Annotated in this window: 38 protein-coding genes and 3 pseudogenes; 17 read left to right on the top strand and 24 right to left on the bottom strand. The window is 41.7% G+C overall.

The features are described 5' to 3' along the window. Positions 1-784: 784 nt before the first annotated feature. Positions 785-934, top strand: coding sequence for a hypothetical protein (locus tag V7K40_RS05985; RefSeq protein ID WP_334957628.1), 150 nt, complete (start codon positions 785-787; stop codon positions 932-934). A gap of 65 nt (positions 935-999) precedes the next feature. Here V7K40_RS05985 and V7K40_RS05980 read toward each other — a convergent pair. The 5 genes and pseudogenes from V7K40_RS05980 to V7K40_RS05960 form a co-directional block, all read right to left on the bottom strand. Further along, positions 1,000-1,569 (bottom strand): annotated as a pseudogene (locus V7K40_RS05980) (IS982 family transposase); the annotation flags it as partial. 15 nt (positions 1,570-1,584) lie between these two features. After that, the gene (locus V7K40_RS05975) at positions 1,585-1,782 is read right to left on the bottom strand and encodes a hypothetical protein (RefSeq protein WP_334957626.1); all 198 of its coding nucleotides are present in this window, start codon (positions 1,780-1,782) and stop codon (positions 1,585-1,587) included. Positions 1,783-1,815: 33 nt separating this feature from the next. Beyond that, entirely contained in the window at positions 1,816-1,968 is a 153-nt protein-coding gene (locus tag V7K40_RS05970; RefSeq protein WP_334957624.1) for a hypothetical protein, read from the bottom strand. A gap of 1,105 nt (positions 1,969-3,073) precedes the next feature. Beyond that, positions 3,074-3,868, bottom strand: a complete 795-nt coding sequence (locus tag V7K40_RS05965; RefSeq protein ID WP_334957622.1) for a peptidylprolyl isomerase — start codon at positions 3,866-3,868, stop codon at positions 3,074-3,076. Positions 3,869-4,290: 422 nt separating this feature from the next. Further along, positions 4,291-4,665 (bottom strand): cytochrome c, encoded by a 375-nt coding sequence (locus tag V7K40_RS05960; protein ID WP_273762279.1) that lies wholly within the window; start codon positions 4,663-4,665, stop codon positions 4,291-4,293. 210 nt (positions 4,666-4,875) lie between these two features. Here V7K40_RS05960 and petG point away from each other — a divergent pair, with 210 nt between their 5' ends. Then, complete coding sequence (gene petG / locus V7K40_RS05955) at positions 4,876-4,989, top strand: cytochrome b6-f complex subunit PetG (RefSeq protein ID WP_063721252.1); 114 nt, start codon at positions 4,876-4,878, stop codon at positions 4,987-4,989. A 104-nt stretch (positions 4,990-5,093) separates the two neighbouring features. Here the strand turns inward: petG and rsmD are convergent, their stop codons facing one another. Both rsmD and hisH read right to left on the bottom strand, forming a co-directional pair. After that, a complete protein-coding gene (gene rsmD / locus V7K40_RS05950) occupies positions 5,094-5,639 on the bottom strand; it encodes a 16S rRNA (guanine(966)-N(2))-methyltransferase RsmD (protein WP_334957620.1) in 546 nt (181 codons plus the stop codon). Between the two features lie 94 nt (positions 5,640-5,733). After that, on the bottom strand, positions 5,734-6,369 hold the full coding sequence (gene hisH / locus V7K40_RS05945) for an imidazole glycerol phosphate synthase subunit HisH (protein WP_334957619.1): 636 nt from the start codon (positions 6,367-6,369) through the stop codon (positions 5,734-5,736). Between the two features lie 142 nt (positions 6,370-6,511). Between hisH and V7K40_RS05940 the strand changes: the two genes are divergently transcribed. The 8 genes and pseudogenes from V7K40_RS05940 to V7K40_RS05905 all read left to right on the top strand — a co-directional run bounded on the left by V7K40_RS05940 (position 6,512) and on the right by V7K40_RS05905 (position 12,419). Next, the gene (locus V7K40_RS05940; protein ID WP_334957617.1) at positions 6,512-6,646 is read left to right on the top strand and encodes a hypothetical protein; all 135 of its coding nucleotides are present in this window, start codon (positions 6,512-6,514) and stop codon (positions 6,644-6,646) included. A gap of 553 nt (positions 6,647-7,199) precedes the next feature. Beyond that, positions 7,200-8,567 carry a DUF3370 domain-containing protein gene (locus V7K40_RS05935; RefSeq protein WP_334957615.1) on the top strand — a complete coding sequence of 456 codons (1,368 nt, stop codon included), beginning with the start codon at positions 7,200-7,202 and terminating at the stop codon, positions 8,565-8,567. Positions 8,568-8,829: 262 nt separating this feature from the next. Beyond that, positions 8,830-9,267, top strand: a complete 438-nt coding sequence (locus tag V7K40_RS05930) for a response regulator (RefSeq protein WP_334957613.1) — start codon at positions 8,830-8,832, stop codon at positions 9,265-9,267. Between the two features lie 142 nt (positions 9,268-9,409). Beyond that, a complete protein-coding gene (locus tag V7K40_RS05925) occupies positions 9,410-9,616 on the top strand; it encodes a hypothetical protein (protein ID WP_334957611.1) in 207 nt (68 codons plus the stop codon). Between the two features lie 5 nt (positions 9,617-9,621). Continuing rightward, positions 9,622-9,993 carry an AMP-binding protein gene (locus V7K40_RS05920; RefSeq protein ID WP_334957630.1) on the top strand — a complete coding sequence of 124 codons (372 nt, stop codon included), beginning with the start codon at positions 9,622-9,624 and terminating at the stop codon, positions 9,991-9,993. A gap of 4 nt (positions 9,994-9,997) precedes the next feature. Further along, positions 9,998-10,384 (top strand): annotated as a pseudogene (locus V7K40_RS05915) (transposase family protein). Positions 10,385-10,860: 476 nt separating this feature from the next. Next, positions 10,861-11,508 (top strand): hypothetical protein, encoded by a 648-nt coding sequence (locus V7K40_RS05910; protein WP_334957609.1) that lies wholly within the window; start codon positions 10,861-10,863, stop codon positions 11,506-11,508. A gap of 137 nt (positions 11,509-11,645) precedes the next feature. Further along, on the top strand, positions 11,646-12,419 hold the full coding sequence (locus V7K40_RS05905; protein ID WP_334957607.1) for a hypothetical protein: 774 nt from the start codon (positions 11,646-11,648) through the stop codon (positions 12,417-12,419). A 115-nt stretch (positions 12,420-12,534) separates the two neighbouring features. On the opposite strand, the gene V7K40_RS05900 is transcribed toward V7K40_RS05905, so the two are convergent. The 7 genes from V7K40_RS05900 to rpsT form a co-directional block, all read right to left on the bottom strand. Further along, positions 12,535-13,491 carry a putative 2-dehydropantoate 2-reductase gene (locus V7K40_RS05900; protein WP_334957605.1) on the bottom strand — a complete coding sequence of 319 codons (957 nt, stop codon included), beginning with the start codon at positions 13,489-13,491 and terminating at the stop codon, positions 12,535-12,537. 401 nt (positions 13,492-13,892) lie between these two features. Beyond that, on the bottom strand, positions 13,893-15,218 hold the full coding sequence (locus tag V7K40_RS05895; RefSeq protein ID WP_334957603.1) for a hypothetical protein: 1,326 nt from the start codon (positions 15,216-15,218) through the stop codon (positions 13,893-13,895). Positions 15,219-15,624: 406 nt separating this feature from the next. After that, positions 15,625-19,668, bottom strand: a complete 4,044-nt coding sequence (locus tag V7K40_RS05890; RefSeq protein WP_334957601.1) for a DNA-directed RNA polymerase subunit beta'' — start codon at positions 19,666-19,668, stop codon at positions 15,625-15,627. 127 nt (positions 19,669-19,795) lie between these two features. Continuing rightward, entirely contained in the window at positions 19,796-21,673 is a 1,878-nt protein-coding gene (locus V7K40_RS05885) for a DNA-directed RNA polymerase subunit gamma (RefSeq protein WP_334957599.1), read from the bottom strand. Positions 21,674-21,763: 90 nt separating this feature from the next. Then, positions 21,764-25,063, bottom strand: a complete 3,300-nt coding sequence (gene rpoB / locus V7K40_RS05880) for a DNA-directed RNA polymerase subunit beta (protein WP_334957597.1) — start codon at positions 25,061-25,063, stop codon at positions 21,764-21,766. Positions 25,064-25,810: 747 nt separating this feature from the next. After that, on the bottom strand, positions 25,811-26,596 hold the full coding sequence (locus V7K40_RS05875) for a TatD family hydrolase (protein WP_334957595.1): 786 nt from the start codon (positions 26,594-26,596) through the stop codon (positions 25,811-25,813). A 192-nt stretch (positions 26,597-26,788) separates the two neighbouring features. Continuing rightward, the gene (gene rpsT, locus V7K40_RS05870; RefSeq protein ID WP_334957593.1) at positions 26,789-27,085 is read right to left on the bottom strand and encodes a 30S ribosomal protein S20; all 297 of its coding nucleotides are present in this window, start codon (positions 27,083-27,085) and stop codon (positions 26,789-26,791) included. A gap of 727 nt (positions 27,086-27,812) precedes the next feature. Here rpsT and hisD point away from each other — a divergent pair. After that, a complete protein-coding gene (gene hisD / locus V7K40_RS05865; protein WP_334957591.1) occupies positions 27,813-29,111 on the top strand; it encodes a histidinol dehydrogenase in 1,299 nt (432 codons plus the stop codon). 24 nt (positions 29,112-29,135) lie between these two features. On the opposite strand, the gene V7K40_RS05860 is transcribed toward hisD, so the two are convergent. Further along, positions 29,136-29,360 (bottom strand): hypothetical protein, encoded by a 225-nt coding sequence (locus V7K40_RS05860; protein WP_334957589.1) that lies wholly within the window; start codon positions 29,358-29,360, stop codon positions 29,136-29,138. Positions 29,361-29,687: 327 nt separating this feature from the next. Here V7K40_RS05860 and V7K40_RS05855 point away from each other — a divergent pair, with 327 nt between their 5' ends. Together V7K40_RS05855 and V7K40_RS05850 are read left to right on the top strand one after the other, a co-directional pair. Continuing rightward, positions 29,688-30,113, top strand: coding sequence for a universal stress protein (locus V7K40_RS05855; protein ID WP_334957587.1), 426 nt, complete (start codon positions 29,688-29,690; stop codon positions 30,111-30,113). Positions 30,114-30,132: 19 nt separating this feature from the next. Next, positions 30,133-30,681, top strand: a pseudogene (locus tag V7K40_RS05850) (Uma2 family endonuclease). 45 nt (positions 30,682-30,726) lie between these two features. Here the strand turns inward: V7K40_RS05850 and V7K40_RS05845 are convergent. The 3 genes from V7K40_RS05845 to V7K40_RS05835 form a co-directional block, all read right to left on the bottom strand. Further along, the gene (locus tag V7K40_RS05845; protein WP_334957585.1) at positions 30,727-32,871 is read right to left on the bottom strand and encodes a peptidase domain-containing ABC transporter; all 2,145 of its coding nucleotides are present in this window, start codon (positions 32,869-32,871) and stop codon (positions 30,727-30,729) included. Positions 32,872-32,989: 118 nt separating this feature from the next. Next, entirely contained in the window at positions 32,990-33,262 is a 273-nt protein-coding gene (locus V7K40_RS05840; RefSeq protein ID WP_334957583.1) for a hypothetical protein, read from the bottom strand. Between the two features lie 463 nt (positions 33,263-33,725). Then, positions 33,726-33,962 carry a hypothetical protein gene (locus tag V7K40_RS05835; protein WP_334957581.1) on the bottom strand — a complete coding sequence of 79 codons (237 nt, stop codon included), beginning with the start codon at positions 33,960-33,962 and terminating at the stop codon, positions 33,726-33,728. 967 nt (positions 33,963-34,929) lie between these two features. On the opposite strand from V7K40_RS05835, the gene V7K40_RS05830 reads away from it, so the two are divergent. Together V7K40_RS05830 and V7K40_RS05825 are read left to right on the top strand one after the other, a co-directional pair. Then, positions 34,930-36,264, top strand: coding sequence for an HlyD family efflux transporter periplasmic adaptor subunit (locus V7K40_RS05830; protein WP_334957579.1), 1,335 nt, complete (start codon positions 34,930-34,932; stop codon positions 36,262-36,264). A 561-nt stretch (positions 36,265-36,825) separates the two neighbouring features. Further along, the gene (locus V7K40_RS05825; protein WP_334957576.1) at positions 36,826-37,440 is read left to right on the top strand and encodes a hypothetical protein; all 615 of its coding nucleotides are present in this window, start codon (positions 36,826-36,828) and stop codon (positions 37,438-37,440) included. A 473-nt stretch (positions 37,441-37,913) separates the two neighbouring features. On the opposite strand, the gene V7K40_RS05820 is transcribed toward V7K40_RS05825, so the two are convergent. Next, positions 37,914-38,300 (bottom strand): hypothetical protein, encoded by a 387-nt coding sequence (locus V7K40_RS05820; RefSeq protein WP_334957574.1) that lies wholly within the window; start codon positions 38,298-38,300, stop codon positions 37,914-37,916. A 139-nt stretch (positions 38,301-38,439) separates the two neighbouring features. Here V7K40_RS05820 and hslO point away from each other — a divergent pair, with 139 nt between their 5' ends. After that, positions 38,440-39,345 (top strand): Hsp33 family molecular chaperone HslO, encoded by a 906-nt coding sequence (gene hslO / locus V7K40_RS05815; RefSeq protein ID WP_334957569.1) that lies wholly within the window; start codon positions 38,440-38,442, stop codon positions 39,343-39,345. Positions 39,346-39,498: 153 nt separating this feature from the next. After that, positions 39,499-41,529, top strand: coding sequence for a chromosome segregation ATPase (locus V7K40_RS05810; RefSeq protein ID WP_334957567.1), 2,031 nt, complete (start codon positions 39,499-39,501; stop codon positions 41,527-41,529). A gap of 270 nt (positions 41,530-41,799) precedes the next feature. On the opposite strand, the gene V7K40_RS05805 is transcribed toward V7K40_RS05810, so the two are convergent. The 5 genes from V7K40_RS05805 to V7K40_RS05785 form a co-directional block, all read right to left on the bottom strand. After that, positions 41,800-42,678, bottom strand: coding sequence for an NAD(P)-dependent oxidoreductase (locus V7K40_RS05805; RefSeq protein WP_334957565.1), 879 nt, complete (start codon positions 42,676-42,678; stop codon positions 41,800-41,802). A gap of 362 nt (positions 42,679-43,040) precedes the next feature. Next, entirely contained in the window at positions 43,041-44,228 is a 1,188-nt protein-coding gene (locus tag V7K40_RS05800) for a class I SAM-dependent methyltransferase (protein ID WP_334957563.1), read from the bottom strand. Positions 44,229-44,383: 155 nt separating this feature from the next. Beyond that, positions 44,384-45,211, bottom strand: coding sequence for a hypothetical protein (locus V7K40_RS05795; protein WP_334957561.1), 828 nt, complete (start codon positions 45,209-45,211; stop codon positions 44,384-44,386). 177 nt (positions 45,212-45,388) lie between these two features. Beyond that, a complete protein-coding gene (locus V7K40_RS05790; protein ID WP_334957559.1) occupies positions 45,389-45,778 on the bottom strand; it encodes a VOC family protein in 390 nt (129 codons plus the stop codon). Positions 45,779-46,256: 478 nt separating this feature from the next. Then, on the bottom strand, positions 46,257-49,730 hold the full coding sequence (locus V7K40_RS05785) for a DNA methyltransferase (protein ID WP_334957557.1): 3,474 nt from the start codon (positions 49,728-49,730) through the stop codon (positions 46,257-46,259). Between the last annotated feature and the right edge of the window lie 507 nt (positions 49,731-50,237).

Here is a 50,237-nt window from a genome sequence, read left to right as displayed (position 1 = left end):
CCGAACTCAGAGGTGAAACGCTGCTGCGGCCACGATAGTTTAGGGGTAGCCCTACGCAAAAATAGCTCGATGCCAGGTTTAATAATCTAACCAAAACCCCTAAGCTCACATCACGGCTTGGGGGTTTTTGTTTATGCTGAATTTAGTATTGGATAAATCACTATGATTTATGACTCAAGAATTTTGGGATTTAAGGAAGTCTATTCTTGATGGACAGAAGACTATCAAGCAATTAGTGCCTACTCATCTTCAGCTTTATCTTGAACAATGTTTTGTGCAATTAACCAATCGCTGTCTGGAGACAAACCAACCGAGCATTGCTGTATGCCCAACCCAAAGGTAAAATTGTATGCCCAAGATAGCTACCTGATTGTTTTTAAATAGTGCATAGATAGGCTCATAGCGTGTATCAACTAAGCCAGTATTAAAAGTTGCAAATTCTGCTGTCTCAAGAACCTTAGCTTTTTCTTGAGTAAGCCGATAGAAGGTATAGATAAGGTAATTGAAAAAATTACCTACTCTTCTACTACTTCAATTAAATAATCAAATCTTCAATTGATACACCAAAAGTACGGGCTACTTTTTGAACAGCAGTTAGATCAACCATATTTATCCCCGGATGGTCGGGCGTAACTTTTCATTGTGTTGTAGTTTACTTTGGCACGTTCAGCCAACTCTTTGATTGTCCAACTTCTTTCTGCTACAAGTTATCTAATCTTTAGTCTAACTAGCCCTATTTTTATCTTGACAAAGGCGAGATTCAACTTTTTAAATAATTAATGAGGTGGGATTCCACCTACTAACCCAAGTTGCGGGTTATCAGTCTCTGAGTGCTTCTCTTGCGAAGAACCGCGCGATCGCTAACAAGCAAGTGAGTGGGTGGTTGCACTACGCGCAACCACCATTTCAGCTAATTCAAAAACATAAATTATGAATTAAAGCATTAGATTTTACTTACTCTCTAAATGCCTGTTTAAGAGTAAATGCAAAAATAAATGCTTATAATTTCAGTAAAAACCATTGATAAGTTACCGCATGAATCGATTTTGGGAAAGTGCAATTAATAGTGCTAAACACAGTCTCAATATAATGTCTAGTAGATTGTTTGATGTACTGCTCCCAAGGTTTATCTTGACGCTTAGAGTTCTTTTTCCGCATGACTTTTAACGTGATTTGACTAGCATCGAAAAGACTATCTTCCGTGATGTAATCTGTATATGCAGAGTCACTATAAATCTCGCTACCAGGTGGCAGATTTAACGGTAAAGCATTCAAGCCACGTACATCACTTGCACTACCAGGCATCAACACAAATTCTACAGGTATACTACTTTTAGTCGTTAATAATTGAACTCTAACTCCATAGAAGTACCTTTTTTTGGATGCAATGTAACCTCTATAATTTTCTGACTTAATTAGCTTGACATCAAAGATACGAATATTATCACACAAGGCTACAGGAAATGAGTCTAAAAGATATTCAGTACAATCACTACTCTCTTTTAGTATCATTCCTATTTGATGAAATAAATCATTCATTAGCATTGATAGTCTATGTAATCGCCGATTAAATCGTGATTTTTATCACATATTTGGTATTAGTTGATGGTCTTTCATATAGCTACAAGCCCTGCTCTGATTACCATTAAAAAACATTGCCGCCACAAAAGCCGTTGTAATAATTTCTGCGTCAGTCATTTCTGTCCGGCAGTCTTCTTTGTGAGCGATCGCCTTGAGCAGGTCGTCGATGATAGCATAGATAACAATAGTTTTATTTAACACAAGCCCCTCCGATTTTTTCCTCTGGAGGGGATTTTATTGCTTTACTGACCCATGTGATCGCCTGAATAGATAACTAGCAACTTGGGTTACTATATGAACAACATCAAAAGCGATCGCTTGTCCAGCCTGGAAAACTAACAGAGCGATCGCTATTCCTAACACATCCCATAAAGCGGAAGGGATCAACCTATAATAACAATCTCAAAGCCAAAATCAAATAGTCATCCTTGGTGTATTATTCGACAACTACCCAATATACAGCGCCTGGTAGTAGCTCGGTTTCGTCGTTGGAATAATGCAGACGCCTATCTAGAAATTCATTCGGCGACTACTACCTGCTGCAAGTCATGTAATTGTTTTTGACTCAACGGTTCTAGAAATATTAGGAGAAGCCGAAAAGTCTTTGCTTAAACAACTCGTATAAGGTTGGAGCAACACGTCTCTCACCCTTCTCAACTTTGGAACAAACAGATTGGGTAAATGGGGGAAAGCGTTAGTCTCACCTCAATCTGATCACTCCTGGTTCGTTCATTTTCTAGGCGGTTAGAAAAAAGACGGAACGGAATAATTAGGGTTATAGCGGAATGGCACTAAGATAAGTCCAAAGTCTTGTTTTGCCTCGTTAAGAGCCTCCAGGCTGGGAAACTATTTTGGGAGGCTCCGCCTCCTCTTTCTTGACCAGAGGCAGAGCCTCTTGGAACTCGTTAAGAGTCTTCAGACTGGGAACAAGGTTACACAAGCCTTTCGGCTTTTCTTTGTGCCATTCGGTTATAGCGTTTATCCCAGATTGCGATTGCAAGCGTTGCGAATTAATCTTCAGTATTGGTTGACCATTTGCTACCATCCAAAAACTTGATTTTTCTCAAACCCTTATGACTACCTTATATCAAGTTCGGTTAAACACTTATAATATCTGTAGGTTGGGGAGCCACTGCGCCTTTGCGGTTTCCCGACTTGTTCGCGCAGCGTCTCCCTTAGGAGAAGCAAGTGGCGTTTAAGGAACGAAACTCAACATTAACAAGAAGTAAATGTTGGGTTTCACTGGCGTTCAACCCAACCTACATTGATAGATTTTATTATAAGTAATCACCCGAACTTGATATTATTTACCAATTTCTCTAACTTAAAAAAAAATGGGTCAACCGGGAGTGATCAAATGTGATTGATCATTTCACTCGACCTTCTTAATTTAGCCAAGTTCAGTAGAAAGCGATTAAAAAATGACTCTTCATATACATCTGTGATCGCTACCTTCGGTTTTAAAGCCAACTTTGGGATATGATTTCCATGCTTAGGTTAAAGGGTTATCACCCTCTCCCTGTCGTTGCGTGCCGCCCTGCCCTCGTGGTGCAGACATGATTTGCTTTTGCTGTTCTTGTAGCCAGGTTTCAAAGAGTTCATTTAACAGGCGCACTTTCATGAATTCATCTAGTTGTGCGGGGATAAATTTTTCCAGCCGCAAAATCACAAACCAGTCAGCGATGCGGGTAGGGGGCAATATCTGACCTGGTTGACTGCTAGAGAGCATTTGCACCATTACGGGATGTAGTGCATTCAGTTCAATCGGGCCTACTAAGCCACCAGTTTGGGCTTCTGGCCCAAGTGAGTATTCCCGCGCCAAATCAGCAAAAGAGTTTTCTTTTGCCTGAATCCGAAAGTAAAGTTCTTGGGCAATTCCCACATCCTGGGTTCGCAGTAGAGAATAAATTACTTTGTCCAGTTTTGCCTTGGACTGAAAAAAGTAGGATTCCAGTTTATTACCCCAAGTGGCTTGCTTGAATTTTTCAATTTTAAGCTTACGAGTGATAATAACTTCTAGTTGTTCGGGAATCACACCTTGATGTGTCATCCAAGCCTGGATGTCTTCTTCATTTTTGAATTGTTTTTCGGTGTAAAACTGCTGTTTAGCTTGGGCTACTTCCTCAGGTGTACATATTGCTACGTTCGCGGAGCGTGAGCTTTGATCTATCGCTTCATCAAGGATCAATTCCCGCTGCAACTGTGGCAGCATTTGGTAACTTGCCAGTAAGGAAATCAGTTCACTAGCTGTGATTGTACGATTACCGATTTGGATCGCTTCAGTCATTAGCTTTCGGGCATCTCAAGAATATCTGGTTTATCAAAGAAGCTGTACATAACCCATTCACTGGGAGCTTTTGTCTTAGTCCCACCGAGTCAGGTATGTTAACCTTACTTTCGCAATAATTAAATAGTGATTTGCTAATATATTTTAATATATACAGTTTATATAAGTTTTTATCAAAGATTCTACGTACATAGGATCAGATGTGAAGACGTTCAACTTACATGACAACGCCTGAATCACGGTTTTGTAAATACTCCAAAGAATGCTCAAAGACGATGTCTGGTGACAAGCCACGCTTGCCTTGCACATCTAGAAATTCTCGTCGTCTGTTAACAGTTATCAGAGATAGAAAAAGGCAGCATTGGGTGTGCTGCCTTTTTCCATGAGAGATTTATGTATCCTGTAACCAAAAATTCTAACCTCTACAACAACTTTAAATAGTTCAAAAGATCCGCCATTTCTTGTGCACTAGGCTGGAATTTGGGCATTGGCGGTGTTTCACCACTGATTACTTGGTGAATCAGTCCATATTGAGACTTGTGCTTTGAAACAGCTTGCAAACTGGGGCCTACTCGCCCGTCTGCTTCCAAGCCATGACAACCAGCACAGTTAATTTGAAAAATAGCGTGTCCTTGAACTGGGTTTCCTGTTAGGGACAGAACACTCTTAACGTATGGATCGGAGGCTTGAACCAACTGAACACCAAAAAAGCCCAAAGGGACTGCTAGCAGTATGGCCAGCGTCAATAAAACGATGCGCTGAATCAAAATTTCAGGTTTGGTAATCTGGTTATCCAAAAGGTTTGCGGTGAAAGTTTAGGTGTGCTAAAAAGTTTTCATTTCCTACACATAGCTTAAAAGTTCTTGATTGTGTCTGCAACCACAGAAGATAATTTTCTTGTGGGAAGTCATCCTCCAAAAAGGCTGTAGAGCGCAGGATTCATACCAAATTTGATAAAATCAAAAACAGGAAACGAATATTTAATAATTACGAAGAGGAGATTTACGGTGGTTGAACCCCTGCTATCAGGTATTGTCCTTGGTCTAGTTTTTGTTACTCTCGCCGGACTGTTTTACGCTGCCTATAAGCAATACAAGCGACCCAACCAGTTGGGGGGGTGAGAAGTGTTGAGTTATGAGTGCTGAGTTATGAGTGGGGGAGATAAGGGGGACAAGGAGGACAAGAAACAATTTTTTCCCCCTGCTTCCCGACTCACCCTCTTCTCTCATTCTAAAATTCTGTAGAAAGTAAGTGATGTGTTGCCATAAACTTTGTTGCGGCAAATTTCCCAAGCGGAAATCTCTGGCGGTGTCCAACCTTGTGAGCCGTGTTCAACTGCGATTTCGCCGCTAGAATCTAAAAGCTGATAGTGAGCGATCGCTTCTAAAACTGGCTGGTACAATCCACTGGCATAAGGTGGATCAAAGTAGATTCTGTCAAATTGCTTGCCTGATAAGGTCTTTAACTGCTGGATAATATCTCCCCACAATACCCGAAATTCTTGCTCGGCATTAGCTACCTGCTGCCAATTTTGTTGAATAGTGGCACAGGCTCGGCTCGATTGTTCAATTCCCACTACTAAGCTGGCTTCTCTACACAAAGCCTCTGCACCCATTGAACCAGTACCGGCGCACAAATCCAGCCAGCGACAACCTACTATTTCTCCCTGCCAAATATTAAAAACTGCTTCTCTGACTCGCGCACTGGTGGGTCTAGTTTCTTTTCCTGGTAAAGTTTTTAGCTGGCGATTGCCGTAAATTCTCAGACTCATAATGGATTAGTCGTTAGTCATTGGTCATTAGCCATTTTCATTTATTAACAAATGAAAAAGGACAAATAACAAAAGACAAATGACAAAAATAGTATTAGGCAGGAATTTTTTCGCGGACTTGAGCAACAAAATTAGACAGGATTTGCAATCCGATATTAGAGGATTTTTCGGGGTGAAATTGAACTGCAATCAGGTTTTCGTGGGCGATCGCAGCTGTGACGGTTTGACTCCCGTGGGTGACGGTTGCTGCACGGATTTGCTCTTCTATGGGGTCAACATAGTAGGAATGGACAAAATACACCCAAGGATCGGACGGTAAATGCTCCCACAAAATACTTTTTGGCTGAGTCACTTGCAGTTGATTCCAACCCATGTGAGGAATAGTGATGTCAGGTTCTGGACGAAACCGCCGCACTTTTCCTTTAATAATTCCTAGTCCTGGTTGGGTACCTTCTGCACTTGATTCAAAGAGAATTTGCAATCCTAAACAAATTCCCAAAAAAGGTTTACCAGATGCGATCGCTTCTTTAATAGGTTGTTCCAAACCACGTGATCGCAAGTGTTGCACTGCTGGATCAAATGCTCCCACTCCCGGTAGGACTATTGCATCTGCCTGCTCTAATTCCTTTGAAGAATAAGTAACATTAGGAGTTGCCCCAGCTTTTTCCAAGCCTTTGCAGACTGAGTGCAAATTTCCCATCTCGTAGTCTACGACCGCAATAACTGGCATTTACCTGCTCCTTGTAAATTTATTATCGAGGGTTTTTCTATTCTAAATAATATTTCTATTCTAAATAATATTTGTTATGAATAAAAGAATTCTATTAACTTCCTTTGACACTTGCTAAACGATCAACTGTCAAATTCTTCTGATGAATTTATTACTAGAAGTTACAAAACTCAAGTTGATACCCGGTGACTTAACTTTTTTGCGCCAGTTACCGGTAGATGTGCAACTTGCCAGTCATCAGGTAATTGAAAAAATCAATACAATCCAACCTGATTAGATCATCTGTTGTGGCATGGCTCCAAGCCGTACATAATTAAGTGTGCAAGCAGGTACTAGCTGTAAAGAAATTATTTTGCAGACAGAAGTCGATTTAGAAAAATTAGTGGTGGGAGCATTGGCAATTCAGATTAGCCATGATTGCGGTAAATTTGTTTGTGAACACGAGTGCGGATGCACTAGAAGGTGTTTACTATTCAGTATTGGACTACTTAAGTCAATCAATTTTGGATAATGGAATTGACGATAACGTAGTGTAAAGCCTGCGGCATAGCAACTCTTAGAGAGGCTGCGCCAACGCTTAGAGCGAGTTCGCGAGCGTATGATTGGATTTGTTCCACCCACGCTTGGACGGGGCATGAACCAAAAAATATCTATTATCTAAAATTGGCATGGTTAAAGCCAACTCACGGCGCGTTGTATCTTTGTCCACGTTCCGGTTCTCAATCAAGAGAATTTCATGGAAATTCTCTTTATTTCTTATTAATTATTAACAAATTGGCACTTTTATAAACTTATGAATATCTGTGATATTGGAAAAAATATCTAAGTGTATGTTGCCATTGCTACTGATTTTGCCAATTGCTCAATCAATTTCTGCTACACCACCACTTGAAGAAGTCCTGCAACCACAAGAAGTGCGTCCTTTACCAGGCAAGTTGGATACAGTGCCAACGTTTAACAGCAATAGTCCAGAATTGGTGTTGAAAGAAGGAATTTTACTCTCCACTTTTCCACCAGATGGCAAAAAAGTGCCAACAGCGCATCTGAATTTTCCCTTTCAGGGACGATTTGATATTTTTGCCCATCATGTTGCTAAGGCTGAACCACCAGAGAATTTGCGTTCGCTGTATCTAGGAATAATTTTGCACAACCCTGGTTCTGAACCAGTGAAGATAAATATTTGGCAGGCGGCGAGTTATTTGAGTCAACCGGATGCACCATTTATTCAGTTACCATCCTTTACCCAAAATCTTTTAGGTACAATCTTTGCGGGGCCAGGCGATCGCGTCATGTCTGATGTTTTAAGGGGACGGCGACAAGAAATTTTTCCTGCCCAAATTGAGATTCCACCAGGGCAAAGTCGAATGTTACTCAATCTGCCAATTCCTGTGCAGGGACTAACACCACCCGTGAATGGTCGGTCTACATTGATCCGATTGCAAAGTAATGGCACTGTCTATGCAGCTAGCCTAGCGATGTTTGCACGGGTGAATCCTGATGGCAGTGAGCGATCGCCTACTTTAGAAGAGTGGCAGAATTTACTAGATAATGGTAATTTGGCTGGGCCACGGGATAAAACTGCTACTCCCTTAGAGGAAACTGACAAACCAAAAATTTATGGGCGTGTTGCTGGAGTGGCTAGTGGTTCACGATGGAGAGCCTTGTTAGTAGATAATCCTAAAGCTAGGTATCTGACTATTCCCCAGCCTGGTCAAGTGTTTTCCTACGCTCTGAGTACCCTAGATGGCGGTACGTTAGGAACTGGTCAAATTCAAAGTGCACCCATGCTGGTGCGTTATCCTGACACCGCATATCGCGCTCATGGCAACTACGGAATTCAATATAATCTAAAGTTGCCCTTATATAATAATACTCAAAGTTTTCAAACTGTTAGTGTGTCGATGCAAACGCCACTAAAAGAGGAACAGTTAGGAAAACCAGGGTTACGCTTTTTGAGTACACCAGCCCGTGAAGTATTCTTCCGAGGCACAGTTCGAGTACGTTACAAAAATGACCTTGGTCAGCTGCAAACGGAGTATGTACATTTGGTGCAAAAGAGAGGTCAACCAGGAGAACCGTTAGTTTCATTAAATATGAAAGCTGGCGATCGCTCCTTAGTAGAAGTAGATTTTCTCTATCCACCGGATGCTACACCACCGCAAGTATTAACAGTGTCAACTCAAGCTGCACCTCGGTAATGATTGATAAGTAATGGGTAAGAGCTTTTCTCCAATTACCTATTACCAAAAAATATTAGTCAGATCATTCACAAAGTCTTACTGTTTACCAACTTGGCGCGGCTCAAAGGCACAACAAGGCGGTCAATGTTGCTCCATGAATTAACATTCTTCATATTGATAAGGCTTTTCACCCCAAGTTTGTGTATTTAGGGTGAATACTTATTCCGCTCCATGCGTTGCAATATAAATAGCAGACTATAGCAGGTAATAAAAGGACGGCATGGCAAGCGATCAAAAAATCAATCAAGAAACTGAGTTAAATTCGCTCCCGCTCCTTATTGGAACCCTGATTTTACTGGTAGAGGATGAGCCAGATATTGCAGATTTGCTCATCTTCATTTTAGAAGCAGCTGGTGCAGAGGTGATGGCTTTAACCGATGCAGAAGAAGCCCTTGCCTTGGTAGAATCGCTTCATCCCGATATTCTGGTGTGCAATGTGAAGTTGCCTGATCATGATGGAAATTGGTTAATTGAGCAAATTCGAGTGCATTCTTGCCTATCTCTAAGACAGTTGCCTGCGATCGCTATCACTTCTTATACACGGGAAGTCTCAAGTCATAAGGCTTTGAATGCTGGTTTTAATCGATTTCTAGTCAAGCTTGAGAGTCCAGAGTCAATCGTAGGTGAGATTGTTCACCTGCTATCTACCGATATTTAGATATAAATACTCGGTCTTGATCCATTCGTGAGAGGTTAACGTGAACTCGACGGATTGAAGAACGTACAAAAAATATCTCAAAGTAAAAACCTGCAAAAACACTGCTGAGTAAAGCTAACTTTTCTTTATCTAAGGAAACCCGATGATTTTTCGCAGTATAGAACCGAATATCTCCATCCCTGAACAGCCCTTAACGGAAATTGTCTTGGAACGAGCGATAGAATTCGCTGACAAACCAACGATGATTGACGGGCTAACTGGTCGAACGATAACTTATAGAGAACTAACAGACTCAATTAGCAAAGTAGCTGCTGGTTTTGCTGCGAGGGGTTTTCTAAGGGGGATGTAGTTGCTATTTATAGTCTTAACTGTCTGGAATATCCCATCGCATTTGGGGCGATCGCTAGTTTAGGTGGAGTTAGCACCACGGCAAATCCATCTTATACAGCTAGCGAACTTGTATATCAATTAAATGATGCTGGTGCTAAATATTTACTGACAGTACCAGAACTGCTAGAACGCGGATTAGAGGCCGCTAGTCAGTCAAAAGTTGAATCAGTATTTGTGTTTGGTAACGCTGCGGGTGCAATCCCATTTTATCTACTTTTAGAACATTGTGACTCAGTACCAAAAGTACAAATTAATCCAAAAGAAGACGCGGTTGCTTTGCCCTATTCTAGTGACACAACTGGTTTGCCTAAAGGTGTCACACTGACACACTTATGAATTAATTGTAGACAGCTACGAACAAGTCAGAGAAAGACCTGGAGATAATGAAGAACAAGAAAAATATTTTTCAGGTAAGAAGAGTAATCATACTTTTAAAAGTCAAATGATTGTCATGCCTGATGGTAGAGATATTGTTGATATTGTGGCAGGAGAACCTGGTCCAGAAAGCGATATAACTATATTCAAGGAATATCGCTCATTTGACCCATAACAAAGATTTCAAGGAAATAAAGCATATGTTGGAGAAGATTTAATTACAACCATTAAAAAACCAAGAAACCGAGAACTAACAACTGAACAAAAAGAACAAAACAAAGAGTTTTCAGCCAACCGAATATTCGTTGAGCATCGAATTCGGTTAGTCAAAGTATTTCGAGTTATCCAATAAAAATTTCGGCTAAATCCTCAAAAATATGAACAAGTAATGTTGACGATTTGTGGATTAGTAAGATTCCAAATTAGGGCGCTAATATTACCAGGAGAAATATCCTCTATGTCATCGGGTTAAAATTAACGCATATAACTAAATATTTTTGCCTAATTATCAACAGCAAATGTCTCGAAACTTTATTTTATCGTAGATACTAGCTAATTTACTATAATTGTATTTATGCCCTATAACCTAGTTATACAAAGGGTTTGATTATTTTCGGAGATGTCTAATATTAAAATCTATAATAAAAACCAATTAATATTTGTATTGACTATAATATACTATATAGAGTAAGCTAAGAAGCTTTTTTAGCAAGAGCTTATTCATTATGGTAAAAATGTAATGTGTATAGATTTCAGTGCAGCAAAGTACAGTACCATTGCTGCGTAGTATTTGTGTCCCAAGTATTTTTGGTAGGAGTGGGATAATTTATGTACTTGAAAATTCCTGAGCAGTATAAGTCTGGAATTGAATTTATTTTAAACACTGATGATGATGCTGTTGATATAATTATATCAGCTTTACGTGATTTTCCTCCGACCGCCGAAAACGTTATATATAAAATTTCTGAAAGAATAGTTCAAACACAAAAAGTTGATGCCCCTACTGCTGTAAAGATTGTTGACACTCTAGTATCTTTAAGGCAATTAAACAAAGATGAAAAATTGTCTAATGAGGCTATTGTGATTTTAATCAGTGAGTCTCTAGAAAAAGATACTGAATTTGTAGTCACAACAGAGCTAAGAGAACGTTTTAGAAAGAGGTTATCCAGCCTACTACAAGCTTTAGAAAGTATTGCTTTCTCCTTAGATATTTCGGATAAAGCTTCTAATTTACTGATTGAACATGAGCGAATATTTTCAGACTCAAGGATTGTTACTGACATAAGACCTGTATTTGACTCAGAAACTGAGAGAAAAGTAGAAGCTGCTATCTTAATTCATACACTTAAAATTCAGTATAGAGATATAGAGGGAATTAAAGAATTTTATATAGCCCTTGACTCAGATGATTTAGATAATTTGTATGAGCAAATAACTATTGCAATAGACAACAGAGATGCTCTTGGATCTATTTAAAAAAAAGCAGAAATAGAGTGTATAAATTCTGCATTTGAAGTTTCAGTGTTAGAAAATATAGAAGATGACGATGAATAACAACATTGATTCAACCATATAAATATCAAAGATTTCCAATTAAGAATCAGGATAAAAATATGTTGAAATCAGAAAAACTGAAAGAGAAAACAAACTCTTGGACTAAAAAACTAAATACTAAAAAATTAGCTAAATATTCACATTCTCTTAAAGTTAGCCAATTTTGTGTGTCTTTTGTGCCAATTCAAGAAAATTATAGTAGTTTCAATTTACTCAAAGATAATAACTGCGATATTTATTTAAGTAATCAAATTAAAACTGAAGCAAGTAAAGTATCGCTATTGAAAACTAAAAGCTGGAAGCAAGAGGCTTTTTCTTGGAGAGAAGAAAAAGTGCCGTATGTTTATTCTCAACAATCCTTACTCCAAAAAAGTAAAACTCGCAAAGCGAAGCAAATAATAAACCGTCCGTCAAATTATCTATTAAGGCAAGCAGAAATAAAAGGCACTTTTATGAAACTTGCTAATCAATGGCGTAGCGAAACTAAGCATAGTAAATCTTTTCATTTAAATAATCCTCAACCTATTTCTTGGAATCAGCTAACTGATTTTATTCGTTCTTTAGGCTATCCCATTAAGCATATTTCTTATCAAAATTGGCAGTCACAGCTTAGTAACCAAGCTCGTTCGCAATCAAATCCTTTATATGCTCTTTTACCTTTTTTTCTCCAAAATTCTCCAGAGCATCAACAAGCTAGAGAACCAAAAATTAGCTGTCAAGCAATACAGACCGCACTGGCAGAAAGTTCGATTATCTGTCCTCCAGTAGATACTAAATTGCTGAATACCTATTTTGACTACTTTATTAGTAGCGGTTTTTTGGATGCGAAATAATGAACATTACTAAAATACTTCTTTGTGCCTTTGGAATTTATCCTGTTGTGTTTGATGACAATGGCGATAATTCTTGAGTCTTGGCGTTGGACAAAGTGCAGAGTGACAGAAGGAATTAAGCGTTTTGGCGATCTTCTACTCTTCTAATCTTATCCAAAAACTTTAGCTGCTGGTATATACAACTAATCTGCGGTAAATCCACACCTCTAGAATGCGCTTTCCGTAATGGGTTCCCAAAAATTGCTTCTACTTCCAAAGGCCGTCTTTCGTCGTAGTCAATTTTCATGCTGGTACGATAAGGCTTCATCTTCACGGTGTAATCTAGCATTGTTTGGATGAAGCTATCAGGAATGATGCGTCCGCAACTAAAGGAACCTGCTGCAACTTCATACATCAACTGTTCAACTAATTTGCGGGTGTGGACATAGGACATTAATTCATCTGTTCTAGCGTTGAGAATTACAGACAGTCCATTATAGGGAATATTCCACACCAATTTTTTCCATCGCCCTAGTAATAAGTCTTCAGTTAATTCTATTGAGATACCAGCACTCTTCAAGTCATCGGCAATTTGCCGCATCTTATCTGTAATCCCAGTAGGATCATAGCCAGAAGCATATCCTCCTAGTGTAATTTGTCCATAGTCGAGGTGGCGGATATGTCCTGCTTCGACTTTATTGGAACAGAGAAAACACAACCCACCAATAATACTCACATTGCCAACTATTTTGGCAACTTCTTCTTCTACCGCCAGTCCATTTTGCAATACCAACACTACCCCATCATCCCTGACGAGTGGCGGTAACATCTGCGGCAATAAATGGTTTTGTGTCGTCTTTAGTGCTACCACCACCACATTGCATTGTGGCATTTTTTCTACATCATTGTAGGCATTGACTTGAGTCAGAGTGAAATTACCATCTTTTGACTCAATAATTAAACCAGATTTACTGACATATTCATAATCACTCTTCATCAAAAAGTGGACATCTAAACCAGCTTTTTGCAGTTTGGCACCATAAAAGCCACCTAATGCACCAGTTCCTAGAATGGCGTAACTACGCTCGGACATTTTGCTAACAATGAGATTTTTATATGATGATCATAATGCGAATACGTCGCACACATACAGCCAAAAACTGCCGGTGTGGCATTAGGTAGTGAATCACGCGGGAGCATCCCATTGGTTTGGCGGCTTATACTTATCTGCCTAAAAAACCCTCGTTTGATATTTACCCAAAAAACTTGCCTGTTCTACCTCCTGCTGTTTTTTAATTCGTCGAACTCACGTTTTGAGTAATAGTTGATGTTCTTAATCTGTCAAGAATGGTCTTCATCTGGTTTTTGATACTGATATTTACTCAATAGGCGCTAGGAGCACATAGCTAGCTGTACCCTCCTACAAACGACTCTACCTTGGAAACCATATAACCCTAAGTGACTAGGGTGAAATGTTGGATATATTTGTTAACTTTATTGAAAACCCTTTGTTGGCTTTTTTTGCCCCTTACCCTTGGGCTTAGATTTATTAACTTCTCCTAAAGCTTCTTGAAATAAGTTGTGTAGATGTATAGGAACGCTAGCAATTTCTGGTAACTCTGGCTCAATAGGTTTGTTGAATTCTTCCAAAAGTGCGTCTAAGTCACTTTCAAGGCTAAATGGACGTTGCAGATATTTCTGCAACACCCTTTCTAGCTGAGTTGGATACTGTTGCGCTAACCGATGCCAGATAAAGGCGTTAATACTTTTATCTTCGAGGTAATACCGAATTAATTTTTCAGCCCCTTCAATACTTTGCCAGTCCTCTGCTGATAAAATTGCTTGTATTTTACTATATGTTGGTAAAAATATTTGTCCCCAACGAGGATCAGAAAGAGCCGTTACCTGTTCTGCTTTTTTGAGTTCCGCAGGTAAATCAACTTTGGGCATAACCATTTTGCTATTGCCACTTTTGCTGTTAAACATCTGAGAAACTGCGTTTGAGTCAGCACCAAATTCTTGTGCTGCTGCTTTGATTTCCTCATCTGTAATGCCAGCTGCTTCTGCCACTTCAGCCAAGGATTTGGAAGTATCAATTCCTGCTGCTGCAAAACTTTTTTCAGTGATTAATTCTTGGAATTGAGCTATTTTTTTATTAAGCTGGTATCCCGGCAGTGTGATTTCATCAGTGCCAAAAAAGTCCACAAACTGCTGATGATATCGTGCTACTGACTCCCAAGCCTCTTCTAGCAAGTCTGGAGCATCGCTGTAAAGATTACTTTTATAGTTTTCTTTGAAATTACCAATTGCTACAGCAAGTTTTGGTTTACCCAATTTACCCATCATTGTGTAGGGGCCAGAAAACATCCAGTAGCTGTCGGTAACGGGAGAAATGCGAGTTAATAAGATTTCTCCTACTTTCAACCGAGATATTGCCTGTAGTGTTTGGGTATTATTTGGCTTGACGATGTAGCGTTTATCTGTCAACCAGTTCGTCAACTCAAAGCCATCAGGTAGGATGTTAGTAATGGCAAATAAGCCAATAAAACTATGATGCCAGCTTTTGATCAGGTTGCGATCGCTCCCTTCTAAATCTGGATGGCTTTCGATAAACAACTCTAATGGTGACTTCTCACCGACTTTCCCTACTGTCAGAAAGCTATCAATGATTAAGTCCTGCTGTGTACTATCCCCACTTCCACGGCGCAACTGTGCTGCTGCATAGGTTTCGAGTGCTTGTGCCAGTTCGCCTTCTGCATCAAGAACAAAATCAACTAAGGCTTGTTTTAATTCGTGCGATCGTTCTAATATGACATCCACAAGTTCATCTCTCGGTGCAACAGATGTAAATTATAGCTTTTGAGAGAATTGCTTGTTTGATAATTTAGCAACTTCCCTATGGAAACTGCCATATCTCCTCTAAAAGTTTTCAATAAGCACATTTTATCCCAAATTAGATGATCTGACGCTGCTGGCTCCTACCCTGCAAAGTTCCTTTGGGAGATATCTACTGTGTCAAGTTTAAATTGATCAGTAGACAAGACTTTAGTCCTGACTACAAACCATTAAAACTAGTTTGACAAATCACTACTAGGTAGAAAGCCAAGAACCAGAATTTTGAGAATTTAAAAATGTGTTTTTAGAGAGCAAAATAAAAAGGCAAAAGAAAACCTTCTTTTGCCTTTTTACTTTTTACCTCTTAATAGAGACGCAAAATTTCAAGTCTCTATTCATCGTCGAAATCATCTTCCTCGTCTTCCTCTTCTTCCTCGAAATCGTCCTCGTCTGCTACTTCATCGGCGATTAATTCATCGTCGTCATCTAAAATTGACCTTTCTGCACGTCTGCTACCAAAACCAGATTCCCCAAGAGTAGGAGAATCTAAATTATAGGTGCGAGCAGTACGGTCATCTAAGACCATATCCAGGGGATCATCAACTTCATCCAAGACACCATTGCTAATCTCAGCAGCATAATCATCGATCGCACCCGGTTCATCATAGGTATTGTACCCAGTACCAGCCGGAATCAATCGCCCGATAATCACGTTTTCCTTTAATCCACGTAGCCAGTCAGATTTACCTTCGATGGCTGCTTCGGTAAGTACCCGTGTTGTCTCTTGGAAGGATGCAGCAGAAATAAAGCTGTCAGTGTTCAAGGATGCTTTGGTGATACCCAACAATACTGGGGTATACTGTGCTCTAGCACCGCCTGTAATTGCCATGGCTTCGTTCACCTGCTCGACTTGGCGCAGTTCCACCAATTCGCCAGGAAGCATTGTGGTGTCACCACCATCATCAATCCGGACTTTGTTGGTCATCTGGCGAACAATCACTTCAATGTGCTTATCGGAAATATCAATCCCCTGAGACTGATACACCATTTGCACTTCATTCACCAAGAATGTCTGTACTTTCTGTAAAGCATGGCTAGCACAAGCATAGACTCCGTCTTCGGAACCCAGGCTAAAGAAGATTTCCAAAATTTCGTGGGGGTTGGATGGACCATCTGTCAGCGGTTGTCCCGCTAACACAGTTGCTCCATCTGGCACAATCAAATTTTGTCCTGGTCCTAGAGGATAATCAGTGATCACACCATTTGATTCTACGACCTTGATAGCGATCGCTTCATCACCATCGCCGTAAACTACCTTAACTTCACCCGCCCGCCGACATAAAATGCACGCTTCTTTCGGTTTACGAGCTTCAAGCAGTTCCTCAATCCGGGGCAAACCTTGAATGATATCTCCGGTTTTGGCGCGTTCAAACACCAACAACACCAAGTTATCACCCCGTTGTACCAAATCGCCGTCTTCTATCTGCAACACAGCACCAGGGCTGACTCGATAAGGGCGACCGATGCGGGTAGTAATAACGTAGTTTTTAGTACTCAGAGCTGATTCCTCACCAGGTGCAGCAGGGGCATTTTTGATATCCACTACTTTCCCTGATTCTTGGGCAAAAATTCCCGGAGCAACTTCTGTACCTTCTACTAACAAGTCACCCACTTTCACCTTAGGCTGAGTACTAGTATTCGTCATCAGCCTGTCAATGTCGCGCAACACCAAGCAGCGACGAACGTTTTCGGTTCCTTTTTGGACGCCCCGCACTTCCCCCCCTTCTTTACACAAGATTTGGGTCCGTGCGACCACAGCTCCAGGAGCGATGGTAAGCCCATCTTGGACTTCAAGTGTTGTCTCAGTGCTACCTTGGGTGGCATCAGCGGTAATATCTCGACGAATTACCAAGGACTCCAAAATTACCAGTTGTAAGCGCTGAACTTCTGGGTCTTCAGTATCCTGTACCAATTCAATATCTGCTGCTAGGGGCGAAGCATTGTGGTCTTGTTCCCCTTCTTGCTCAATTTCCAGCACTAACTGGGTTCGCAGCAGTTCCACACCTTCAACAGACTTGACGCGTTCCGAATCTTTGTAAGGTAGTCGCTGCACAGCCCGCAACTGAATCGAACGCCCAGTTTTTTGACTTACCGATGTAGTTGATGGCACGTCTGGATTATCCGGTACGGCAAACTCAACTACCGGACGACTTAACAGGGCAGGGCCTTCTGGTGTCTCCACATACTGGATATAGCGTAATTCTGTGGCGACACTGCCTTGAAATTCCTCGCCAGGTTGGATGAAGGTATTATCTCGCCCGATGACTGCTTCTGGATCATCCACCATTAGCAGTTCTCCTGGCTTAACCACCACTTCCCGCAGGATGTCGTTTTTCTGGGTGACTTCTACCACACCGCTGTTTTGGCAGAAAATATCTTTTACTACCTCGGTGCCAGCTTCCACAAATTGACCGTCTTCTACCAACAGCAAGGAGATGTCTTTATTAACTTCGTGACTTTCTTCGGGAATCCACAAAAGGGTACCGCCCTGCACAACTTCATAACCCAGCTTGGCTTTGCCTTTTTTCTGGACTTCTACACCCGCGAATTTTAGGAATCCACCAGTGGTTGTGCGATAGCGGTCATCAATTAACTCAGCTACAACTTGACCATTTTGCACTTTTGTGCTTGGTGTTGCCCGGAGGTTAAATATCTGGTTGTTGCCAGTGGAGACTAAGTAATTATTGCGACCTTGGGAACTTTGGACTGTTACCGTTGCCTGGTCTAAGACTACAGAAGCGGTAATAATCTCAATTTCCCTAGTACTTTTACCTGGGGTAGCTTCTGGCAAGCGCACCACACCGCCGTGCAAAGTGGTTAACTTGGTTTCTGCTAAAACTCCATTAGAGGCGATCGCATCACCATTTTTCACCACCAATTCTGACCCAGGTGGCAAGTTGTAAACTTCCCCAGACAAAATCCAAATCAAACCACCCCGTGCGGCTGTGGTTGTGGTATTACCTTGACGGTCAGTTTTTTGTTCTGGAACTACTTCGGCAAATTGCACTTCCCCTGCCAAGTCAGAGGCTACATCTTTAACTGCTTTTTCTGTATTAGTCCTAGTTGTGCGTCCACCGAGAGCAACCTCTGCCAACAACTGTCCTTGTTTTACCTTATTTCCATCAAATACATATAGTGTTGAACCTTGAGTAAGATGAACCTCTTGGTTGTCTGGGGTAACATCACCTTCTTTTGTTGGCTCCAAAAGCAGGATGCCATTAGCCTCAACATACAGGGCATCTTCCCCGTGGCGGGTACGATATGTTCTGGTCTTCAGTTTGCGGGGAAGCTTGACAGTCCCATCAATTTTAGAACGAACTTGTTGCGCCACTTCCCCAGTAAACACACCACCTGTGTGGAATGTCCGCATGGTTAACTGGGTACCAGGTTCGCCGATACTTTGGGCGGCAATAATCCCCACTGCTTCGCCCAAATCCACCATTTTGGCGTGGGCTAAACTCCAACCGTAGCAGTGTTGACACACTGAACGTGCAGCTTCACAAGTTAGGGGACTCCGCACCACAACTTCTGACACCCCAGATTTTTCAATTTTCTTCGCTAAGTCCTCAGAAATTGGGGAATTGCGTGGTGCAATTACTTCTTTTGTCACTGGATGCACCACATCTTCGCCAATTACCCGTCCCATCAAGCGGGTTGCTAGAGGAATTAAGGTTTTGGCACCTTCTGTCATTGGTCCAATGGTAAGACCTCTGGTGGTGCCGCAGTCAAATTCCCGAATAATTACATCTTGGGATACATCCACCAACCGGCGGGTGAGATAACCAGAGTCAGCCGTCCGTAAGGCGGTATCCACCAATCCTTTTCTGGCACCGTAAGACGAAATAATGTATTCCGTCACAGTTAGTCCTTCACGGAAATTAGTTTTGATGGGCAAATCGATAATTTCCCCTTGAGGATCTGCCATCAGTCCCCGCATCCCCACCAATTGCCGGACTTGGGAGATGTTACCCCGTGCCCCGGAGAATGCCATCATGTATACGGAGTTCAGGGGATTAGTCTTCTTGAAGTGGACGACGACTTCATCTTTCAAGGCTTCACTGGTACCATTCCAGGTATCGATTACCTTTTGGAAGCGTTCTACTTCAGTGATTTCTCCCCGTTGGTAACGGGTTTCAGTGGCGCGAATTTCTTCTTCAGCTGCTTCTAAGAGCAATCGTTTAGTTGGTGGCACCATTAAGTCATCGACACTGATGGAAACCCCTGCTTTGGTAGCGTAGCGAAATCCCAAATCTTTGAGTTTGTCCGCCATCACTGCGGTTCGCGCCGTACCATAATGCGTAAAGGCCCAAGAAATTAATTTTTGCAGTTGACTTTTGTTAACTACGCGATTGCGAAAAATCATTTTTTCAGTCATTGATCATTAGTCCTGAGTCATCAATAATCAATAATTCATAATTCGTAATACTCGCCAGAGGCGAGAAGCAAGCTACGTAATTCGTAATTGAAGAATTAATTACGAATTACTAATTAGAAATTATGAATTAACTTGCTAGTGCTTCCTGAATGGCATTATTGTAAATAACGCGACCAGGAGTTGTGTATATATACTGCGAAAGTACATTGCCTTTAGCGTCTTGTCTGACTCGGCGGAACTTATAGAGTAATGTCCGGCTACCATCCTCGTTTTCCGTCACTTTCACGGGTTCTGTATCCGGTTGGTCTGATTCTATTTCACCGTCAAACCGTACATAGATATAGGTGTGCAAGTCTATTTGCTCTTGCTGGAAAGCCATAATTACATCCTCTAGCGAAGAAAAGTACTTTCCTGCACCTTTTGTCGCACCGGGATTTTCTGCTGTTAAGTAATACGCTCCCAACACCATATCTTGGCTAGGTGTGATGATGGGTTTACCCGTGGCTGGTGACAAAATATTGTTAGAAGCCAACATCAACAACCGAGCCTCAGCCTGACTTTCTAACGACAGCGGGACGTGTACTGCCATTTGGTCGCCGTCAAAGTCGGCGTTAAATGCCGGACAGACCAGAGGATGCAGCTGAATCGCTCTACCTTCTACCAAAATCGGTTCAAAAGATTGAATACCCAAGCGGTGCAACGTTGGTGCCCGATTTAGCATCACAGGGTGTCCTTCAATTACCTCTTCCAGCACATCCCAAACACTGGGGTCACTACGCGATATCAGCTTTTTCGCAGCTTTGATGTTATTTACCATACCGCTACGAATAAGGCGGTTAATCACAAATGGTTGAAATAGCTCAATTGCCATTTCTCTAGGCAAACCGCACTGGTGAATTTTCAGCTTTGGCCCGACCACAATTACAGAACGTCCAGAGTAGTCAACCCGTTTACCTAACAAGTTTTGTCGGAAACGTCCTTGCTTACCCTCAATAATGTCAGACAAAGATTTTAGGGGTCGGTTATTTGCCCCTACCACAGTGCGTCCCCGACGACCATTGTCAATCAAAGCATCCACTGCTTCTTGCAGCATCCGCTTTTCGTTCCGCACAATAATTTCTGGTGCCAAAATTTCTTGCAAGCGTGCCAAACGATTGTTGCGGTTAATTACCCGCCGATACAAATCATTTAAATCGCTGGTAGCAAACCGTCCACCATCTAGTTGCACCATTGGGCGCAAGTCGGGAGGAATCACGGGAATAACTGCCATTACCATCCACTCTGGTTTGGAACCAGTGGCGATGAAGTTGTCAATCACCCGCAATCGCTTAATTAGCTTGGCCCGCTTTTGTCCCTTGGCGTTGCCAATTTCCTCGCGTAGGCTTTCCGCTTCTTGCTCTAAATTAATATCGGCAAGCAAGCGCAGCAGTGCTTCAGCACCAATACCTACCTCTACGCCTTGCAGCTGAGAATCTTCGCTATAAATTTGGTCTTCAATTTCCAACCACTGGTCTTCACTCAGTAGCTGTTTGTAAGTTAAAGTTTCGGCATTACCTGCACTCAGGACAACATAAGAGTTGAAATAGACAATCTGCTCGACATCCCGCAAGGGCATATCCAACAGGATGGAAATATAGCTAGGAATGCCTTTGAGATACCAGACGTGAGCTACTGGTGCAGCGAGTTTAATATAGCCCATGCGGTGGCGACGCACCCGTGATTCGGTGACTTCTACCCCACAGCGCTCACAGACAATACCTCTGTGACGGACTCTTTTATACTTGCCACAATGGCATTCCCAATCTTTCGCGGGGCCAAAGATGCGCTCACAAAATAAGCCATCCATCTCTGGCTTGAGAGTTCGGTAGTTAATGGTCTCCGGCTTGGTAACTTCACCGACTACCTGACCATTGGGCAATGTTCTTTCGCCCCACTGCCGAATGCGTTCAGGGGAAGCCAAGCCGATTTTTACGTAGTCAAACTGATTAGTTTGGGCAGGTCTCATACTTAAATACTGAGTTCCGAGTTATGAGTTTTGAGTATATTTAGTTTTAAGTTAGGAATTGTTAACTCCTAACTTCTCACTCCTCACTCTCTATTCGTCATCTTCCAGCGATTCGCGGGAAAGAGATTCATAGGTGGGTCGAGGAGGTGTGCGACGGGCTGATTGGTCTGCCATCAAATCGACTTCCACATCTAGGGAACTGCCGTCTGCTTGGGTTTCTACTTTGTGTACGGCAATGTCTAACCCCAATGATTGCAACTCGCGCATTAGCACCTTAAAAGATTCTGGGGTTCCAGGTCGAGGAATTGCCTTACCTTTAACGATCGCATTTAACGCTTCATTCCGTCCTTGCATATCGTCAGATTTAACTGTGAGCAATTCCTGTAAAGTGTAAGCTGCACCAAAGGCTTCCAATGCCCACACTTCCATTTCCCCAAACCGTTGACCACCTTGTTGTGCTTTTCCACCCAAGGGTTGCTGAGTCACCAGTGAGTATGGACCTGTGGAACGGGCGTGAATCTTATCATCTACTAAATGCACCAGCTTCAGCATGTAAGCTACACCGATAGTGATTGGTCGGTCAAAGGGTTCGCCTGTACGACCATCAAACACCATGATTTTGCCTGGATCATCTGGGTTATATACCCAGTCTTTGCCTGTTTCGTCTCGTGCTTCTTGCAATTTGCCATGCACGATTCGGCGGGATGACTCTTCACCGTACATTTCGTCAAAGGGAGTAATCTTAAATCGCACTCCCAAGGTCTGACCAGCCCAACCCAAGAGGCACTCAAATACTTGTCCAACGTTCATCCGACTGGGTACACCCAAGGGGTTAAGTACAATGTCTACTGGTGAACCATCGGGCAAATAAGGCATATCTTCCGCTGGCAATATCCGAGAAATAATTCCTTTATTACCGTGGCGTCCTGCCATTTTGTCACCAACTTGGATCTTGCGCTTTTGGGCGACATATACCCGGACTACCATATTGGCTCCCGGTGGCAGTTCATCGCCTTGTTCACGGGTAAATAAGCGCACGTCAACTACCCGCCCTTTTTCACCGTTAGGGACTCGCAGAGAATTGTCCCGCACATCCCGTGCTTTTTCACCGAAGATGGCCCGCAACAGTTTTTCTTCTGGCGGTTGGTCAGATTCTCCTTTGGGTGTGACTTTTCCTACCAAGATATCTCCAGCTTCTACCCATGCCCCAATGCGAATGATTCCCTGTTCATCCAATTGACGCAAAGCATCTTCCCCGACGTTGGGAATTTCTCTGGTGATTTCTTCTGGTCCGAGTTTCGTCTGTCTAGCTTCAATTTCATATTTTTCAATGTGAATTGAGGTGTAGACATCATCCTGCACCAGTCTTTCAGAAATTAAAATTGCGTCTTCGTAGTTGTAGCCTTCCCAAGGCATATAGGCAACTACAATATTTTGTCCTAGCGCCAATTCACCGCCTTCGGTGGAGGAGCCATCAGCCAGCACTTGACCAGCAACAACACGTTCACCAATGCGGACGAGAGGTTTCTGATTTAAACAGGTGTCTTGGTTGGAACGTTGGTACTTGGAAAGGGTGTATTTAATTTCGGGGGTTGCTGCTTTCGGACGCACACGAATTTCTGTGGCATCTACATAGGTGACATCGCCATCGGTGCGCGATACAACCACCATCCCGGAGTCTCTTGCTCCTTGCGCTTCTAAACCTGTACCCACTAGAGGACGCTCTGGCTTGAGCAGAGGTACTGCTTGCCGTTGCATGTTCGACCCCATCAGCGCTCGGTTAGCGTCATCATGCTCCAAGAAGGGAATCATGCTGGTCGCCACCGACACAATCTGTACTGGAGATACTGCTACGTAGTCCACCTGTTCTGGTGTTGTGGTGGAAAATTCTTGGCGATAGCGGACTGGCACTTGCGGCCCAATAATATGCCCGGTTTCATCTACAGGAATATCTCCAGGAGCAACCCGCAGGTCATCTTCTTCATCGGCTGTCATGTAGACTGGAGGCAGGTCAAATCTAACTCGCCCATTTTCCACAGGTCTAAATGGCGTTTCTAAGAAGCCGTACAGGTTCACCCGTGCATGGGTTGCCAAGGAGCCAATCAACCCGGCATTGGGGCCTTCTGGGGTCTCAATGGGGCAAATACGTCCATAGTGACTAGGATGAATATCCCGCACAGCAAACCCAGCCCGTTCGCGGGTTAAACCACCAGGGCCAAGGGCACTCAGACGGCGTTTGTGGGTCAGTTCTGCTAGGGGATTAGTTTGATCCATGAACTGACTTAACTGGCTGGAACCAAAGAATTCTTTAATTGCTGCTACCAATGGTTTGGGGTTCACCAAGGAAGCGGGCGTTAGTACTTCTGCATCAGATACGGTCATCCGTTCCCGAATAATTCTCTCTAGGCGGTTTAAGCCTACCCGCACTTGGTTTTGTAGCAATTCCCCGACGCTTCTCACCCGCCGATTACCTAAATGATCAATGTCATCTATATTACCAATATCGTATTCCAGATTGATCAGGTAATCTACGGCTGCCAAGATATCACCAGGAGTCAATACCCGCATTGTGTCTGGGACAGAAAGGCGCAATTTCTTGTTGAGCTTGTACCGTCCGACGCGACCAAGGTCATAACGTTTCGGGTCAAAGAATCGGGAGTCTAAGAGCTGTTGTCCACCTAACACTGTCGGTGGTTCACCAGGACGCAGTTTCCGATATAACTCCATCAGGGCTTCTTCTTCAGAGAATTGCCCTTCTTTTTCGATGGTTTTTTGGAAATATTCTGGATGACGTAAGGCGTCAAAGATTTCATTGTCTGATAATCCTAAAGCCTTTAGTAGTACCTGTGCTGAAAGTTTGCGGGTTTTGTCGATGCGTACCCATACCAAATCGTTACGGTCTGTTTCAAATTTCAGCCATGCTCCCCGGTTGGGAATTAAGCTAGCTGAATAAGTCCGTCGCCCGTTTTTGTCTATTTCTGATTTATAATAAACCCCTGGCGATCGCACTATTTGGTTGACAATTACCCGTTCGGCTCCGTTAATAATAAACGTGCCGCGATCAGTCATCAAAGGCAAATCCCCAATAAATACCTCTTGCTCTTTAATTTCCCCTGTTTCTTTGTTAATCAGGCGTGTGGGGACATACATTTGAACGGCATAGGTACTGTCCCGCCGTTTGGCTTCTTCGACGCTGTACTTTGGCTCCTTGAGTTTGTAGTTATGACCCAAAAAGTGCAGTTCTAGTTTGCCCGTATAATCTGTAATAGGACTAAAGGAGTTAAGTTCTTCTATCAGCCCTTCTTCCAAAAACCAGCGAAAGCTTGACCGCTGGATTTCAATCAAGTCGGGCAACAGAAAGGCGGGTTCCATATATGTTTCTTTAGTCATGCCTCTTCCTTTGTCAACCTGGTAAAATTTTCCCTTGGACACTGCTGTTTGACGCTTCCCATTGCTAGCCAGTGTCCTTAGCTGTTTGGGTTGGGAACTTTTTCTTACACACTTGCTATTTACAGGTGTGGGCAAACGCAGCTATTAAAGCTGGAATGAGCAATTTGGACAAAGGGGTAATTGCCCCTAATCAGGGACTCAGACGCCAAAAACCCACTATGGTCTTGATTTAACAAGAATAAGTTGAGATATTCCTGAGTTTTATCTACTTTCTTCATTTCCCCTCCAAAAAGCGCGTTAATTTGCTGACGCAGCTCTAAACGGTGTGTCTTAAATCACCCCGCTATTTATACTCTCAGTGATATCATAGATATCCTAAGACTGAGGGAATGATCCGTACCTTGTCGGCTTTGAATCAGAATCACTTCATTTTGCTGAATTGTACTCACAAGGCAATTTTGTTTAACGATTTTGAATATGTTCAATACACACCAAGCTGATGTTGTGCAAAATAGCTCAACCTGGGTTGGCACGGTTAGTCATGTGTGGAGAGCATCCGCTTGTAGAGATTTGGAGCATGGCCAAGCCGATAACAGCACGGAAAATTAGGATCAGAAATTTTAGCTTCCTTCCTTTATCATTATGGCGCAAGCAAAATGTTTTTGAGGCAATAATATTATCATATTTTTGTCCCCCTAGAGTTTTATTTTTTTTAGCACAACTGAATAAAAGAGATTAAAGCCCACTTTATATTGACAGACCGAATAATTCACACGCATTCTGGGTGGTTTGATGGGCGATCGCCTCTACTGTTTCCTGACGCAGTTTAGCTACTTGCTCGGCTACATAAAGCACGTAGGCAGGCTCATTGCGCCTCTCGCCCCGTTTGGGAACTGGGGCGAGAAATGGGCAGTCTGTTTCAATCAGTAGGCGATCGCTACTCACCATCGCAGCTGAGGATTGGATCGCTTTGGCGTTTTTGAACGTTACCGTTCCGCTAAAGCTGATGTAAAAGCCTAAATCTAGAAACCATTGAGTTTCTTCTGGCGTTCCTCCCCAGCAATGCATGACGCCCCGCACTTTTTCTTTCTTAAGTTTCTGCCACTTTTGTAGCACTTCTCTGGTTTGGGCCGCAGCGTCACGGCAGTGGATAATCACTGGTAAGTTGAGTTCCGATGCGATCGCTAACTGCGACTCAAACACCATGAGCTGATCCTCATAGTTATCAGCTTTGTAAAAATCCAGCCCCATTTCCCCAATTGCTACCACATTCGAGTCAGAACTTGCTAAAGTTTTGATTTTTTCGGCTGTCTCGTTATTCCATTTATCAGCATCTAAAGGATGTAATCCCACGGCAAAGCTAATTTCGGGAAACTCTTGGGCTATGGATTGAATACTAAAAAACTCCTCAGGGTGAACACAGGAATGTACTAAACGCACTACACCTGCTTCTTGCCACCGTGATCGCACTGTTGCTAAATCGGGCTGGAAACTATCAAAGTTGAGATGAACGTGCGTGTCTATCAGTTGCATTCTTTGTCCTTTGTTGTTTGTCCTTGGTCATTTGTAAGAGAAGTTCTGTACCCTTCGAGATGCCAAAGCCATATGCTCGCGGATTCATTCGCGCCGCCTCTGGTAGAGAACAGGCGGCGCTATTCTCGTCAGCCGACGCTCAGACTTGTCTCTTTGTTTTCTGACCAATGACTAAGGACAAATGACCAATGACTACTCAACTATTTGTGTGAGGGGTTTTAATCTGTGAGCCAATCTTGACTTTTTCCTAGCCCCATTGTTAGGGTGAAGGACACCCCGTTTGATCGCTTTATCGATTTTACCGTAAGCCTCTGATAACCGATCCTGTGCTTCTTGTTTTAATTCTGGGGTAGGATTAGCTGTATAGGCAGCTACAGCACTAAAGTATTTCTTCATCAGTGTCTTTACTGCTGATTTGTAAGCTTTATTACGCAGTCGGTTACGTTCTGCGATTTCGGCACGCTTGAGAGCAGACTTTGTATTCGCCACAGTCAATTCCAAAAATACTATTATTTATGTACACATACTACTAGATTTACTAATATAACATCCAAATTGCCCAATACCATAATTTCCTAAAAAAATTATGGTATTGGGCATGGGGCATGGATGAATAATCAATAGTTATTCTTCGCCAGTCCGCAATTCAGTGTGTCGTCAATTTAGGAAATGCGTTAAAATGAGGTACATAAAATTAAATAGCCACCCGAACTTACCACAACCTGGTTAAGCAATGTGATTGCCAAGAAATATAATAATCTGTCCATAAAGTGGATGTATTATTAAAGGCAAACAATTGTAAAGAGCTAAATTCCAGGGATTTCCAAGTATAGAACCGACATATGGTGTCTGTACACAGGTTAACTACTAAAAAGTTAGGAAAATAAGTAAAAATTATACTCAGACCCTACCCCCTGTAAATCCGGGGCTTAGATGTGCAAACACACCACCTGCACTCCGCAAGGAGTGAGGGGAAGGACATAAAGGTAACGGGAAATGGCACGCCTGCTCCCTGCCGCAAGCCTGGGAAGGTTTGTCGGACTGAGCAATAGAATCGCCTTCTCAAGCAAACCAAGTGCTGGCAGCCTTGAGAGTATCAAAAAAATCCAGGTTAAGCTAGAGAAGAGAATTAGAGTCAGCTTGCACACCCCAGTGGGTCAAGAGCAATACTAAATCTCAGGTGGCAATATTATAATTTTGGCATTGTCCTTACTCCATGCTGCGAATCATTACTCAGCAGGCAGACGTCAGAGCAGAACTACAACGGATCTGCGATCGCACTCATGACGAACAGGTGCTTCACAAAGAAGCAACGGTGCGGGAAGTTTTGCAAGCAGTGAAGCGCCAAGGCGACAAAGCTGTATTGCATTACACAGCCGAATTCGACAAACAAACCCTGAAAGCAGAAGAACTCCGAGTTACAGGCTCAGAACTAGATGCAGCCTATCAGCAGGTGTCAAAGGAGTTGCTTGATGCAATTCGGCTAGCTTACCGCCAAATTGAAGCGTTTCATCGTCAGCGAGTACCCAAAAGCTGGGTACACTTCGGCGAGGATGAAATAGTGCTGGGCAAACGCTACACCCCCGTAGACCGAGCTGGGTTGTATGTGCCTGGTGGTCGCGCCGCCTATCCCAGTACAGTGCTGATGAATGCAATTCCGGCTCATGTTGCTGCTGTACCCCACGTGGTGATGGTAACACCACCAGGTTCAAGGGGTGCTATTAACCCAGCAGTCTTGGTAGCTGCCCAAGAAGCAGGAGTACAAGAAATTTATCGTATTGGAGGCGCACAAGCGATCGCTGCTTTAGCCTATGGCACAGAAACGATTCCGAAAGTGAATGTAATTACTGGGCCTGGTAACATTTATGTCACCTTAGCGAAAAAACTTGTCTACGGCATCGTCGGCATTGATTCTTTGGCAGGTCCTAGCGAAGTGCTGGTAATTGCCGATGAAACGGCAAATCCGGTGCATGTAGCTGCTGACTTGCTGGCCCAAGCTGAACACGATCCAATGGCGGCAGCAATTTTGCTGACCACAGATGCTGCTTTGGCAAAAAACGTGCAATTAGCCTTGGAAAGACAGCTAGTGGATCACCCACGGCGAATAGACACAGAAAAAGCGATCGCTCATTATGGGTTGATTATTCTTGTGGAATCGCTCCAAGCAGCAGCAGAACTCTCAAATGAATTTGCCCCCGAACATCTAGAATTAGAAGTTAAAGACCCTTGGGCACTATTACCACAGATTCGCCACGCTGGAGCAATCTTTTTAGGTTACTCCACACCAGAAGCTGTAGGAGACTATTTGGCAGGCCCTAACCACACCTTGCCAACTTCTGGCGCTGCCCGCTATGCCTCAGCATTAGGGGTTGAAACTTTCCTGAAACACTCCAGTATTATTCAATACTCCCAAGCCGCGCTGCAAAATGTGGCTAGTGCCATTGATGTGCTAGCAACGGCAGAGGGCTTACCTTCCCATGCTGATTCAGTCCGACGCCGAATTCAGCAAGAATAGTGATTAGGAATGGTTAATTTTTTCCTAATCCTGTTGGCAAAAGTCACTCGATAGGTTCCAAATAAAAGTTTGGACAGCAATGTCTGATGACAAGCCCTCCAGGTGCGCCAGTCGCTCATGGGCAGCTACTGCGGTGGACGGGTTCCCCGGCATAAAGGAGGCAGTGCGTTGGGCGGGTTTCCCGACTTGAAGCAACTGCCATAAAGTAGCGTGGAGATCCCCTTGGCTTACCGCTTTGCGTCTACGCACGCCACTTGCTACCTTACTTTAAGCCTTTTGGCGGGCGTCTATAAGTTGAGCATTGCCCACCTAATCTAGTGGCTTATTAAAGAAGGAGTTACCTGCATAGTAAGCCAGTGAGCAGTTTAGAGGAGGGTTACCCTCCCAAAGAACTGGCGAAAATATTCTCTACGCTAGTTGCTACAATGCACTAACGTTAAAGTGGGTTAAACCGACCTATGACACAGCCTCAAATATATAAACTAAGTAGGCAGATGGAAAATTAATTTAGTGTAACTGGCAACAAGTTTTGCTAGATACTTATGTAAGGGGTCTACTTTTTAGGAGACGAGAGCGGTGCTAAAGAATATTTTGGTAGCTCTGGACGGTTCGGAAATTGCAGAACGAGTAATTCAGACTTTAGATAATTTGGCGTTGTCAAAAGATGCTAAGGTTATTCTGTGTCATGTGTTTCCCACGCCAGAGTCAGAGATGGAACTACCCGCTGATCGTCCTCAGCCAGAGTCCCCAACATTTTCTTATTTTCATATTGAAAAACAATTGCAATCGTATCAGGAAAAGTTATCAGTCATTTGTGAGTTAGAACTGGTAACTGGTGATCCTGCCGAAGAGATTATTCGCCTTGCCAATATTCACAAAACTGACTTGATTATAATTGGCAGTCGTGGGTTGATTGGGATGAAGCGAATTGTCCAAGGTTCTGTTAGCAGTCAAGTTGTGGAAGAGGCTAATTGTTCAGTGTTGGTGGTAAAGCCAAGGTAAAAATTTGCAAAGGGAAGCAATGACTATAACTACCCTAAAACTAACCTTTGAAGAATACCTGAAATATGATGATGGCACTGATACCCGCTACGAATTGGTGAATCCAGAACTAATTCCCATGAATCTAAGAAGTGGACAACATGGAGCGATAACAGAATTTATTAATGTTTGCTTTCGAGCAGAAATTCTCCGGCTAAAGTTGGATTGGACTTCTAAACAAATGGTTATCGGTGTTCGTTCTCCCCATGCTGGCAGATGGGATACATCGAGAATTCCAGATGTCGTTGTGATTCCATTGCCTTAGTGGCGGGAGTTAAGAAACCGAGAAGCAGTTATTGAACTCAACGAATTACCTCCTTTGTTGCTGGTAGAAGTCGTCAGTAAATCAACAAAGACCGGAGACTATCGAGCTAAGCGAGTTGAGTATAACGTTCTAAATATTCCAGAATATTGGATTGTCGATCCATTAACCAACAAAGTGACTGTCTTCACATTGATTGAAGAACTATACGAACCAGTAGAGTTTTTTGGACTGATCGCATTAAGTCTCAGATTTTTCCAAAGTTAGAATTAACAGTTGAGCAAGTGCTATATGCCGAAGATTAAAAATAATTTAGGGGTTGAGAAAATATAAATGGTCGCCGGGTTGCGATCGCAAATCTTCCACAGTCCCCTGAATTTGTAACTTGCCTTGATTTAGTAGCACGATCCAATCAGCACGGTTGATTACTCTAGGACGATGGCTAATCAGGATCGTGGTTTTACCTTGGCGCTGCAACAACAGTTGATCTAAAACTTGAGCTTCACTAACTGGATCGAGTCCAGCAGTTGATTCATCTAAAATCAGGATTGGTGGATCGTTAACGATGGCTCTTGCTAGAGCTAGTCTTTGCCGTTGTCCCCCAGAAATATTTGACCCAAATTCACCTAATACAGTTTGATATTTTTCAGGTAGTTTACTAATAAAATCGTCTGCCTCAGCAATTTGGCAAGCGGCGACAATTTGCTCGAAGGTGAGGTGAGGAGAACCTAAGCGGAAGTTTTCAATAATTGAGCGACTCCAAAAATGAGCATCTTGAGGAACGAGAACAACTTGTTGCCGCAAACAATCAAGGGCTAGGTCTTGCAGATTATAAATCCCAATGCGAATGTTGCCAGAATTAGGTGTATATAATCCAGCAATCAGTTTAGCGAGAGAACTTTTTCCACAGCCGGATGTACCAATGAGGGCAACAACTTTACCGCCAGGAATCAAAAGGGAAAAATCTTCCAGTAGCTCTAGCCTGCCAGCGTAGTGAAAGTTTAGATTTGTGCAAATAATATTTGCATTACTAGGAATTTTAGCAAAGGGTTTGTTAGTATCGCTTTGAGTTTCAGATGTGGAATCGATAACTTCTGTTAAGCGTTCGGTGGCAGTTTTGGCACGCATGAATTCATCTATAAATCCAAGCACAGCACCGATGAATGCCAAAAAATTCCCATTCATCCCGTTAAATGCCAGCAGTTGACCAATGCTGAGTTCCTTACTAATAACTAGGATGCTGCCGAAACCAATCAAACTAACGCTGCCAATAGCATAAACTAACCCAGAAAAGATATTGTTAATAATTCCAATCTGAATTGTGCTAAATGTATTGTTTGCTAACCGACCAAATCTATTCTGAAATTCTTCCCAAAATTGAGGACCAGCAGTAGTAGTTTTGAGTGTCAGTGCGCCTTTAAAGCTTTCAACGAGAATGCCCTGGTTTTCTGCGTCTAAAACCAATATACTTCTGATTTTTTGTTGAAGTGTGGGTAGGAAGACAACCGTAGATGAACTCATGACAATCGCAATAACAAAGGCAAGCAAGGTGAGTTTCCAGCTATAGAACACCATGAAACCCAAAGAAATCGTTCCGATAAACAATTGGGTAGGCAGACTGATAACTGTTTGAGAAATTAGCTGATTAATTTGTTCAATATCTTGCAATCTGCTAACAATCTCACCACTGCGACGTGATTCATAGTAAGCCAGAGGTAACCGCAGAATTTTCCTAGCAAATTCCAGAACTAGCCCTAACTCAATCCGTTGAGCAAAATGGGCAATCAGGTTAGATTGAACTAGTTGCAGACTACTTGACACCAAATTCATTACCACAACCGCAATAATCACACCACCAAGAAGCTTGGTATCACCTCGAACTAGTACATCATCCGTTAGAATTTGAAGCAGGAAAGGAGACGTTAATGAAAGCAGACCGATAACTACAGAGCAGAGAAAAGCCTCGAATATTATGTCTCCATAAGGCAATGCACGCTGCATAAAGCGCCAAAGACCCTTGATTTTATCATCCGGTTGAGCATAAAAGCGAACCGAATCTGGCTCTAGTAAAAGCATTACTTGATCTGACCAAGCCTCCGTTAATTCTTTTCTAGAGACATAACGGATGTTATAGGCTGGGTCGGCAATTATATATTTCTTGCCTTTCTGACCATACAAAACAACCCAGTGGTAGCCTTTCCAGTGAATAATTGCTGGCAGTGGTGCTTGGTTCATTCGGTCTAATATTTCTTTTGATGCCCTGACCGAACGCGCATTGAAACCAAGTGCCTCGGCTCCCCGCCTCAATCCCAACAATGTTGTTCCAAGTTGCCCGGTGCCTACCGCTTCCCGGATGCGATTTAGTGTAAAATTACGCCGATAATGTTTTGCAACCGAAGCAAGACAAGCAGCTCCACAATCTTCTTCACTATGTTGTGTAACAACTTGGTATTTCATTTTATACTCCAATACCCAATAACATCGTGAAAAAACTCAAAAAAAAATAGCAGGGTTTCGTCCCTGCGTAGTTAAAAATTTGACCAACAGATTGGTTTTACTATCACTACTAAACTAATTAAAACCAATCAAAATGTAGTAGGAAGGAGGATACGAAGTCAGATAGTTTTCCCTTTGTAATTTCTCCTTTATTGGTAGTTTTCACAACTTTTGTAGTTGATGTTGATTTAACTGTTTGTTTGTTTACTACTGGTTTCCCAGCTGATCCCTTAACTGTAATAACCTTATGATAAACTTTCTTAAAAACCAGCTGGGTTTCACCACCACACAAACTTGCTTCTTCAGTTTCAGTCAGGGACATAAACATTGGGGAGATTTGAATATTTTTCATAATTTATAGTTAACCTAAGATGCTAATATTGAGCGAAACTTTGAAAAGAAGCCAAATAAGCGAAACTCTGAAAAGAAGCCAAATAAGCAAAACTCTGAATATAAAAGTATTTTAGATTTTACTCTGCCGAGAGTGATTAAACATGGATATGGTTAATTTCTCAACTAGTAGCGTTTGTTTCCCCTACTTGACTAATCAAAATGATCATTGTTTTTAACAAAGCATATCAACAGTTGCCTACTGGCAACCGTTGATAGACTTTGTTAACTTTGTTTAACAAAAGTATGTGGTAAGAATAAACGTAATGTCGGAATAACTGCGATCATCAACAAAGCTAATGGCTTGCCGGAAAGCAAACTACCCTGTTGGATCAGGTTAGTTTATTTAAGACAGTTTATCTAAGTAAAGACCCGGTTAATCGTGTCTTTACGTTTATTCTTTCCCTTTTACTAAACTCGAGTATTTAGGAGATCGCGGCTTCTTGTACTGCAACGTTACCCTTACCCACCTGTATTATTTGTTGGTTAATAACATTAAGCTTAACATCGATGTCGATCTTCACTAATGGCTTCTTATCGTCGGGCTTAACGGGGGGTTTGGGAGCGGGTTTTTTGGGCTTCTCATACTTCTTTACCCAATTACCACCAGATAAACTCGCTTCTTCTTGGGCCGTTAATGTAGTGAACAACATGCTTTCCATAATCTTAACTTCTCGCTTGATTGTTGGGATTAACGTCACTTCAAAGTAACAAATATAAACGGGAAAAGTATATTTAGTTACTGTTTCGTGTCGTTAAAAGTATCTTATACGACTCTTGCTCAAAAGGTCAAGCGACTAATTTTGTAATAAATATCTATTACACCTCTTCACAAAAATACTACATAGACATTTTGATACATATATAGATAATTAAAAAAAGTTTTTAATTATCCATCAAAAAATCGCAGACGTAAATAACGTAAATATCATATATGTGTTCATAATATAGCGCTGTAAAAACTTAATCTTTCCATAAACAATATAAGTTAAGTATGTTACGTAGCAATACTTAGAAAACTACGGAAAATCCTAGATTAAAGATTTAATAAAGTAGATATTCAATAATTTTATACTAGCTATACTTAAATAAAATTATAAAATTAAAAAATTGGAATTCTACACCTTTGAATAAGTATTTTTATGTAAAAATACTTTTTATTAAATTATTCTATACATAGCTAATTGGAATAAATATAAATTTTTTTAATAGAGATACGCTTCAGGTTGCTTAATTATTGATTAATGGGAAAAAAGCTTTCAAAAAGCTGTATTTAGTATACCTTGTTCATCAATAAATAAAGAAATGATAAATTTTTAGATAGAATTTATAAAGATTTGGTGTTCTAACTAAAATGCGCTAATTATTATTTAGACTTAACTGTATAGAAACCTTGTATTTACATACTAACAATATACAAGTAAGGCACTTATCAGTAATAAAAGTAAAAGCCGTTGCTTTCGCCCTCCAGCGGAAAAACGCCAAAATTATAGGAATTTTGCCAAAAATATGATTGAAACGGAAGAAAGCTTTTATTTTTTGGATATCCCTAAATTTTGGTCGTCACGCTAAGGCTAGGTAAATTTTTTTGCTAGATTATTTACACAACCAAAATGTTTTTTAGCATCCATGTTTATTGACCCCCAACCAGACTTTATCCGCCTAGTCGAAAACGATGAATATCTTCCGCCAATCAGCATATGGACAAGGTTGGGAGGGATATTTTTAATTGGAAGTATTGGTGCTGCCTTCAGCCTTGCTAGTGTCTTTAAATACAACATAATAGTGAAAGCTGATGCTACTGTCCGCCCAACTGGAGAAATACGGGTAGTGCAAGCATCAGCGGAGGGAACAATTAGAAGCATCAAGGTGAAGGAAAATCAGGTTGTAAAAAAGGGAGATGCGATCGCAGTGATCGATAACTTCCAATTAGAAAGTAGAAAAGACGAAATACTCGGAAATATCCAGCAAAATCAGTTACAGCGATCGCAGATCAATGGACAACTAAAAGCCTTAGAAACTCAAGTCACTGCTGAGTCCAATGCAATGCAACAGGCGGTCACATCTGCAAAAGCAGACTTGAGTCGTAACCAACGAGACTATCGAGACAGGGGAATTACAAGTCAGACAGAAGTGGACGAAGCAGAAGCCTCTGTGGCGTTAGCTAAGGATCAACTGAACCGATATAAGGGGCTAGCTAACACTGGAGCGATCCCTGATGCCGAAATTAGGGAAAAAGAACAAGCTTTTAAAGCTGCACTTGCTAGATTGGAACGTAGCAAAATTGGACTCAATCCCAGTGATGCGACTGTGGCGATCGCCCAAGAACGCATTGCCCAAGAATTGACAAAGGGTAAATCTACCCTGGCGGCATTGAACAAAGACAGACAAGAAATCATCAGGCGTCAAATAGAAATCCAAAACCAAATTAGCAACGCTCAACAAGAACTTAAACGAGTCTTCACGGAACTGCAAAAAACTGTAATTCGAACCTCAGAGGCAGGTACTATTCTGAGACTGGAATTAAGAAATACTGGGCAAGTTGTGAAGGCTGGAGATGTGATCGCTCAAATTGCCCCTAGTAGTGCTCCTCTGGTGATCAAAGCCCGTGTTGCCGCTTCTGATATTACCAAGGTAAAAGTATGTAAAGTTGTACAAGTCACAAAATGTACCCAAGGGAAAGTCCAAATGCGGCTTTCTGCCTATCCGTACCCCGATTATGGCATACTCAATGGTGCTGTTAGAGGTATTACCGCCGATGCGATTATACCTCAATCGAATAGTAATATTCCTGCTGCACCTTACTACGAGATCACAATCCAGCCCGATAGATTTTATCTGATCAAGGGCAATCAATCTTATGCCATTCAACCTGGTATGGAAGTTACAGCCGACATTATTTCTAAAGAAGAGACTGTTCTGACATTTATTTTGAGAAAAGCAAGGCTGCTGACAGATTTGTAGGCTGATTGAGAATAGGCATAGACACAGACAAGGAAAATCCTCTTAGCTAGGGAGGAAATAAACTGATATCAGCAGCTGGGAAATACGGGGGCGATCGCTATTCTCCAAATTAAGGAAAAAGAACAAGCTTTCAAAGCTGCTGTTACTAGACTATAACGCGCTAAACCGGGACTCAATCCCAGCGATGCTAATGTGGCGATCGCTCAAGAACGCATTGCCCAAGAATTTTTCTCTAGTCCGCGCAGGCGGAATAACCTGGGGTAAGGCTTTGCCTACGCTTATTTAACGTGAGTTAAACTACTCATGTAATAACCGCCTAATTAACTGAAATATTGAAACCTTTAAGAGGATAATTAGATGTTTTTTAGCTTACTACGTAAAACTGTCCCTCTCTGAATCGGAGAGGGACAGACTTGAACGAAAGTTCAAGGCAGGGAGAGGTTTATCGAACTGACATTTATTTAGCCGCGACTTCCAGTCATTAGGTACTTTAGTCTGGTGGAAGATGTGAGTTGACCAAGTTTGGATAAAATAGGAGGATAAATTTGGCTAAGGTTTTTTATGAGTTCCCGCCGCATTCTCCAAGTTGGTGAATCTTATACTTTCAGCCGATATTTTGAATTGCCTTTCACGATTGATGATATTTTAGCCGAATTAAATTGCACTATTGAAAGGAAAAATCTCACATTACCTGAATCATCAGAAATTTTAGACATCCAATTTTTACAGCAGCAACTTCGGCGTAATTTCTCTCATATTGATTTAGTTAATGAAACTACTAGACGGGAAGCTTTAATTGGTCCAATTTTGTTTGAAGTATGCAATTTAACTAATCAGAAACTCAATATAGAATATTCTATTGCTGTCAACGACTATCTGAAAGGGACTCTCGACTACTATATTGCAGCACCTCAAAATTTATTAGTCATCGAAGCCAAACAATCAGATTTAGTTAGAGGATTTACTCAACTCGCTATTGAATTAATAGCACTTGACCAATGGACTAAATCCACATCTGAACTTCTATATGGAGCCGTTACGACTGGTGAAGACTGGCGTTTTGGACTTTATCATCGTGCGAATCGTCAGGTGACTCAAGACCAAAAACGCTATCAAGTTCCAGAAGATTTATCGGTGCTTATAAAAATTATTGTAGGTATTATTTCTGGTTCATAAACTGCTCTACAATTGCACTTGAGAAAACTGGGAATTGGGGACTGGGGAGTAAGAATCTTAGATTTTAGACTTTGGCTACGCTCAGTCGAACGATTTTGGATTAAAGAATTGAAATTTATAGAACTTACACACTGTACAAAAAGGCTAGGTTGTGTTCTTAACGTTTTAGAGGTTGTTTCAGGCTTTTATAAATTATCCTTTCTTGGTTGCGATCGCTTGACAGGAAACAAAAAACCAAGCTCTAAGCGTTGAAAACCATACCCCCTATTTTGATTTTTCTGTCAATGCGTAAGTCCTAATTTAATCTAAAATCATCAATTCCATTATCCAAAATTGAATTGCCCAATACTTCGACATCGGCTCCATTGAGCGACTTGTGCTGAACACAGTCGTTGGCGCAGCCTCTCGAAGAGAAGCAAGTCGAGATGCTCAGTACAAGTGCCCCATGCCCAATCCCTTCACGTCCAGTCAATTCAACGCCCTTGAGTTGCCAAAAACTGACGCAAGCTTAACAAACTCAGGGTTTGACCCAAATTCAAGGGCAAAATTGAAATTCCTTCTAAGCGGGATTGTACCCAACCTTCTCCCCAGTACCATTCGTGAAACCCGTCAATGCCTCCACTCAGTAGCAAACGGAGACAGTTGGATTTTACAACGTCTACTTGATGATGAATCGAGACTGGCCCAGTCCAGGTAGTAAACTGGAATCCGGGAAGCAGTTCTTCTGGCATTCCTGGCGCAAAGCGTTGCCCTAAGAACCATTTTTCTAGTTGCACCGGATGCAGCAGACTGTCACGAATTGCATCTGTTGGTGCTTCTATTTCGATCCGCAGTTGGCTTTGTTGAAAATTACCCAGCATTTTTATAGGATTACCTAAAGGTGAGACATCGCTATTTCTAATATTGCAAATACAATCACTAGTTATTATGGTGTCACTTTTCTACCAGCAGAGAACTTAGAATAGAAAAAGTGAACTGTTAAGAAATGTAAGGTTTTTCATGGCGGATCAGTTAATTCGTGCAACAGCAGCCGAAGGTGGCATTCGTGCTGTAGGTGTGGTTACCACACGTTTAACAGAAGAAGCACGGGGGCGCCACAAGCTTTCCTATGTGGCAACGGCAGCACTGGGTCGGACTATGGCGGCTGGCTTGTTGATGGCTTCTAGCATGAAGCGAACTGGGTCGAGGGTGAATGTTCGGGTGAAGGGCGATGGGCCTTTGGGTGGCATATTGGTAGATGCACGTTTAGATGGAACAGTACGCGGGTATGTGGGGAATCCATCTGTGGAATTACCTCCTAATGCCAAAGGTAAGCTAGACGTTGGTGGTGCGGTGGGTGGCGGCTACCTCTACGTTGTGCGGGATATCGGTTATGGTTACCCTTACTCTAGTACTGTAGAACTAGTTTCTGGCGAAATTGGCGATGATGTGGCTCATTATCTGGTGAATTCCGAACAAACACCTTCAGCTTTAGTTTTAGGTGTCTTCGTGGGAGCAAGTGGAGTAACGGCTGCTGGAGGATTACTACTACAAGTGTTACCAAAAGCCGCCAGAGACGAAGCCTTAGTAAAAACCTTGGAATCACGGGTAGCTAGTCTAGCAGGATTTACACCATTGTTGCAAGCTGGGAAGACTTTGACTGAAATCTTCAGCGACCTGCTAGGAGATATGGGGCTGGCAATCTTTCCTGAAAGACAAATGCTGCGCTTCCACTGTGGTTGTTCTTTTGATCGCGTTTTGGGGGCACTGAAAATTTTGGGAGAAGCCGAACTGCAAGATATGATTATTAAAGATAATGGTGCTGAAGCAACTTGCGACTTTTGCGGCAACGTTTACCAGGCAAGTAGCGATCAGTTAGCTCAACTAATTGCCGATTTGCAAGCTGAATCTACTGTTTCAGGATAAAGTATAAAACAGCACTAATTTTGCAGGTTGTTGATGGTATTCTGTGGAGAGAAATAATCAAAAAGTAGCTTTTTAATCACGAGAAAGTTACTATGGCAACAATGGAATTATCGACCTAAAACAGAGCGCTATTCAATTATTTTGGTGTGAGAGATGACAGAGCGGGATATTCCAGACAGTTGGTCAACAGGCAAAGCAAGAGAGCCAGATCAAAACACAAGATTATCCCGAACAGAACAATTCGGTGAAACTCAACCATTTGATGTCCCAGCTACTGATTCTAGCTCCAAGTCAGTGAAGCGGGGAAAGACTGCCCAACTCAGTAGAAGTCCTGGGAAATGGCCACGCTGGATGAAAAGCTGGGTGTGGTGGCCAGTACTGCTAATGTTAATTACTGGCGGTGTAGGGTTCTTGGCAATGGCAATGCTGCTGAAGTTGCCATCTGCCCCTAATTGCCCATCGATTTTCTGGCCCCTAGCTAGTGCTTCTGTGCGGATACACTGCGCTCAGTTGGCGGCTTCTAAACAGACAGTGAATGACCTACTGCAAGCGATCGCTCTGGTGAAGCAACTACCACAAAATCACCCGTTGCATGGAGAAATTGATCGTTTCATCCAAGAATGGTCGCAGGATATTTTGAAGCTAGCTGATCAAAGTTTCCAAACAGGGAATTTAGAGGAAGCGATCGCTACTGCTGAAAAAATACCTGAAGATGTAGCAGCTTATAAATTAGTCGATGAGCAAATTGGCAAATGGCAGTCAATTTGGTCAAAAGCAGAAGCCACATACAACGGTGCGATCGCCGAAGTCCGAGAACGACGCTGGCAATCGGCATTCATGCTGTCCGCCAAAATGCTGCGCGTAGATAATCAATATTGGGCAACTACTAAATACGACCAATTGAATCGCCTGATTGCCACAGCGCGGGAAGATGGCGATAAGTTAGGAAAAGCTGAAAACTTAGCTTCTAGTAAAGTAGTCGATAATTTACTAGAAGCTATCAAAATAGCTGAGTCGATTGGGCAGGAAAGTTACATTTACCAAAAAGCTCAGGAAGCGATTCCGGCATTTGGACGCAAAATGCTGGAGTTGGCACAGGCAAAACTAGACAAGCGGGATGCGGATGAAGCATTGAATATTGCTAGACAAATTCCAGAGAGTGCGAAACTACAGGGCGAAACAGATGACTTTATTGCCTTGGCTGACGCGAAAAGGAGTGCTTGGATCGGTAATGTTTCTGGTTTAGAGGCTGCGATCGCCCAAGCACAACAAATTGATCCTTCCAGACCAGTGTATAACGAAGCACAGCAACTGATTGCTCGTTGGCAGTTGGAAATTGAAGATGTTGCCCATCTAGACAAAGCGAGAATATTAGCTAGCCAGGGAACAGTCCCTAATTTAACAGCAGCGATCGCCCAAGTGCAGCTGATCCCTAATAGTAACCCCCGCGCCACAGAAGCTAGGCAAGAAATAGGTCGCTGGAGTGCCCAAATTGAGACAATTGAAGACCAACCTTACTTAGAACGTGCCGACCAGATAGCAGTATTTGACGATATCAACTCCTTGCAAGCTGCGATCGCCCAAGCCAGCGAAATTCGTAGAGGTCGTGCATTATATCCAGAAGCACAGAAAAAAATTCGTACTTGGGTAGGAAAGATTCAGCGAATTCAAGACCAACCCTACTTGGATCAAGCACAAGAACTGGCTCAGAGTGGAAATCTCACTGCCGCCATTAGCGCCGCTCAACAAATTGCCTCGTCAGGAAGGGCACTTTCTGGGGAAGCACAAGCTGCGATAAATGACTGGGAAGGGCAAATCCGCACCAGAGAAAATTGGAGAAAAGCCCAGGAAGTGGGGGCGGCTGGTACGCCAGAAGCCTTGGTTGAAGCTATACGGCTGGCGGATCGGGTTTCAAACAATAGCATCTTACGGATGGATGCAAATCTGGCTATTGACCAGTGGAGTCAGCAATTGTTAGAAATAGCACGCTCTCAAGGTCAGTCTGATATTGCCAAAGGCATTGAGATTGCCAAATCGATTCCCCGTGGTAGTGCTGCTTACAGTGCAGCGCAAGAGCAAATTAAGACTTGGCAGGAATTTCTCAATCCTCAACCGTCACCTCAGCCTCAGCCTCAGCCTGAGTCTCTACCATTTCCTCCATCAACTACTACTAATGGGCAGTAATATCTTTATTAACGATTCAGTTAAAACCTTTTAATTCAGCATTTTCAAAGTACATATCAGGGATGCTGGGGTATAGGGAGAAACTTCTTTCAATGTGTCTCAACTTACAACTTTTTCAAGTACAGGACTTACGCACAGGTAAGAAAAATCGAACCACAGAGGCGCAGAGGTCACGGAGAAATGAGAGTTTGAGAGATATTTTGCGTAAATCCTAAAGTATATAAATCACGGGTTAAGGTAGCATAGCTAGCTATGCTACCCTACGAAAATTTATTCCCCGATCGCTTCTCCCCATTCCTTAATTACAGAAAATAGTGATGAGCAATCATCATCAGCAAATGACATTTTCACGGCTGTTTGCAAGATTTGCCGCACACCTTTAATACTGCTGAGATCCAAACTCTGAGATTTCGCTTCAGAGATAAACAATTCTGTATCTTTGAGCAAGTGTTTTGTGGGGAAATTCGGATCAGCATAATTGCCATCCAACATCCGTTGTAGCTTTTTGTCAAAAGTAGGTGCGTAGAGTGAACTGTCGCGCAATATTTGCATAAACACATCCACATCGACACCCTGACGCTGGACAAAAGCTAGACTCAGAGCAAAGCTAGTTGTTAGGGAAGCTATTAGTTGATTTAGTGCCAATTTGAGCGCCGCCGCAGATCCCACAGGGCCTATAAGTAAAGGTTCTGTCCCAAAATTTTGGAGTAACTTTAAATGGTGTTGATATTGTTCTGCCTCTGCCCCTACCATAATACTCAACTTGCCAGCTTTTGCTTCCGGGATACTCCCTAATACGGGTGCTTCTAAATATTCACCACCACCCGCAACAACTGCATCTCTAATTTCCTGGCTTTCTGTGGGAGTAATTGTTCCCATTTGGATGATAGTGCGCCCTTCCAGAGTTTGCCAAGCAGTGTCAGAAAGCAGCACATTATAAATCGCTGGGGCATTAGTAAGCATCAGGATTATGCACTCAGCAGCACGAATGGCGTGGCGGGGATGTGTAACAATTTCAGCCCCAGCTGCTTGTAGTGGCGCTAATTTTTCTGGGGTACGATTGTAGGCAACTAGCTGTATATCTGCGGCTAATAACCTTTGAGCCATTGGTAGTCCCATCAGTCCAGTTCCCAGAAATGCCACCTTCATTTTTCACGTTCCTTTAATACAGCGTCACAGCCCATCGTGGAGATCGCATTTGCATTGTTTGATTCAAATTAGTTGGGAAGTAGTTACTTGAGACTTAAGATACAATCCCAAATCCCAGTTTGCTACTCCCCAATCACTATTCTCTAACTCTGGCAATCAACCACCAGCGGCAAAAGTCACCATAATTATCACTGAAAGTAAAATGCCAGGGGTAAGTAGTGTTGCTAGCATTAGCAGGTCATGAGTGGACATAATTATTACTTTGGGAGTGTGTTTAACTTTACAGTAATCACTGTTATGCTAGTCTAAATCAGACTGACAATGCATTCTTAAATAGAGTTTTAACTTTTCTTTCTTTACGTTTACTGTGGCAAGGTCAATCCTTTTAGTGGTTGAGAAATTTCTGTCTTGTCTAGACCTTTGCTCTGAACTAGGACTCCAAAGCCGCCCAGTCCTGTGGGATCTATAAGTTGGTGTAGTGCGTCCCGGCGCTGTAGTAACTGTGAGAGGGGTTGCTGTTGATCAGAAAGGGCAGCAATGCGTTCGCCTAACCCCAACGCCATTAAAAATAATCCTTGCTGGATAAAACCAACATTCTTTAAATTGCACTTCTGGCCCCAGCGTTCCAAAGCAGTAAAGTCAACATGGGCAGTGATATCTTGTCGCCCAATATTAATATAGGGGTTGTCATGGAAACGATGATGATAATAACACTGTAGCGTTCCTTGCGATCGCCTGGGATTATAGTAACGACTGGCGGGGTAGCCATAATCAATTGTTAACACATAGCCGCGCTGCAAGCGGTCTGCTACTATACTCAACCAGTCTAGAGCAGCTAAATTAATTTCACTACGGTAATCATCTGGGTATGCACTTTGGCTAAAGTCGATTTCCACTAAGTCTAAATATTCAGCCAGTTGGGGCGTTGAAAGTTCTCCTGTTACTTCCACAAATGATGGGTATGGGGCATTGATTTCTTTCTCATTCTTGTCTGTTGTCACATAAATTTCTCGGAGTTCTCCCGTTTCTAGGATGAATTGATGGACGGGGAACGCATCTACTAACTCATTAGAAAAAAAGCAGCCTGCGATCGCCTCAGATGGTATATCCTCTAAATTGCACCAACGCACGGGCAAATCTTGCAAGCGTTGCTGCTGTTCTTGTCTTAAAGTTGGGGACTTTTCAATAATGATGTATTCCAGTGCAGTAAAAAAATCTGGATAGCGTAGCTGATGATATTTGAGGATATGCAATGCTAGCAGTCCTTGACCTGCTCCCATTTCTACCAGAGAAAACGGTACAGGTTTTCCTAGAATCTCCCACATCTGGAAAAATTGTTCTGCTAGTAACTCGCCAAAGTCAGCACAGAGGTTACCAGAGGTGAAAAAATCACCACCCTCAAAGCCAATTTTGACTGCATCACTGGAATAGTAGCCGTGTTCAGGGTGGTATAATACCATCTCCATGAATTGGGCAAAAGTAATTCGCTGCTGGCGACTGGTGGTAATGTGATTTGCGATCGCTGCACACAGCAAAGGATTTGAATCCATAAAATTTTAGGTTTGAGATTGGGGTGTTGAGAAAATAAATGAATTATGAATGATGCAAAACAAAATTCATAATTCCTAATTTCCCTAACGGTCTATAAACCCCATTTACTTTAACTGACAAATCACGTTCCATCAGGTACAAGCAGATTATTAGACTAGTTGCAGTCGAGAGCCAGCCTACCATTCTTGGCAAATACGCTAAAACCATCTAAAAATTCTATGGCTGATTCATTCTCTGCATGAGGTCGATTTTGCTCATCAAGCAGCACTTTATGTGGACGTTGACAAGTGAAACAGAAATCTTCAAAAAAGAATGTCCAACCGCACTCAAAAACGTATGTTCTTAGTGTGTTCCATAAGTTTTCCTCTATAAAGCATCCTAGCTCAGAGGTGCAGAAGTCCAACAATCCACAAATACTACACTCCGCATCTGGTGAGACTAAACCTGTTGCCAAATACGACCAAAGTCGCTCTATTTCCTTTTGCTGATTGGGTTTACCAGATTTCCAGATTAAAGATGATTTTTCACTATCGCGTAGGCTTCCAAGTATCAGACTATAGAGCGGTGACCAAAACGTGAATTGCTGATGCAAAATGTTCCATAACTCAATATTAAACTGCTGTCCAACAATTTCAATCAGCGGAAAAACAATATCTCGATGAAAAGAACCACGGAGAAATCCATGTTTGATTAATTTATTTTTAACTTTTTTAATAATGTTGTTTAGCTTACGTTGGTTGGATAAGTTTGCAGTCGGATAAATATGGCTCATAAAGCTGAGGTTAGCCACACTACGCGGACTTTCAAAATAGTATATGTCAGGTATTTCTGCGTTTGATATTTTCTTGTAAACTGCCTCGATTGCAGAAAAAGCTCTTGCTTTATCAACTGGCTGAGTTGAGATTGCCATTGAATACCACTTCATTCGATAGTCAGCAATCAGAGCTTTTTGCTGTCCTGTTAACTCAAAAATTTTTGACATACCTTATTGTACTTAACTGGTCGAAGAGCTTACTTTTACCTACAAAATTCCCAGTTTAACTATCCAACCAGCCAAAGTAAGAAAATTAGGTGTTGATTTTCGCCTAAGCGATCGCGATGTCTACGACGGGCTACGTCAACATCAGCCCAATTAATCGCGTCCAAGGCAATTTGCTACCTAGCCACTCACCAACGACACCAGCACGCCATTAGGATCGCGGACACGAGCAATAGTTTGTCCCCCAGGCTGGGTTTTAGGGGCATCTAGTGTTTTTGCGCCTGCCCCGATTGCTCTCATATAAGCGCTGCCAACATCAGGTGTGATAAATGATATCTGGATTAATGTCGGTGGTTGTGTGGCGTCGTTGGGATGGAAGCCGCCAGGAAATAATTTCTCTGCTTCGCTACTGGAGGAGAAAGCCAATGTAGTGTTTCCGGTTTCAATTTCAGCCCAGATAGATTGCCCCTTATCCTGGAGAGTGCGACGAACCAGACTAAATGCTTTTTCGTAAAACTCAACGGTTTTAACTACATCGTCTACCCAGATGAGCGTGTAACCAAATTTCACAGTTATTTCTCCTTATTAGAAAAATCAGTGCTAGCGAGGATCTTTGCTACTTCACTGTATGCGATTTGAATACACAGTAGCTTAATCCAGAATGTTACGATCTGTTGCTATTTGTGCCCCTGTTTGCATCATTTCCATATCTGATGGCGACCTAATAATTATGCCTTTAACAGTGATGTGCTATTAGCAATCCCCATAGTCCTCTAAATATCAAAATTGGTACAACAAAGTTGGTGCAAATCTGCAAATTGCGGAGAAAATCTTGATGACAAGGCTGGATTGGCTTTAATTCAATATTAGCCTTTACCCGTCCTACCAATCAGCTAATATGGTTAAAAATCTTTATGCTTGCGCCATTAGTATTCAAAAAGGCAGCAATGGTTTTTACGATTTCATGTTCCATTGCTTTATTTTGTTTGTTTTACTGCAAATTTCAAGGTGCAGTAGATATCAATTTGAGTTTATCACTCTTACCTTACTAAATTAATGCTAACTTTTTTAATTTTCCAAACATTGGGGCAAAGGTACGGTAAGCTTCTAATGCTGCTTCTTTAACGGTTGCATTAACAATCGGAAATGTTGTGAGGATATAGCTAAATTCATCTTCAGTTAAGCCGTAAAGGTGTGCTACCATTCCATCGAGTTCGGCGCGGAGTTTGGCGCGTTCTGTTTCGTCGGTAACGCCTTGTTGATGGGAACCTAGACCGACTTCTTGCGCGAGTTCGTCAAATTCTGGTGTGGTGCAGATGAGTTTGGCAGCGCGTTGTACAATATCGTTGAAGTAACGATCGTTTTTTGTTAAACGTGGGACGGGTAGTTGGTATATGTAAAACATATTGAGAGTGGTAGTTACTTTTTGACGTAAAAGCCAATCCAATATAAATGCATTACATACTGCACAAAGAAAAATCATTTCAATATTAGAAATTCCAGATTTATTTAAATCTATAGTTGTACTATTATTATCACAAAATACTTTACGAGGAGCAATTGTAGTAATTAGAGTTCTTGAATCTGTGTTACGTGCTATACGACGATGTACCCAACGATAGCGCTGATAGTCAAGGACTTGATTATTATCTTTATTATTACCAAGTAATATTGCTCTACCAACTGACTCATTAATCCAGTATGGTGGTGGTTCTTCTGTAAGATTAAACTGATGAAACATTTTTCCTACAAAAAGTGGTGATGTCTCTGCTGTTTTTTGTAGTTGAAAAAGGTTATTATCATTACCCCTGTCGAATTCACGAGTAAGTACAAAATTCCACTTACCCTCAATTTTTTCACCCAGCAAAGGGAAGTGAAGCATTTTTTCAGAAATGCGGATATCTACCTCATTCTTAAACTCCATTACAGATAAAGAATCTGGTGATAGTTGACGCACCATATTAACGTTAATCTGCAAGCTATCATCACTAGGAAACCTTTGAAGTTCATGCACATCATGACGCATAAAAGCTGATGGAAATTCTGTTGTTGTACTACCTTTTGCAAAAGTAAGGACAACAAACTTAAAACGGCTATCAACCTCTTCAAAAATTGTCTTACGATTCTCAAGACAGAATAAACCAGTAACTTTAGTTTGACTAAACAACATCTCCCGTAATTGCTTAGTCCCTAAATCTGTGTAAATCCCACTAGGAATTACAATTCCGCACTCACCGCCTGAACGCAGAAGATTAAAACATTGTTCTGTAAATAGCTTATAGAGATTAATATCTGTACCTGCTTTTTTACCATTTACTACAGAAATCTGATTTTTATACTGTTCTGATGAACGATAATAAGCGCTGACATAAGGATATTGACTTTGATAGTCTAACCAAGTACTTGCAATTATTGGATTTTGTAAAAGTTTACTCTGTTCTTTCTCAAAATCCTTGATATCCATTTTGTTCTTCGTTACAAGTTCATTATGTTGTGCAAAGAACTCTTTAGCTTGTGGCTTAAATATTTCCCACGGTGGATTAGTGATAATTGCATCAAAACCACCGTGTTCTAAAACCTTGTCAAAATGATAACCCCAGTGAAACGGCTTCAAAGCTGCAATATCCTCAACCTTCAAAACCCGCTTCTGTGATTTTCCAGTTAACTGAACTTCCTCATATTTGATACCTAAACGCTTACTAAACTCATCCAACAGCAAAAGATTTAACTTTTCTTGCGATTTTTTGTTTAGTTGTTCAATATTTTTGCGAAGGTGTATCAATCGAGTGTCTTGAGGTGTATCTGTATCAGGTAATGCTTTAGGTAAAAAAGCGTGTTTTTTGTACAAATCAAGAGATTTATTCTTTTCTTCGAGAATTTTCTTATAACTATCTGCGGCTAAAGACTGTAATAGATTTCCTTGTAAAGAATTTCCGACTGCATCAAACGCTGTTTCATCTACCCGAATTAAACCAATTAACGAATTACCAGCCATAATATTAAAATCAATATTAGGTAATGGCTCTAACTCTTCTACATCGTGAGCAGAAGAAACCAAAGCTAAGAAAAGGCGCAGTTTAGCAATTTCCGTTCCTTCCTCCATGATGTCTATACCATAAAGGTTATCAGAAACAATACGCTTTTTGATAAAATAAGGTAGTGATGGATGAGAATTTTCTATATCTTCAAGGTTCTTTTTGAGAGTACCATCACCCATCAATTTAATTGTCCCAAACACTGCACTGTAAACTTGGATGAGCGTCTTCATCGCCGCGACAAGAAAAGCACCGGAACCGCAAGCTGGGTCAAGGATTGATAAATTAGGAAGAATATCTTCCATTAGTAGACGACAAACATTTGCATCCAGCTTGATAAGAAGTTCGTTGATATCCTCAAATCGCTTATCCTTATCAGATAGCGCATCATTTACGCGGTCTACAATTAACTTGTGGATAGTTCTGTCACAAAGATATTCTGTAATCTGTGGTCTAGTATAATACGCCCCAAAAGCTTTTTGATTAATATATTTCTCAAAAATATAACCCAAAACATCAGGGTTAATTTCGTCATCTTTTCCTTCCGGCGTATCATCCAGATTCCAAGAATAACGCCCAAATAAATCTAGAACTTGCTCAAACGCCTCATCTACTATAGAAATATAATATTTCTCTTCAATATGATGCTTGAGAAATAGTCCACCATTCAGGTATTTAACCTTTCCTACCAATTCCTGTACAGATAAATCGCGTTCAAACTCAGGTTTAGCAAAGCTTTCAAAAAATAAAGCCTTAAGAAATTCAGCATAAAAATAATTTTCACCTTTTTGCTGGCTTTGTTCAAGCTTATTTTGCAGATAGTTTAAATCCTCATTATCAATAAAACCTTTACGTTGGAGAAAATAAACAAACATCAGGCGATTCAGAATGACTGATGTGTACCAACGTCTATCTGTCTCATTATCAATTCCTTGAACAAACTGCAAAAACTTCTGGTGTTGCTCTTGAAATTCCTTGTAAAACTTCTTAGTTACTGGCTCAACATCAAACCCGTGTTGTAGCTTATAGGCAATTTCAACAACCGTCGGTTCCCCATGTTCTAATTCAGTAATATCAATAACTAAAGAACCAAGCTTGCTTAAAAATAAGTCTCCTGGTTGACCTTTCACATATAAATGGTCACGAACGTAGCTTTTACTTCCTTCTCGTTTAACCCAATACCAAAGACTACGTGTGCGTTCTTCGGTAATAAAAATTAGGAGATTTTCATTTATGAGTTTAGTAATTTCTTGATGAATAGTAACTCTAACTTGAGCTTCTGGTATTTTTCCATCTGTGGCGGTGATTTCAAAGATTGCAACACCTGAAAGTTCAGCAATTTTCTGGTAGTGATATGTCTTATTATCAATCTTTAAAGTTACAGGTTTTTGTCTTGTAGGTTTAGACCAACCTAATTCTTCTATAAATAAAATACTAAATTGGAAGTTATAAAGTAAATCGCGTGTTCGTTGAAAATTAAGCGACATAAATTACCATGCTTGAAGAATAAAAAAAGAGCATAGTAAATTTGCCACTCAGAAAATAAATCTGTGACTCTAAAAATTAAGTCTGCGCTGACAGACTTTAAAAAAGCCTCTTTATACGAGTTAAATTTTTACCATGCTTTTTATACTTTATAAATCCTTTATATCAAAGTAGGTTCAGGGAGATTACCTGAGTTATCTAAACGCCGACTGAGTTCTGTGCATCTGTGATTTTTAATTGTCAGGTATTTTTGCTGATTTCTTTATGAAAATGCCTAATTTCTTTATCAAAATGCCTGATTGCTTTCTCAAAATACTGAAATGCTTTTTCAAAACAAGCTTTTGCTTCTTTAAAACAAGCTTTTACTTTCTAATTTTGGTGTTTTCCACAAGCAAAACAAGCTTTTGCTTCTTCAAAACAAGCTTTTACTTTCTAATTTTGGTGTTTTCCACAAGCAAAACAAGCTTTTGCTTCTTCAAAACAAGCTTTTACTTTCTAATTTTGGTGTT

Source organism: Nostoc sp., assembly GCF_036917195.1.
Taxonomy (GTDB): domain Bacteria; phylum Cyanobacteriota; class Cyanobacteriia; order Cyanobacteriales; family Nostocaceae; genus Nostoc.
This window is presented reverse-complemented; position numbering and strand designations above follow the sequence as displayed.

Excerpts from the sequence above, each read along its gene's own strand:
- V7K40_RS05885 (WP_334957599.1), bottom strand. The coding sequence starts at position 21,673 with ATGAGACCTGCCCAAACTAATCAGTTTGACTACGTAAAAATCGGCTTG.
- hisD (WP_334957591.1), top strand. The coding sequence starts at position 27,813 with ATGCTGCGAATCATTACTCAGCAGGCAGACGTCAGAGCAGAACTACAA.
- V7K40_RS05935 (WP_334957615.1), top strand. The coding sequence starts at position 7,200 with ATGTTGCCATTGCTACTGATTTTGCCAATTGCTCAATCAATTTCTGCT.
- hisH (WP_334957619.1), bottom strand. The coding sequence starts at position 6,369 with ATGCCAGTTATTGCGGTCGTAGACTACGAGATGGGAAATTTGCACTCA.
- V7K40_RS05965 (WP_334957622.1), bottom strand. The coding sequence starts at position 3,868 with ATGACTGAAGCGATCCAAATCGGTAATCGTACAATCACAGCTAGTGAA.
- V7K40_RS05825 (WP_334957576.1), top strand. The coding sequence starts at position 36,826 with ATGAGTTCCCGCCGCATTCTCCAAGTTGGTGAATCTTATACTTTCAGC.
- rsmD (WP_334957620.1), bottom strand. The coding sequence starts at position 5,639 with ATGAGTCTGAGAATTTACGGCAATCGCCAGCTAAAAACTTTACCAGGA.
- V7K40_RS05830 (WP_334957579.1), top strand. The coding sequence starts at position 34,930 with ATGTTTATTGACCCCCAACCAGACTTTATCCGCCTAGTCGAAAACGAT.
- V7K40_RS05900 (WP_334957605.1), bottom strand. The coding sequence starts at position 13,491 with ATGTCCGAGCGTAGTTACGCCATTCTAGGAACTGGTGCATTAGGTGGC.
- V7K40_RS05810 (WP_334957567.1), top strand. The coding sequence starts at position 39,499 with ATGACAGAGCGGGATATTCCAGACAGTTGGTCAACAGGCAAAGCAAGA.
- V7K40_RS05875 (WP_334957595.1), bottom strand. The coding sequence starts at position 26,596 with ATGCAACTGATAGACACGCACGTTCATCTCAACTTTGATAGTTTCCAG.
- V7K40_RS05905 (WP_334957607.1), top strand. The coding sequence starts at position 11,646 with ATGTTGAAATCAGAAAAACTGAAAGAGAAAACAAACTCTTGGACTAAA.
- V7K40_RS05805 (WP_334957565.1), bottom strand. The coding sequence starts at position 42,678 with ATGAAGGTGGCATTTCTGGGAACTGGACTGATGGGACTACCAATGGCT.
- V7K40_RS05845 (WP_334957585.1), bottom strand. The coding sequence starts at position 32,871 with ATGAAATACCAAGTTGTTACACAACATAGTGAAGAAGATTGTGGAGCT.
- V7K40_RS05795 (WP_334957561.1), bottom strand. The coding sequence starts at position 45,211 with ATGTCAAAAATTTTTGAGTTAACAGGACAGCAAAAAGCTCTGATTGCT.
- V7K40_RS05925 (WP_334957611.1), top strand. The coding sequence starts at position 9,410 with ATGATTTTTCGCAGTATAGAACCGAATATCTCCATCCCTGAACAGCCC.
- V7K40_RS05835 (WP_334957581.1), bottom strand. The coding sequence starts at position 33,962 with ATGGAAAGCATGTTGTTCACTACATTAACGGCCCAAGAAGAAGCGAGT.
- V7K40_RS05840 (WP_334957583.1), bottom strand. The coding sequence starts at position 33,262 with ATGAAAAATATTCAAATCTCCCCAATGTTTATGTCCCTGACTGAAACT.
- hslO (WP_334957569.1), top strand. The coding sequence starts at position 38,440 with ATGGCGGATCAGTTAATTCGTGCAACAGCAGCCGAAGGTGGCATTCGT.
- V7K40_RS05785 (WP_334957557.1), bottom strand. The coding sequence starts at position 49,730 with ATGTCGCTTAATTTTCAACGAACACGCGATTTACTTTATAACTTCCAA.
- V7K40_RS05910 (WP_334957609.1), top strand. The coding sequence starts at position 10,861 with ATGTACTTGAAAATTCCTGAGCAGTATAAGTCTGGAATTGAATTTATT.
- rpoB (WP_334957597.1), bottom strand. The coding sequence starts at position 25,063 with ATGACTAAAGAAACATATATGGAACCCGCCTTTCTGTTGCCCGACTTG.
- V7K40_RS05800 (WP_334957563.1), bottom strand. The coding sequence starts at position 44,228 with ATGGATTCAAATCCTTTGCTGTGTGCAGCGATCGCAAATCACATTACC.
- V7K40_RS05930 (WP_334957613.1), top strand. The coding sequence starts at position 8,830 with ATGGCAAGCGATCAAAAAATCAATCAAGAAACTGAGTTAAATTCGCTC.
- V7K40_RS05940 (WP_334957617.1), top strand. The coding sequence starts at position 6,512 with ATGAATTTATTACTAGAAGTTACAAAACTCAAGTTGATACCCGGTGAC.
- V7K40_RS05890 (WP_334957601.1), bottom strand. The coding sequence starts at position 19,668 with ATGACTGAAAAAATGATTTTTCGCAATCGCGTAGTTAACAAAAGTCAA.
- V7K40_RS05820 (WP_334957574.1), bottom strand. The coding sequence starts at position 38,300 with ATGCTGGGTAATTTTCAACAAAGCCAACTGCGGATCGAAATAGAAGCA.